51 protein-coding genes, 2 pseudogenes and 1 other annotated feature (2 of these 54 only partly in view) are annotated in these 57,671 nt (G+C 66.6%); of the genes and pseudogenes, 29 read left to right on the top strand and 24 right to left on the bottom strand.

Going from position 1 to position 57,671, the window contains the following annotated elements; translation table 11 throughout:
• The 3 genes in view from A3Q40_RS15125 to A3Q40_RS15135 are tightly spaced (at most 58 nt apart) and all read left to right on the top strand, a layout consistent with a single transcriptional unit that may run on beyond the window.
• Positions 1-2,027 carry the 3' portion of a Wzz/FepE/Etk N-terminal domain-containing protein gene (locus A3Q40_RS15125; RefSeq protein WP_068103369.1) on the top strand. Its footprint begins 88 nt before the window's first position, so only the last 2,027 of its 2,115 coding nucleotides appear in the window; its start codon lies off the left edge, out of view; the stop codon is at positions 2,025-2,027.
• 58 nt (positions 2,028-2,085) lie between these two features.
• Positions 2,086-3,801: an alpha/beta fold hydrolase gene (locus A3Q40_RS15130; RefSeq protein ID WP_068103371.1), complete on the top strand. Its 1,716-nt coding sequence runs from the start codon at positions 2,086-2,088 to the stop codon at positions 3,799-3,801.
• Positions 3,798-5,147, top strand: coding sequence for a glycosyl hydrolase family 28-related protein (locus tag A3Q40_RS15135; RefSeq protein ID WP_068103372.1), 1,350 nt, complete (start codon positions 3,798-3,800; stop codon positions 5,145-5,147). The genes A3Q40_RS15130 and A3Q40_RS15135 overlap by 4 nt, the downstream gene beginning before the upstream one ends.
• A 57-nt stretch (positions 5,148-5,204) precedes the next feature.
• Here A3Q40_RS15135 and A3Q40_RS15140 read toward each other — a convergent pair whose 3' ends face one another.
• A complete protein-coding gene (locus tag A3Q40_RS15140) occupies positions 5,205-6,422 on the bottom strand; it encodes a glycosyl hydrolase family 28-related protein (protein ID WP_235606322.1) in 1,218 nt (405 codons plus the stop codon).
• Between the two features lie 255 nt (positions 6,423-6,677).
• Positions 6,678-7,448 (bottom strand): GNAT family N-acetyltransferase, encoded by a 771-nt coding sequence (locus tag A3Q40_RS15145; RefSeq protein WP_157889611.1) that lies wholly within the window; start codon positions 7,446-7,448, stop codon positions 6,678-6,680.
• A gap of 230 nt (positions 7,449-7,678) precedes the next feature.
• Here A3Q40_RS15145 and A3Q40_RS15150 point away from each other — a divergent pair, with 230 nt between their 5' ends.
• From A3Q40_RS15150 to A3Q40_RS15160, 3 genes are read left to right on the top strand one after another with little or no spacing between them, the layout of a single operon-like run.
• Positions 7,679-8,002, top strand: a complete 324-nt coding sequence (locus A3Q40_RS15150; protein WP_371829424.1) for a phosphopantetheine-binding protein — start codon at positions 7,679-7,681, stop codon at positions 8,000-8,002.
• Positions 7,999-9,573 (top strand): sugar transferase, encoded by a 1,575-nt coding sequence (locus A3Q40_RS15155; RefSeq protein WP_157889612.1) that lies wholly within the window; start codon positions 7,999-8,001, stop codon positions 9,571-9,573. Before A3Q40_RS15150 ends, A3Q40_RS15155 begins: the two co-directional genes overlap by 4 nt.
• Positions 9,574-9,579: 6 nt before the next feature.
• Positions 9,580-10,131 carry a YdcF family protein gene (locus A3Q40_RS15160; protein WP_068103378.1) on the top strand — a complete coding sequence of 184 codons (552 nt, stop codon included), beginning with the start codon at positions 9,580-9,582 and terminating at the stop codon, positions 10,129-10,131.
• Positions 10,132-10,187: 56 nt separating this feature from the next.
• Here A3Q40_RS15160 and A3Q40_RS15165 read toward each other — a convergent pair whose 3' ends face one another.
• Together A3Q40_RS15165 and A3Q40_RS15170 are read right to left on the bottom strand one after the other, a co-directional pair.
• Positions 10,188-11,672 carry an Hsp70 family protein gene (locus tag A3Q40_RS15165; RefSeq protein WP_068103380.1) on the bottom strand — a complete coding sequence of 495 codons (1,485 nt, stop codon included), beginning with the start codon at positions 11,670-11,672 and terminating at the stop codon, positions 10,188-10,190.
• A 137-nt stretch (positions 11,673-11,809) separates the two neighbouring features.
• Positions 11,810-13,156 carry an NAD(P)/FAD-dependent oxidoreductase gene (locus A3Q40_RS15170; RefSeq protein ID WP_235606323.1) on the bottom strand — a complete coding sequence of 449 codons (1,347 nt, stop codon included), beginning with the start codon at positions 13,154-13,156 and terminating at the stop codon, positions 11,810-11,812.
• Positions 13,157-13,352: 196 nt separating this feature from the next.
• Here A3Q40_RS15170 and A3Q40_RS15175 point away from each other — a divergent pair, with 196 nt between their 5' ends.
• From A3Q40_RS15175 to A3Q40_RS15200, 6 genes are all read left to right on the top strand, one after another.
• Positions 13,353-14,513 (top strand): GGDEF domain-containing protein, encoded by a 1,161-nt coding sequence (locus A3Q40_RS15175; RefSeq protein WP_068103384.1) that lies wholly within the window; start codon positions 13,353-13,355, stop codon positions 14,511-14,513.
• Positions 14,514-14,535: 22 nt separating this feature from the next.
• Positions 14,536-15,051 (top strand): arsenate reductase/protein-tyrosine-phosphatase family protein, encoded by a 516-nt coding sequence (locus A3Q40_RS15180; protein WP_068103386.1) that lies wholly within the window; start codon positions 14,536-14,538, stop codon positions 15,049-15,051.
• A gap of 349 nt (positions 15,052-15,400) precedes the next feature.
• Positions 15,401-16,372, top strand: coding sequence for an AurF N-oxygenase family protein (locus tag A3Q40_RS15185; protein WP_068103388.1), 972 nt, complete (start codon positions 15,401-15,403; stop codon positions 16,370-16,372).
• Positions 16,372-17,994, top strand: a complete 1,623-nt coding sequence (locus tag A3Q40_RS15190; protein WP_069973049.1) for an FAD-dependent oxidoreductase — start codon at positions 16,372-16,374, stop codon at positions 17,992-17,994. Before A3Q40_RS15185 ends, A3Q40_RS15190 begins: the two co-directional genes overlap by 1 nt.
• A 15-nt stretch (positions 17,995-18,009) precedes the next feature.
• Positions 18,010-18,744, top strand: coding sequence for a TetR/AcrR family transcriptional regulator (locus A3Q40_RS15195; protein ID WP_068103389.1), 735 nt, complete (start codon positions 18,010-18,012; stop codon positions 18,742-18,744).
• 43 nt (positions 18,745-18,787) lie between these two features.
• Positions 18,788-20,104, top strand: coding sequence for an MCE family protein (locus A3Q40_RS15200; protein ID WP_068103391.1), 1,317 nt, complete (start codon positions 18,788-18,790; stop codon positions 20,102-20,104).
• 4 nt (positions 20,105-20,108) lie between these two features.
• Here A3Q40_RS15200 and A3Q40_RS15205 read toward each other — a convergent pair whose 3' ends face one another.
• Positions 20,109-21,611 (bottom strand): polysaccharide biosynthesis tyrosine autokinase, encoded by a 1,503-nt coding sequence (locus A3Q40_RS15205; RefSeq protein WP_068103393.1) that lies wholly within the window; start codon positions 21,609-21,611, stop codon positions 20,109-20,111.
• 221 nt (positions 21,612-21,832) lie between these two features.
• Here A3Q40_RS15205 and A3Q40_RS15210 point away from each other — a divergent pair, with 221 nt between their 5' ends.
• The 3 genes from A3Q40_RS15210 to A3Q40_RS15220 are packed head-to-tail and all read left to right on the top strand — an operon-like array spanning position 21,833 to position 24,546.
• The gene (locus A3Q40_RS15210) at positions 21,833-22,321 is read left to right on the top strand and encodes an Lrp/AsnC family transcriptional regulator (protein ID WP_068103395.1); all 489 of its coding nucleotides are present in this window, start codon (positions 21,833-21,835) and stop codon (positions 22,319-22,321) included.
• Entirely contained in the window at positions 22,318-23,430 is a 1,113-nt protein-coding gene (locus A3Q40_RS15215; protein WP_068103397.1) for a GGDEF domain-containing protein, read from the top strand. Before A3Q40_RS15210 ends, A3Q40_RS15215 begins: the two co-directional genes overlap by 4 nt.
• A gap of 9 nt (positions 23,431-23,439) precedes the next feature.
• Positions 23,440-24,546, top strand: a complete 1,107-nt coding sequence (locus tag A3Q40_RS15220) for a hypothetical protein (RefSeq protein WP_068103399.1) — start codon at positions 23,440-23,442, stop codon at positions 24,544-24,546.
• Positions 24,547-24,556: 10 nt separating this feature from the next.
• Here A3Q40_RS15220 and A3Q40_RS15225 read toward each other — a convergent pair whose 3' ends face one another.
• Genes A3Q40_RS15225 through A3Q40_RS15235 form a run of 3 tightly spaced genes read right to left on the bottom strand, consistent with a single transcriptional unit; the run spans position 24,557 to position 26,756 of the window.
• Positions 24,557-25,285, bottom strand: coding sequence for a GAF domain-containing protein (locus A3Q40_RS15225; protein WP_068103401.1), 729 nt, complete (start codon positions 25,283-25,285; stop codon positions 24,557-24,559).
• Positions 25,282-25,983 carry a GAF and ANTAR domain-containing protein gene (locus A3Q40_RS15230; RefSeq protein WP_068103403.1) on the bottom strand — a complete coding sequence of 234 codons (702 nt, stop codon included), beginning with the start codon at positions 25,981-25,983 and terminating at the stop codon, positions 25,282-25,284. Before A3Q40_RS15230 ends, A3Q40_RS15225 begins: the two co-directional genes overlap by 4 nt.
• Positions 25,984-26,012: 29 nt before the next feature.
• Complete coding sequence (locus A3Q40_RS15235; RefSeq protein WP_068103405.1) at positions 26,013-26,756, bottom strand: polyprenol monophosphomannose synthase; 744 nt, start codon at positions 26,754-26,756, stop codon at positions 26,013-26,015.
• Positions 26,757-26,930: 174 nt separating this feature from the next.
• Here A3Q40_RS15235 and A3Q40_RS15240 point away from each other — a divergent pair, with 174 nt between their 5' ends.
• Complete coding sequence (locus A3Q40_RS15240) at positions 26,931-27,623, top strand: GAF and ANTAR domain-containing protein (protein ID WP_068103407.1); 693 nt, start codon at positions 26,931-26,933, stop codon at positions 27,621-27,623.
• Positions 27,624-27,648: 25 nt separating this feature from the next.
• Here the strand turns inward: A3Q40_RS15240 and A3Q40_RS20330 are convergent, their stop codons facing one another.
• From A3Q40_RS20330 to A3Q40_RS20335, 3 genes are all read right to left on the bottom strand, one after another.
• A complete protein-coding gene (locus A3Q40_RS20330; protein ID WP_157889613.1) occupies positions 27,649-27,795 on the bottom strand; it encodes a hypothetical protein in 147 nt (48 codons plus the stop codon).
• A gap of 142 nt (positions 27,796-27,937) precedes the next feature.
• Positions 27,938-28,063: a hypothetical protein gene (locus tag A3Q40_RS21030; RefSeq protein ID WP_256365865.1), complete on the bottom strand. Its 126-nt coding sequence runs from the start codon at positions 28,061-28,063 to the stop codon at positions 27,938-27,940.
• Between the two features lie 20 nt (positions 28,064-28,083).
• Positions 28,084-28,425: a hypothetical protein gene (locus A3Q40_RS20335; RefSeq protein WP_068103409.1), complete on the bottom strand. Its 342-nt coding sequence runs from the start codon at positions 28,423-28,425 to the stop codon at positions 28,084-28,086.
• A gap of 725 nt (positions 28,426-29,150) precedes the next feature.
• Here A3Q40_RS20335 and A3Q40_RS15250 point away from each other — a divergent pair.
• The 6 genes and pseudogenes from A3Q40_RS15250 to A3Q40_RS15270 all read left to right on the top strand — a co-directional run.
• Positions 29,151-29,924, top strand: coding sequence for a variant leucine-rich repeat-containing protein (locus A3Q40_RS15250; protein ID WP_068103411.1), 774 nt, complete (start codon positions 29,151-29,153; stop codon positions 29,922-29,924).
• A gap of 47 nt (positions 29,925-29,971) precedes the next feature.
• Positions 29,972-30,505 carry a hypothetical protein gene (locus A3Q40_RS15255; RefSeq protein WP_068103413.1) on the top strand — a complete coding sequence of 178 codons (534 nt, stop codon included), beginning with the start codon at positions 29,972-29,974 and terminating at the stop codon, positions 30,503-30,505.
• Positions 30,495-31,409, top strand: coding sequence for a hypothetical protein (locus tag A3Q40_RS15260; RefSeq protein ID WP_157889614.1), 915 nt, complete (start codon positions 30,495-30,497; stop codon positions 31,407-31,409). Before A3Q40_RS15255 ends, A3Q40_RS15260 begins: the two co-directional genes overlap by 11 nt.
• The gene (locus A3Q40_RS15265) at positions 31,406-34,012 is read left to right on the top strand and encodes an outer membrane protein assembly factor BamB family protein (protein WP_157889615.1); all 2,607 of its coding nucleotides are present in this window, start codon (positions 31,406-31,408) and stop codon (positions 34,010-34,012) included. Before A3Q40_RS15260 ends, A3Q40_RS15265 begins: the two co-directional genes overlap by 4 nt.
• A 148-nt stretch (positions 34,013-34,160) precedes the next feature.
• Complete coding sequence (locus A3Q40_RS19880; RefSeq protein WP_082833945.1) at positions 34,161-34,700, top strand: J domain-containing protein; 540 nt, start codon at positions 34,161-34,163, stop codon at positions 34,698-34,700.
• An 801-nt stretch (positions 34,701-35,501) separates the two neighbouring features.
• Positions 35,502-35,663 (top strand): annotated as a pseudogene (locus A3Q40_RS15270) (helix-turn-helix domain-containing protein); the annotation flags it as partial.
• Between the two features lie 41 nt (positions 35,664-35,704).
• Here the strand turns inward: A3Q40_RS15270 and A3Q40_RS15275 are convergent.
• Both A3Q40_RS15275 and A3Q40_RS19885 read right to left on the bottom strand, forming a co-directional pair.
• Positions 35,705-36,849 (bottom strand): IS3 family transposase gene (locus A3Q40_RS15275; RefSeq protein WP_371831480.1). Its coding sequence is split into 2 segments (ribosomal slippage): positions 35,705-36,579 and positions 36,579-36,849, totalling 1,146 coding nucleotides; the frame shifts between segments, so codons are not numbered across the junction.
• Between the two features lie 69 nt (positions 36,850-36,918).
• Positions 36,919-37,703, bottom strand: a pseudogene (locus tag A3Q40_RS19885) (IS3 family transposase); the annotation flags it as partial.
• Positions 37,288-37,419: a sequence feature (AL1L pseudoknot), on the bottom strand. It overlaps the preceding pseudogene by 132 nt.
• A 421-nt stretch (positions 37,704-38,124) precedes the next feature.
• Between A3Q40_RS19885 and A3Q40_RS19890 the strand changes: the two are divergent.
• Positions 38,125-39,228 (top strand): glycosyltransferase, encoded by a 1,104-nt coding sequence (locus tag A3Q40_RS19890; protein WP_082833946.1) that lies wholly within the window; start codon positions 38,125-38,127, stop codon positions 39,226-39,228.
• 14 nt (positions 39,229-39,242) lie between these two features.
• Here the strand turns inward: A3Q40_RS19890 and A3Q40_RS20340 are convergent, their stop codons facing one another.
• The 11 genes from A3Q40_RS20340 to A3Q40_RS15320 all read right to left on the bottom strand — a co-directional run bounded on the left by A3Q40_RS20340 (position 39,243) and on the right by A3Q40_RS15320 (position 51,615).
• A complete protein-coding gene (locus tag A3Q40_RS20340; protein WP_157889617.1) occupies positions 39,243-39,935 on the bottom strand; it encodes an acyltransferase in 693 nt (230 codons plus the stop codon).
• Positions 39,932-40,411 (bottom strand): glycosyltransferase family 4 protein, encoded by a 480-nt coding sequence (locus A3Q40_RS20345; protein WP_157889618.1) that lies wholly within the window; start codon positions 40,409-40,411, stop codon positions 39,932-39,934. Before A3Q40_RS20345 ends, A3Q40_RS20340 begins: the two co-directional genes overlap by 4 nt.
• Positions 40,412-41,036: 625 nt before the next feature.
• Positions 41,037-42,260 (bottom strand): glycosyltransferase family 4 protein, encoded by a 1,224-nt coding sequence (locus A3Q40_RS19600; protein ID WP_069972971.1) that lies wholly within the window; start codon positions 42,258-42,260, stop codon positions 41,037-41,039.
• Between the two features lie 17 nt (positions 42,261-42,277).
• Positions 42,278-43,399 (bottom strand): glycosyltransferase family 4 protein, encoded by a 1,122-nt coding sequence (locus tag A3Q40_RS21125; protein ID WP_082833948.1) that lies wholly within the window; start codon positions 43,397-43,399, stop codon positions 42,278-42,280.
• Positions 43,396-44,475 carry an O-antigen ligase family protein gene (locus tag A3Q40_RS20350; RefSeq protein WP_162269854.1) on the bottom strand — a complete coding sequence of 360 codons (1,080 nt, stop codon included), beginning with the start codon at positions 44,473-44,475 and terminating at the stop codon, positions 43,396-43,398. Before A3Q40_RS20350 ends, A3Q40_RS21125 begins: the two co-directional genes overlap by 4 nt.
• A gap of 366 nt (positions 44,476-44,841) precedes the next feature.
• Positions 44,842-45,885, bottom strand: a complete 1,044-nt coding sequence (locus A3Q40_RS19905) for a glycosyltransferase family 4 protein (RefSeq protein WP_082833949.1) — start codon at positions 45,883-45,885, stop codon at positions 44,842-44,844.
• A complete protein-coding gene (locus A3Q40_RS19910; protein WP_082833950.1) occupies positions 45,882-46,745 on the bottom strand; it encodes a glycosyltransferase family 2 protein in 864 nt (287 codons plus the stop codon). Before A3Q40_RS19910 ends, A3Q40_RS19905 begins: the two co-directional genes overlap by 4 nt.
• Complete coding sequence (locus A3Q40_RS15305; RefSeq protein ID WP_068103420.1) at positions 46,745-48,022, bottom strand: oligosaccharide flippase family protein; 1,278 nt, start codon at positions 48,020-48,022, stop codon at positions 46,745-46,747. The genes A3Q40_RS19910 and A3Q40_RS15305 overlap by 1 nt, the downstream gene beginning before the upstream one ends.
• Positions 48,023-48,206: 184 nt before the next feature.
• On the bottom strand, positions 48,207-49,226 hold the full coding sequence (locus A3Q40_RS15310; protein WP_068103421.1) for a GDP-mannose 4,6-dehydratase: 1,020 nt from the start codon (positions 49,224-49,226) through the stop codon (positions 48,207-48,209).
• Entirely contained in the window at positions 49,223-50,296 is a 1,074-nt protein-coding gene (locus tag A3Q40_RS15315; RefSeq protein ID WP_068103422.1) for a glycosyltransferase family 4 protein, read from the bottom strand. The genes A3Q40_RS15310 and A3Q40_RS15315 overlap by 4 nt, the downstream gene beginning before the upstream one ends.
• Complete coding sequence (locus tag A3Q40_RS15320; protein WP_068103423.1) at positions 50,293-51,615, bottom strand: polysaccharide biosynthesis tyrosine autokinase; 1,323 nt, start codon at positions 51,613-51,615, stop codon at positions 50,293-50,295. Before A3Q40_RS15320 ends, A3Q40_RS15315 begins: the two co-directional genes overlap by 4 nt.
• Positions 51,616-51,981: 366 nt before the next feature.
• Here A3Q40_RS15320 and A3Q40_RS15325 point away from each other — a divergent pair, with 366 nt between their 5' ends.
• The 6 genes from A3Q40_RS15325 to A3Q40_RS20355 all read left to right on the top strand — a co-directional run.
• A complete protein-coding gene (locus A3Q40_RS15325) occupies positions 51,982-52,932 on the top strand; it encodes a GDP-mannose 4,6-dehydratase (protein WP_235606604.1) in 951 nt (316 codons plus the stop codon).
• On the top strand, positions 52,929-53,444 hold the full coding sequence (locus A3Q40_RS15330; RefSeq protein WP_068103427.1) for an acyltransferase: 516 nt from the start codon (positions 52,929-52,931) through the stop codon (positions 53,442-53,444). The genes A3Q40_RS15325 and A3Q40_RS15330 overlap by 4 nt, the downstream gene beginning before the upstream one ends.
• Before the next feature lie 19 nt (positions 53,445-53,463).
• Positions 53,464-54,579, top strand: coding sequence for a glycosyltransferase family 1 protein (locus A3Q40_RS15335; RefSeq protein WP_068103429.1), 1,116 nt, complete (start codon positions 53,464-53,466; stop codon positions 54,577-54,579).
• On the top strand, positions 54,576-55,760 hold the full coding sequence (locus tag A3Q40_RS15340; RefSeq protein WP_068103431.1) for a lipopolysaccharide biosynthesis protein: 1,185 nt from the start codon (positions 54,576-54,578) through the stop codon (positions 55,758-55,760). The genes A3Q40_RS15335 and A3Q40_RS15340 overlap by 4 nt, the downstream gene beginning before the upstream one ends.
• On the top strand, positions 55,757-56,872 hold the full coding sequence (locus A3Q40_RS15345; protein WP_068103433.1) for a glycosyltransferase: 1,116 nt from the start codon (positions 55,757-55,759) through the stop codon (positions 56,870-56,872). Before A3Q40_RS15340 ends, A3Q40_RS15345 begins: the two co-directional genes overlap by 4 nt.
• Positions 56,873-57,183: 311 nt before the next feature.
• Positions 57,184-57,671, top strand: the 5' portion of a protein-coding gene (locus A3Q40_RS20355; RefSeq protein ID WP_157889621.1) for an O-antigen ligase family protein. 574 nt of this gene lie beyond the right edge of the window; the window shows 488 of its 1,062 coding nt (coding positions 1-488); its start codon is at positions 57,184-57,186; its stop codon lies beyond the right edge, outside the window.

Here is a 57,671-nt window from a genome sequence, read left to right on the forward strand (position 1 = left end):
TGTACACCTCGTCGCTCACCTACTCGTACACCGCGCAGAGCCGCATGTACGTCACCATGGCGACCGGGACATCGGTGTCCGACTCGTACCAGGGCGGAATGGCTGCGCAGCAACGCATCACGTCCTACGTCGACCTCGTCACCAGTGACCGCGTCATGAACGACGTCATCACCGAGCTCTCGCTCGACACCACGGCCGCCGAGCTCGCCTCGCGCACCACCGCGACGTTCGCACCGGCCACGGTCATCATGACCGTCGACGTCTCCGCCGACACCCCGGACCAGGCGCGCGTGATCAACGATCTCGTCGTCGCCAAGTTCCGGGACCTGGTCGGCGAGCTCGAGAGCACGCAGGTGGGCGCCGCCCCCGCCGCCAAGGTGACGGTGATCGACCCCGCCACCACGCCGTCGGCGTCCGCCGGCCCCGCACCCACCAAGAACCTCGCGGCCGGCACGATGGTCGGCCTCCTCCTCGGCTGCGGACTCGCGTACCTGCGCGACCGGCTGGACAAGCGCATTCGCACCACCGGCCAGGTCGCCGCGCTGAGCACCACGCACTTCCTGGGCGGTGTCGAGGCGTCGTCGCGCACCACCGACACCCGTCGCGTCGCACTGCGTCTCGACGGCGTGCTCGCCGAGGCCTCGCCGCGCGTCGTCGTGTTCGTCGGGTCGACGGCCGCGTCGTCCCGGTCGCGCCAGTCGACCGCGTCCGACACGGTGCTCCCCGTCGCCCGCGCGCTGGCGGTGCTCGGCAAGTCGACGCTCATGGTCGACGCCGCCACCTCCGGCCGCGGCATCTCCTCCCGCATGCGTCCGGCCACGATGCCGGGCGTGGCGGACCTGGCGCATCAGCGTCGGTCGGCGAGCGAGCTGACCCGACCGACGCAGGTCGGCGATCTGCGGGTTCTGCCGCTCGGCCAGGTGGACGACGACACCGCCACGTTCCTCGTGTCCGCACGCTTCGCGACGATCCTGCAGGAACTCGGCCGCGAGCACGACTACGTGCTCGTCGACGCCACCGGGACCACCGACGGCACCGACGCCCTCGCCCTCGCCGCGCACGCCGACCACACCGTCGTGGTCGTCGAGGCCGGCACCACCACGGTGGCGGACCTCGAGGAGGTCCTCACCGAGCTGACCGACATCGGCGCATCCGTGGCCGGCACGATCCTGGTGCCGCATCGCCCGGCGAGCTTCTCGCCCGCCCTGCTCCGTCGCCGCGGCCAGGACGCCGCCGCCGACACGCTCACCCCGGCGGCGGCCGCCCCCGCGCCCACCCCTGCCCCGGCCACACGGCGGCCCACTCCCCGCCGCGACGAGGCACAGAACGAGGCCCGTCCGTACCAGGACCCCACCGAGCCGTACGACGACCGTCAGGGTCACGACGGCCGTCGGGGCTACGACGCCGGCTACGACGAGCACCGGGGCTACGACGAGCACCGGGGCCACGACGACCACGGGCAGTACGACGACCACGGGCAGTACGACGACTACCGGGGTCACGACGGTCGCGAGACCTACAGTGCGGCCGGGTCGCCGGCCGACGCCGTGACCGACCGCCTCACCGTGGTCGAGCACCACGACGCCACGGCGCGGGACGAGCACGCCGACCGCGAGGATGCCCCCGCAGTCGACGACGCGGACACGTCGGCGACCGAGGATGTCCCGGAGGCCGAGGGCGCGGACTCGACGGCGGAGTCGACCGAGCCCGACGTCGCGTCGACGGAGTCGTCCGACACGGAGTCGTCCGACACGGAGCTGTCCGATACCGCGTCGACGGGCACCGGGACCGACGAGTCGCCGGGGGTCGAGGAGTCGGCACCCACCCGCGTGGCGCCGAAGAAGACCGCACCGTCGTCCTCGGCGCTGCGCCGAATGCGCTCGCGCGGTGCCGGTTCCGGCCGCAACCCGTCGTCGGAGGATTCTGCATCCGAGTCCGGGAACGGCGACGAGGATGCGTCCCCGTTCGCCGGGGCGCGCAACGGCCGGGTGCACCGACCGTCGAGCCTGCGTCGTCACACGGACTGATCCACCCGCCCACATTCACCCGCCCCTCAGACGCTCGGCACCGAAGGAGTTCTGCCCGATGACCACGTCCCCGACCTGGTTCGGATCGACGGACCGCCCCCTGTTCGGGGTGGTACACCTGCCGGACGGCGGACGCGCCCGAGCGGGTGTGCTGCTGTGCCCACCGATGGGCAAGGAGCACGTGGACACCTACCGCGGGATGAAGTTCCTCGCGCAGGAGCTGACGGCGGCGGGATTCGCGGTGCTGCGGTTCGACTATGCGGGCGTGGGTGATTCGTCGGGCGAGCAGGACGCCTCGGATGCGCTCGCGGGCTGGACCGCGAGCATCGCCGAGGGCGTCGCGGCGCTGCGCGAGATGGGGTGCCGCACCGTCTCCGCGATCGGTCTGCGCGTGGGCGCACTGCTGCTCGATCACGCCGCCGCCGATCTCGGGCCGCTGCACACGGTGGTGCTGTGGGATCCGACCCCGCGTGGGCGGGGCTACGTGCGTGAGCAGCAGGCGCTCTATCGGCTGGGCGTCGGGTCGGACACGGATCCGGCACCGAGCGACGGCGCCGAGCTGCACACGCTGGGACAGACCCTGTCCCGCGAGGCGGCGGCCGAGCTGTCCGCCCTGAACCTCACCCTGTCCGCCCCGACCGTCGGCACCTGGATCGCCGCGCTGCGTGAGGGCGGCGCCGCGGCGCGCCTGTCCGCCACTCTCGAGGCGGCCGACGCCCGCACGATCGACGTGGGCCCGATGGCCGATTTCGTCTCGCCCGCCAGCTTTCTGGTGCCCGTCCCTGCCGATGCGGTCCGCACGATCGTCGGCGCGGTCGACGACGCACACGACGGCCTGGCGGCCGACCCGGTGTCGTTCACCCCGCGTCGATCGGCGACGATCCGCACCGGCGGCGGCCACGTGACCGAGACCATCGACGCGCTCGGTGAGTACGGGCTGTTCGCCATCAGGACCACGCCGACCACTCCCGAGGACGGGCCGGCCGGGCGCGACGCCGACGCCACGGTGGTGTTCTGCGCGACGGCCAACGACACGCGCATCGGGCCGGCGCGGCTCTGGGTCGAGTCCGCCCGTCGCGCAGCGCTGTCCGGCCGCAGCGCCCTCCGATACGACCGGCGCGGCGCCGGGGAGACCGGCCCGGTGACGGCGCGCGAACACACCCCGATCTACTCGCCCGAGGGTGCCGACGACGTCGTGACCGCGGCGCGGGAGGCACACGCCGACTCGCGTCGAGTGGTGTTGTCCGGCATCTGTTCCGGGTCGTGGAACGCCGCCTACGCGGCGTCGCGCACGGGCGCGGCCTCGGTGGTGCTGGTGAACGCCATCGGCTACAGCTGGCGCCAGAAGAAGTCCGCGGTCGGCGCGGTGGATCCGGCGACGATGGGTGTGCCGCGCACGGACCCGGAGTGGCAGAAGACGCCGCGGGCACGCATCAAAGCCGCTCTGCAGAAGCATCTTCCGTACCGGGCGTGGCTGTTGCTGGGACGGCGGGGCATCACCCAGGTGCCCGAGGTCCTGCTGCGCACCCTGGCCGAGCGCGGGGTGCAGACCACGGTGGTGCTCGCCCCGGCGGACCACCGTTGGTTCGTCGATCAGCGCGGGACGGAAGGGCTCCGCCGGATCGCCCGCACGGGCCGTGCGCCGTCCGTCGTCGAGGTCGGCGTCGGCGATCACTCGGGGTTCCACCACACGTTCCGCGCCGCGGTGACCGACGCCGTGCTCGGCGCGCTGTCGGTGACCGAGGATCACCGGGACGGGGCGCTCAGCGCATGACGTCCTCCGGTTTGGACCGCCGACGACTGCTGCTCGGTGGTCTCGGCGCAGCATCTCTGCCCCTCGTGGCCGCGGCCTGCTCGCGTGACGACGACGCCCCGACGACCGAATTCGCCAACGCCCCGATCGGCGACGCTCCGGCCGCCCGGAACGTCCGCGACTTCGGCGCGACCGGCGACGGGACCACGGACGACACCGCCGCGATCGCGAGGGCTTTCGAGGGCCTCGACCGTCCGACGGCGGTGTATCTGCCGACGGGGACGTACCGCGTCACGTCCTGGCCGACGATGCCGGACTACGCCACCCTCTCGGGAGACGGCGCCGACGTCACGACCGTGCTGTACGAGCAGAACGGCACTCTGATCGAGCTGCGGGACAAGCAGCGAGTGAACTTCCGGCGGCTCGGGTTCTTCCTGACCGGCCCGACGGCCACCGGCATCGTGTTGGCCGGCTGCTTCCGTTGTTCGTTCGATTCGGTGACCGTGCGGGGCAATCACTCGTCGTCGACGTTCCCGCAGTTCGTCGAGCAACGCGGAATCGTGCTGTCCGACAACACGGGTGGGACCACGTTCACCAACTGCGACATCAACAACTTCGGAGTCGGCCTCACCACCCGGACCATTCAGAACTACGTCACGGCGTCGAAGTTCACCAGCAACCGCGTCGGCGTGCTCGGCACCGGCGGCGACTTCACCGCAGGGCTCGCGCTCACCAATGTGGAGTTCGTCTCGGACAACAACCGGGACACCACCGACAAGCACCTGCTGGTGGACGGTCCGGCCAACGACTGTTGGCTCATCAACGTCTGGTTCGAGGGGTCGGACGTCGCGGTGTCGGTCGGGGCGCCGGACGTCGGCGGCCCGTCGCAGTTCGGCATGGTCAACTGCAAGGTCGCGGCGCGGACCACGTGCATCGAACTGCGCTACTGCCGACAGCCGTACCTGGCCAACGTCATTCTCGATCCGGACCCGGACAGCACGCCGGCCGAGCTGGTGATCGACCCGGTGCACACCCCGACCGGCACGGCGATCAACCTGATCTCCGGGTCCGACGACGACGTCGACTTCTCGGCGTTCCCACCCGACTGGACGGTAATCGGCCGCGGCGCCGCCGCGGGTGCGACGTACACCGGCACCGTCGTCGCCCGGGCCACGGGCGACGACGATCTGCTGCGCACCGAACGGGACGGACGCACCACCGCGGTCGTCCGTCCCGACGGCACCTGGGTCTCCGACGATCCCGGAGCCGGTGTGGTGCTCAAGGATTCGGACGGCGGGTACTGGCGACTCGTCGTCGGGACCGACGGGGCGCTGCGCACCGACTCGCTCGGCCGGACCCGACCGTAGTGGGCTCCGCCCCCGTGCGCCTTTTGCACATCCCTGGATGCGCGAAAGGCGCACGGGTCAGATGACCCCGAGGTTCTGCCCCGACACCTGTCCGGAGTTGGAGATGGTGAGCCGCCAAGCCTTGCCGTCGGGCGAGACGACGATCGGTCCCCCGCCGGCGGACACCGTCTTGCCGCGCCCCTGGACCGACCAGCCGCGGGGGAAGGTGTTCAGCGGGAAGTCCGCACCCTGACTTGTGATCAGGTTGACGGCGGTCCCCTCCGGGACGTTGTTCGGGTCGATGCGGATCAGGCGGGGCGTCGACTGCTGGTCGGGATCGAAGGCCACGTTGGCCAGGTAGGGCTGCCGGCAGTGCATGAGGTCGAGTCCGATGGTGCGCGCGGCGACCTTGCAGTTGACCATGCCGAACTGCGACGGCCCACCCACTCCGGCTTTGCCGATCTGCAGGGCGGTGCCGGCACCTTCGAACCAGACGTTGGTGAGCCACCAGTCGTTCGCGCGGCCGTCCACGAGCAGGTGCACCGACGTCGTCTTCGGGTTGATGTCGGAGGTGAATTCGACGTTGGCGAGCGACATTCCGGACGCGAAGTTGTTTCCCGTGCCCAGCAAACTCACCCAGTTGGTGGTGAACTTGCAGTTCGCGATGTAGGACTGGATCGCGGTGGTGGACATGGCGGTGCCGTAGTTGTTGAAGTCGCAGTTGACGAACGACGTGCCGCCGGTGTTGTTGATCAACGACACCCCGCGCTGCGGGAGGAACCGCGGGTGGGTGCCCGAGGTGTGGTTTCCGCGGAAGACCACCGAGTCGAACGAGCATCGGAAGCACTGATCGAGCACCACCGCAGTGGAATTGGGGTCCAGCGAGAAGATCCCGAGGTTCTTGATGGCCACGCGCTGCTTGTTCTTCAGGGTCAGCAGCGTTCCCGACGCGGCGTGGATGATGGTCGTCAGATCCGCGCCGGCGCCGAAGACGGTGGCGTAGTTGTCGAACGCGGGAAGCGATCGCACCCGGTACTCGCCCGGCGGGAAATAGAGCGGCCGTCCCTGCTGTTGCGCCGCGGTGTACGCGGCGGCGATGGCCGCGGTGTCGTCCGCGGTGTCGTTGCCCTGCGCGTTGAACGGTGCCGCCTTGACGCTGACCCAGCCGAGCAGGGAGCCGGGATCGGTCTCACCCGCGGTCATCTCGACGGCGACCGGGTCCCGCGTCGAGCCGACCAGCGCGGCCGCTCCGACTCCTGCCGCCACTCCGCCGACGAGCAGAGACCGTCGACCCATCTTTTCCGTACGCCCCGGACCCACCATGGAACCTCCTCGCTCGCAGACGGGATGCCACGGCCCCCCGGTCACCCCGGGCACAGAAAAGCACCGGTGGGACGCCGTGCGGGTGCGACTCGCCGGAGGTGCGTGATCGAAAACACCTGTGGCACAAACAGACCGACCGCCGCGATCGACAATCCGGCCGATGCCGGACCTGCGCCCTGTTTCGAGGGGGGCGAGTCGGCGAACCGCCGAGATCGGCGCGTCCGAGGGTCAGGACGCGCCGAGCATCCAGCGGGGGCGTGTCCAGACCTGCCAGTGCTCGAGCCGCTCGAACCCGATGTGCTCGTACAGCGGCGCACCGGGGATGGACGCCAGGCACAGATCCTCGGTGGGACCGCGCGTTCCCGCGTCGATGTGCTTGACGCCGGCCACGAGCCGGGAGGCGTGCCCACGACGCTGCCGCGCCGGGTCCGTCGCGAGCGTCCACCCCACGGACGTTCCCTCCGCACGACAGAGCAGCCCGCAGCAGACCATCGACGACGTCTCGTCAGGGGCGCCTTCCCACAGCCCGCCGAAGACGACGTCGTCTCGCGCGAGGAGATCCTCGGTGAAGACGGCGCCGGCCAACTCACGGCCGAGTCCGAACGCCTCGCTCGCAAGTTCGCGGGTGCGGGGCAGGTCCGCGGGGGTGATCTCGCGCACGTCGTCCGCCGCGACGCCCGCGTTGGCGGGGCGGCGCATGAGCGGCATCGCCCGCGCGGCGACCCATCCCGCGTCGGCCATCACCTGCGCACCGGACAGGCCTTCCCCGGCGAGCATGATCAGGCCGGGCACTTCGTGGTCCGCGAGGGCCGCCATGGCCGCGGCCACCAGAACCTGCACGTCACCGCCGTGCACCAGCGCAATGTTGTAGTCGATCTGCTGCGTACCACTGAAGGCCGTCCAATGGTGCTCACCGACGTCGTGAGTCGTGACAGCCCACGGGGCGGCGGATTCGCCGAAGGCACGGCGGACGCGATGAAGATCGGACACAACGGACACCTCGACAGAGTATCGGTTCTTTCACTGGCCCAGAAACAATCGTGCGGTACGGAAACGACTCGTATATAGTTCTCCGTGACAACCGAGTCGCTCCGCAGCAGCGGGCGGTATCAGTTTCTCATCGGTCGTCGACGGGTGTCGCCGCGGGGCGCAGACAGCCGCCGTCGGGCGGTGTGCACGCACATGAGGGGACCGTCGCCGGTCCGAGGTACTTCGAAGGAGTGAGCCCCGTGACGCAGTCGGCGCCCGCACCGAGCGACGCACCCGTCGCCTCCCACGATCACCTCGTGCGGAGCTCGCTGCAGCGGGCGGGTCGGCTTCCCGTCGACGCGTGGACCATCACCGATTCCGACGACCTCTTCGACGCCGGGCTGACGTCGCACGCCAGCGTCGCCGTTCTGGTCGACCTCGAGGACTCCATCGGCGCGGAGTTCCCCGACGTGTTGCTGCGCAAGTCCACGTTCGCCTCGATCGCCACCATCCGCGCCGCACTCGCCCGGGTGCTGGAGGGTACGGACGGCACCGCCGCGTCCGTACCGGGAAGCCGTCGATGACCACGTCGCACTCCGACACCGCACCTCTCCGCCTCACCGATTCCGTCCCGGAATCCGAGCCGGACAACCTGCTGCCGCGCTTCGCCCGTCGCGCCGAGGAAGTGCAGTACCAATCCCCTCGCGCGGACGAGCGCGCGACGGCACGGCTGGGCGCCCCGGCACCGCGCACGGAGCCGGTCGACGACCACGTCGCCGAGCCGATCCCGCTGCGGCCCGGGATGTCCGCACCGCGGAGCCGCGGGTCCCGGTGGCTGGCGCTGCATCTCAACGGTGTGCTCGGCGTGCTGCTCGAGACGGCGGCCCTGGTCGTCGCCCTCGCTGCGGTGCCGTTCGCCGGCAACCGCCTTCTTCTGGCCGTCCTGGTGGTGCTCGCCGTGGTGGTCCCCCACCAGAGCCGGCAGCGCCTCACCCTCTCGGTGCTCGACGACCTGCCGCGCATGGCCACCACCGTCGCCGTGGCCACCCTGATCGCCGTGGTGATCACCGCGCCCGGAACGTCCGTCGGCGGCGCCACCGCAGTGGCCGGTGCCGTGTTGGTGGCCATGATCGTGGGCCGTCAGCTGTCCTACGTGGTCACCCGCCGCCTGCGCCGGTCCACCCGGTTCCAGCGACGCACCGTGGTGATCGGCAGCGGCCAGGTCGCGGGACGACTGGTCGAGAGCATGCAGGCCTACCCCGAGCACGGACTCGCTCCCCATGCGCTGCTGGACGATTCGCCGATGCCGGCGATCGTGGCCAGCCACATCCCGGTGGAGCCGCTGGCCAACCAACTGCGGGCCTACATCGCCGTGCGGCAGATCGACACCGTCGTCATCGCCTTCTCGGCCATGCGCGAGTCCGCACTGCTCACCCTGCTGCGCGAGTGCGACCGCATGGACTGCGAGATCTTCGTCGTTCCCCGACTGTTCGAGTTCGTGTCGGTCTCCGGCGACATGGACCGACTCCACGCCATCCCGTTGGTCCGCATCCGTCGCGACGTCCACCGGTCCCTCGCGTGGGGTGTCAAGCGGGTGGTGAGCAGCGTGCTGGCCGGCCTCGCCATGGTGACGCTCGCGCCCGTCCTCGCGCTGGTGGCGCTGGCCGTGCGACTGTCCGATCCTTCGGCGCCGGTGCTCTTCCGTCAGATCCGCGTCACCGCGGACGGTCGGGTGTTCGAGTGCCTGAAGTTCCGCTCGATGAAGCCGGCGTCGCGCGAGGAAGCCGACACCACCTGGAACATCTCGCAGGACGCGCGCATCGGACGCCTCGGCCGGTTCCTCCGCGCCACCTCGCTCGACGAGCTCCCGCAGCTGTGGAATGTGGTCAAGGGCGACATGGACCTGGTGGGCCCGCGGCCCGAGCGTCCGCACTTCGTCGACAAGTTCACCAGCGAGATCCCCGGATACAGTGCGCGCCATCGTGTTCCGGGCGGACTCACCGGCTGGGCGGCCGTGCACGGACTCCGCGGCGACACCTCGCTGCAGGACCGTGCGCTGTACGACAACTACTACATCGAGAACTGGTCCCTCTGGCTCGACGTCAAGATTCTCCTGCGCACGGTGATGGCCGTGCTTCGGCGGACCGGCGGCTGATCGACCATGACCTTTCGCCGCCTCGTGGTGGCGTTCACGGCTCTGCTCGCGGTGGTGATCGCGGCGGGATGGCCCGTGTACGTCCACCCGCAAGTCGATCCCCTCGAGCCCGCCGACGCCGTCGTCGTGCTCGGCGGGGAGCCCTACGCTCGCTTCCACTACGGCATCGACCTGGCCGAGAGCGGCCTCGCACCGGAAGTGGTGCTGTCCAATTCCGTCGGGCCGGACGACGTTCGCATGCAACAGATCTGCGACGGCGACTACTCGGTGACGGTCAGCTGCTTCCTCCCCGATCCGTACTCCACCAAGGGCGAGGCCGAGGAGATCGCCGCCCTGGCGGAGGAAAAGAACTGGCACCACGTCATCGTGGTTACCTACACCCCGCACCTGTCCCGCGCGCGCTTCATCGTGGAGCAGTGCTTCTCCGGCCGAGTCACCATGGCAGCCAATCCCACCTCGCAGAACATCGCCGAGTGGGCGTGGAGCTACGTCTATCAGACCGCCGGATACCTCAAGGCCGCACTCGACAGCGAGTGCACACCGACGCGAACGCCGTAGCAGCGGCGCCACCCATCCGGTGGCGTCGTCGGGGGGCTACGGCGCTCGCGTCGGCATCAGAAGCGCGGAAGCACCAACGGAGGCAACTGAATCGGCGGCGGCAGCTGGATCTGCGGCAGACCCGGGATCAGTGGCGCGGGTGCCGGAGCCGGCGCGGGTGCCGGAGCGGGCGCCTCGTACACCGGGCCCGAATCCTCGACGACGGGCGGTGCGACGGTGGTGGTCGGTGACGGCGGCGGGGGCGTCGTCGTCGGCCTCGTGGTCGTCGCCCGCGGCGTGGTGGTCACGGGCGTCGAGGACGACGTGACGTCGGCACCGGTGGACGCGTCGTCCACCGCCTGCGACGTGGTACCGCCGTAGCCCAGGACGAGGCCGACCGCCGCCGCGACGGCCAACCCGAGCGCGGCGAACAGCGGTGCCTTGGACCGTCGTCGATACCCGTCCGACGACGGCGCGCCGGTGTCACCGGACAGCCATGCCGGCGTCTCCGCCGCGCGTGGATCCGCGACCTCGCTGTAGGCCATGCCGCTCGACCGGGGAGCGTCCTCGGGCGCGGACTCGTCGGCGACCGGCCCGGGATCGACGGGCGGCCCCGGCCGAGGACCGACCGGCGCGGGACGGGCGTCGCCGACCGGCGCCGCGACGGTGGGAGCGTGCTCTCTCGGCGCCGCGACGGTGGGAGCGTGCTCGACCGGCGTCGCGGACAGGGCAGCGCCCTTGGCGGCCACCAGTTCCGGCTCGTCGGGCGTGATGGTTCGCAGGCCCACCCAGGAAGCGAGCGTGTCTCGCACCAACGGAATACGGGCGCCGCCGCCGACCAGGACCAGCGCGTCGACCGGACGGTCGACGCGGGCGAGGACGTCGCGGGTGAGCCGCGCGGACGATTCGATCGGGACCGTCGCCATGGCGTCGAACGCCTCGCGGGAGAGCAGGATGAGGCCGCCCATCCCGGGGACGCACACCGCGCCGTTGGTCGACAGCTGCTCCTTGGCCACGCGGCAGCGAGCCTCGAACTCCCGCTCGTCGACTCCGTCGGCACCCGGCTGCTGGCGTCCGATCTGGTTGTCACGGATGAGCGCGTCGAACAGGTTGCCGCTGACCACGAAGCTGCGCTCCGACGCCAGCACCTCGCCGGACTCGAGATCGACGACGGTGACGGACAGGCCGGAACTGCCGAGGTCGTACAACGCGACCGTCCGCAGGCCCTCCAGGTCACCGGTGGTGCGCAGGAAATTGATCGCGGCGTGGACTTCGGGCACCAACCGGTAGTTCGCGATGTGCTGGCGGGCCATGGCCTTGGCGACGGCGCCGGCCTGCGCAGCGTCGCGGTAGGCGACGCCGGTGGCCGCGATGGGGTCCGGCATGGCGGGGTCGGCCAGCACTTCACCGATGGACTGGGCTGCGAGCTGCTCGGCCGGGTCGAAGCTGGTGTCGATGACACGGTGGCGGAACCGCGCGGCCGTACCTGCGTGCACCTCGCGCACGGGGCTGGCCATGCGCACCGCACTGGTGCCCACGGACACACCGAGAACCGAGCTCATCAGCCGCCTTCGACAGTTCGCGTGCAGCGGACCGAACCACGGGCGCTGCTTTCCGTCCCGAAGTGTAACGACACACCCCGGTGGGCGTCACCCCGACGGTTTTCACCGCCCTCGGCAGACGTACGGCCCGGTTCGGCTCAAGCGTACGGTGTGCGCGCGGTTTCGGGATCGCCGAAGGTCACCGCACGCTCGCGTCGCGTTCCGGAGGCCAGCGTGGCCGCCCAGTTGATCAGGGTTCCGGCCCGATTGCGTCGGCCGGAAAGGAACGCGATGTGGATGGCGCCCCACGCCGCCCACCCCGCGAACCCCGACAGTTGGATCGGACCCGCCTGCAGCAACGCGTGACGACGAGCAATGTACGCGGCCGATCCCAGATCGCGATACCGGAACGGGGTCGAGTACCGCCGCTCGCCCTGCAGCGTCTTCGCGATCATCGCCCCGGCGTGGTGTCCGCCCTGCATGGCCACCTCGGCGACACCGGGCAGGTCGTTCAGCGAACTGACGTCGCCCACCACGTAGATCTCGGGATGGCCGGCCACGGACAGATCGGGCTGGACCGGGATGCGGCCGCCGCGATCCTGGGTGACTCCCAGAGCGCGAGCGAGAGTCCCGGCGAAGGGCACCGCCTCGACACCCGCCGTCCACAGGACGGTTCGGCAGTCGTAGGAGGTGACCTTCTTGTCCTTCTTCGTCGTCGTCTCGATGCCGTCCTCGCGGACATCGGTGACGTGCACGCCCAGGTGCGTCTCGACGCCGACGGCGTCCAGCGTCTTCTGCGCCTTCGCCGACAGGCGCTCGTCGAAGGACTCCAGCACGCGATCGCCGCCGTGGAACAGCAGCACCCGCGCCTCACCGGGGTCGATCGCCCGGAACTCGTGCTCGAGGGCACGTGTGGCCAGTTCGCGGATCTGCCCGGCGATCTCCACCCCCGTCGGGCCGCCGCCGGAGACGGCGAAGGTGAGCCACGGGCGTCGTTCCTCGGGGGTGGGGAGCGATTCGGCCATCTCGAACGCACCGATGAGCTTGCGTCGGATCGCCAGGGCGTCGTCGACGGTCTTCATGCCCGGGGCGTGCTGCGCGAACTCCTCGTGCCCGTGATAGCTCTGCCGCATGCCCGCGGCGACCACGAGGTAGTCGTAATGCAGCTCGAACGTCGATCCGTCCATGCGCGTCGCGGTGACGGTCCGATTCTCGGGGTCGATGCCCGACGCCTCGCCGAGGGCTACGTGCGTGTTCTTCTGCCGCCGCAGCAGATGACGCAGCGGCGAGGTGATCGATCCCTCGGACAGCAATCCCGTCGCGCACTGGTAGAGCAGGGGCTGGAAGACGTGCGAGGTGCCGCGGTCGAGCACGGTGACGTCGCCGTCGACCTTGCGAAGACGTCGCGCCGCGTAGAGGCCGCCGAATCCACCCCCGATGACGACGACGGACGGGCGGCGACGCGGGAGTCGATCGGCGTCGGGGTCGGTCTGCTGCGCGGTCACCCTGGTCATCCTCCTCGGCGTGCGAACGGTGCGTCGAGGTGTACCCGGTTGCCCGCTGTCTCACCGCCCGGTGAAAGTTGCTTCTGTAACACTTCTGCCGGATTAACGATCCGTTCGGTAGGTTTCGGTACTCTTCTACCGAGATTCGGTTCTGCTTCGCGTCGCTGATCCCCCCTGTGTCTCGGGAGTTGTCCTCATGTTCCGTCTGCTGGCTCGGTGGCGGCGACTGCCGTTCGACTACGCAGCGCTCCCCGACTACATGCTGCGGCACGGATTACTGGATCCCTACCGGCGCAGCATCGGTGGGATCGTCCTGACGATGGTCGTGGCCGGCGGAGCGCTGTTCCTCAGCCCGATCGGCCCGACCGGAGCGGCGGAGTCGGCGCTGATGATCACCGCCATGGTCGGCGGCGCCGTGGTCGCCGTGCTCTGGTGGGTGCGACCGTGGCCGACGTACCGCCAGTCGGTGCTCTTCGTCGTCTGCGCCGACCTGTTGATCTTCTGCGCTCTGCTGTCCGTGGCCGACGCGCCGACGGCGTTCACGCTGTCCACCGCGTTCCTCGTGGTGGGCGTCTACTGCGGACACTTCCTGCCGATGACAGCTCTGTTCCTCCACGTCGGCGCGACGGTGTCGGGGTCCGCGATCCTCATGGTGATCGCCGCGCGGGCGTCCGACGGTGACACGGCCCTTCTCGTCGTGCAGCTGCTGGTACTGGCCACGCTGTTCGTCTTCATGCCGTTGCTCACGCAGGTGCCGCTGTTCCACCTGCGGGACGATGCCTACCGGTCCGCCGACGACCCCCTGACCGGCGTGCTCAACCGGCGCGGCCTGCATCAGGTAGTGGCGGGCCACGGCCACATGCATCTCCCGGCCGATCACGTCGTCGGGGCGCTGGTGATCGACCTCGACGGCTTCAAGCACGTCAACGACACCCTGGGTCATGCCGGCGGTGACGACGTCCTCCGCCGCGTCGGCGAACGCCTGCGCGTCGTCACGGACGGGTGGGCCGTCGTCGCACGTCTCGGCGGCGAAGAGTTCGGCGTGGTCGCGGCGGTGCCCGCGTCGGTGTTCCGGAACCGCTTCACCGCCGTCCACGAGGCCGTGCACTGGGGCGACGATCCCGTACCCGTCACGGCCAGCTCCGGACTCGCGTGGCAGAGCGCCGACGAGTTCCGGCGCGACCACAGCGACGTCGACAACCTGCTCCGACGGGCCGACCGCATCATGTACGACGCGAAGCGCGACGGCGGCGACCGCCTCGACATCGCGCACTGCCCTCCGGACGCTCCCGGCGACCGTCCGACGACGCGCTCCGACTCCACGCCGCACCGGCGGCCGTACGACGACGTGGCCTGACCCGGAGCCCTACACTCCGCTCATGCGCGTGCTCTACGTCTGCACCGGCAACATCTGCCGCTCCCCCACGGCCGAACGCCTCACCTCCGCGTGGGCCGACGAGTTGCAGGTCGACGTCACCGCCGAGAGCGCCGGCGTGCGCGCGGTAGTGGGTCACGGCGTCGAGTCCCACGCCGCCGCCGTCCTCGAATCGCTCGGCGGCGATCCCACCGGCTTCGCCGCCCGACGGCTCACCCCCGCCATCGCGACCGACGCCGACATCGTCGTCACCATGACCGCCGGCCACCGCGACGAGGTGTTGACCGTCGCCCCGCGCACCCTCCGTCGTACCTACACCCTCCGCGAGGCCGCCGAGTTCGCCCGCCGCACCGGAGTGGTCGACCCCGCGGCCTGGTTCTCCGCCCGCGCCGCCTCCCCCGTCACCGACCTCGACATCGACGACCCCATCGGCCAGGACCCGGCCGTCTTCGAGGCGGTCGGAGAGGTCATCGCCGACTGCCTGCAGCCGCTGTTCGAGGCCTGGTACCGGGCGCGGTAGTCGGGGGCCCGCTGCGCGGCGCAGCGGGATCCGCGCGACTTCCAGCGATCCGCGTCGGCTGCAGCTGCAGCGGACTGCTGGAACTGCAGCGGATCGGGCGGCGCACCTCTGCTGGGCGGGCTGCGCAGCACAGCCTGATCCGCGCGACTTCCGGTGATCCGCGTCGGCTGCAACCCCAGCGGACCGCTGGAACTGCAGCGGATCGGCGCGATCACCCCCGCCGAACACCCCCACCACCCGCGAAAACGGCCCCGAGACCCGCCCACCCCTTGTCTGCGACAGCCAGTTGCACTAACTTTGTCTGCAACACGCTGTTGCACACACCCCGGCTGCCTGCGGAGGACCCACCATGACCGCTCTGCACGAGAACCCGACCGCCTATCAGGACACGCTGCGCATCCTGTCCGAGGCGTCCGTCGAGCGTCACTTCGACGCGTTCACCGACATCCCCTGGGACGACCCCGAGTACGCGGTGGTCCCGAACGATCCGCGCTGGATCCTCCCCGAGGCGGATCCGCTCGGCGCCACGGACTGGTACCGCTCGCTCAGCACGGAGCGGCAGATCGAGATCGGGATGTACCGGCAGGCGAACATCATGAAGGTGGGTCTGCAGTTCGAGCAGATCCTCATCGCCGGGCTGATGAACTACGCCTTCCGGCTCCCCAACGGCCAGGCCGAATTCCGCTACTCCACGCACGAGGCGACGGAGGAGTGCCACCACACGCAGATGTTCCAGGAGCTGGTGAACCGCATCGGCATCGAGGTGGCCGGCGGGCCCCGCTGGTTCCGCGCCCTGGCACCGATCATGCCGCTGGCGGCCGGTCCGCTGTCCTTCGGCTTCTTCGTGGGCGTGCTCGCGGGCGAGGAGCCGATCGACCACGTGCAGAAGTCGATCCTGCGCAGCGGCGAGAACCGGCACCCGCTGATCACGCGCATCATGCAGATCCACGTCGCGGAGGAGGCGCGCCACATCGGCTTCGCCCACCAGTACCTGCGCCACAAGGCCCCGCGCCTGAAGACCTACCAGCGCGGCCTGATCTCGGTGATCATGCCGGTGATCATGCGCGTGCTGTGCGACGCCATCATCAAGCCCACCCCCGCCATGCGCCGTGATCTGCAGATCCCCGACCACGTGGTGGACGAGGTCTGGTGGGATGGCGAAGCATCGCGAAAGATGTTGCGCGACATGTTCGGCGACGTCCGGATGCTTGCCGACGACCTGCAGCTCATGAACCCCGTGTCCCGACGCGTATGGCGCGCCCTGGGTATCGACGGTCGGCCCTCGCGGTTCCGCAGCGAGCCCGCGTCCGCGGCGGCCTGATGCCGCACGTCGTCACGCAGTCGTGCTGCGCCGACGCCTCGTGCGTGGTGGCGTGCCCGGTCAACTGCATTCATCCCGCCCCCGGCGAACCGGGGTTCGGCACCACGGAGATGCTGTTCGTCGATCCGGCCACGTGCGTCGGCTGCAGTGCATGCGTGACGGCGTGCCCGGTGGGCGCCATCAAGCCCGACACGGCGCTCACCCCCGCCGAGCTGCCGTTCCTCGAGCTCAACGCCCAGTACTACCAACAGAATCCACACGAGGACCGCACCCCGCTGGCGCTGGTGCCGAAACAGCGACGGCTGCGTCGTCCCGGCCCGTTCCGCGTCGCCGTGATCGGCGCCGGCCCGGCCGGGCTGTACACCGCCGACGAGCTGCTCCGGCATCCGGAGATCGAGACCGTCGACGTCATCGACCGCCTGCGTACCCCCTACGGCCTGGTTCGCCACGGCGTCGCCCCGGACCACGGCTCGACCAAGCGGGTGACCGAACTGTTCGCGGCCATCGAGTCGCAGCCCGGTTTCCGCTACCGCCTGGGTGTCGACGTCGGCACGGATGTCACACTCGCGCAACTCCGTTCGGAGTACCACGCGGTGGTGTACGCCGTGGGCGCGTCGCACGACAAGCAACTGGGCATTCCCGGCGAGCACCTGAACGGCTCCCTCGGCGCCACCGACCTGGTCGGCTGGTACAACGGCCACCCCGATCGGCGCGAGCTCACCGTTCCGCTCCATCACGAGCGCGCGGTGGTGATCGGCAACGGCAACGTCGCCCTCGACGTCGCCCGCATGCTCACCCGCGACCCGCAGTGGCTGGCCGAGCACACCGACATCGCGCCGCACGCCCTGAACCAGCTGCGCCACAGCACCATCCGCGAGGTGCGCATCATCGGACGGCGGGGGCCGGCCAACGCCGCGTTCACCGTGCCCGAGCTACTGGGCCTGAAGCAAGCCACCCACGTCGACATCGTCGTCGAGGCGGATCCGGCCACCCTGGCCGGCACCGACCGCCACTCCCGAATCCTCCGGGAGTTGGCCGAGCGCCCCGCTCCCACCGACCCCGCGACAAGACGTATCGTCCTCGAATTCCACGCCGCCCCCGTCGAGATCCTCGGCGACGACCGGACGGCCGCCGTCGAGATCGCCCGCACCGGCACCGACGGGGTCCCGACGGGCTCCACCCGCGTCGTCGACGCCGGTCTCGTGGTCCGCGCCATCGGCTTCCGGGGGTCGGCCACCACGGACCTGCCCACCGACCCGGTGACCGGCATCGCCCGTCACGATCGCGGTCGCATCGAACCCGGCCTCTACGTCGCGGGGTGGGTCAAGCGGGGTCCGCGCGGGTTCATCGGCACCAACAAGACGTGCGCGCAGGAGACCGTCGAGTCGATTCTCGACGACCTCGACGCCGGCCTTCCCGCACCGACCGCGCAGCCACGACGGCGGGGTGTCGACCTGGACGGGTGGCGACGCCTCGACACGGCGGAGACGGCGCGCGGTGCGGCGGAGGGCCGACCCCGGACCAAGATCTCCGATCCCCACGAGCAAGCGTGGGTCCAGGAGCCCGGGGAGAGCCCGAGGGCGCCGCGAACCAAGCGAGCATGGGGAGTCGTCCCGGCGTGAGACACTTCTGGCCACATGAGCCAGAAGACGCCTTCGCCCGCCGGCCGACCCGACGACGGTCGTAAACGACGCTGGGCGCAGCACAACGCGGACCGCCGCGCGCAGGTGATCGACGCGGCGCTCGCGGTGCTCGACCGCAACGACGATCCGGGCGGTCCGGTGACGGCCCAGCAGATCGCGGACGAGGCGGGGATCCACCGCACCGGGATCTACCGCTATTTCGAGGACAAGACCGACCTCGACGTCGCCATCCAGCGCGAGATCTGCGACCGGCTGCAGGCGGACCTGAGCCGCGCGGTGGTCCTGGAGGGCCAGGCACGCACCGCCGTGCACCGCGTCGTGGACACCTACGTGCGGTGGGCGGTGGCACACCCGTCGTGGACCCGGTTCGCCGAGCGCGCGGTGCCGGGGGCCACCGAGAACCCGATGGCGGACGTCATCGGCCGGATCGCCGAGCTCATCGAGTTCGCCGTCGACGGCTTCCTCGCCCTGGTCGGCGCAGAACTCGACCCGGACGATCAGCGCCTGACCGGTCCGTGGGTGGCGGGTCTGATCTCGGGCTGCATGGCGTCGGTGCGCGCGTGGGAGGGTCAGGGGCCGAACAGCGTTGCCCTGGATCAGGTGGTCGCGTTCCTGTCCGACACGGTGTGGATCCAGATTCTCGGATTGGCGTCCTCGCGCGGCATCACGATGCCGGAGACGCCGTTGGAGGCATTGTTCACCGATCCGGAATCCACCACTTCTCGCTGACATTTCGCCCATTTCCCGGGCGTTCCGGCTATACCATTCCGCAATGGTGAAGCGTCGCCTCGCAGGTCTGGCGTTCTTCGTCGCGGTGGCCGGGTTCGTCGGCTTCACCACCGCCCAGTATGCGCGGGCGTTCGACGATTCGATCCGGGTGCGCCTGGTTCTCGACGACGTCGGCAACGCCCTCCCCCTGAACGCGGACGTCAAGGTGCGCGGCGTGCTGGTGGGCGACGTGCGGGAGACGGCGACGGAGGACGGCCGGGTGGTGGCGTCTCTGTATCTCGATCCGGCACAGGCGGAACGCATCCCGTCCACCGTCACGGCCCGGTTGCTGCCGAAGACGCTGTTCGGCGAACGCTACGTGGCCCTGCAGATCCCCGAGAATCCCGGCCGGACCGGACTGACCGACGGTGCGGAGATCGAGCAGGACCGCACCGGCAACGCCGTCGAGGTGGGCCGGGTGCTCGATTCCGTGCTGCCCTTGCTCGAGGCGATCCCGCCGGAGGACCTCTCCTCCACCCTCGGCGCGTTGGCGTCCGCACTCGACGGCAACGGCGAGCAACTGGGTCGCACCATCGACCGGCTGGACACCATCGTCACCGATCTGGCCGGCGAGATCCCGACCATTCGCGAGGATCTCCGCGGCCTCGCCGACCTGTCCCAGACCTATTCCACGGCCGCACCGGATCTCGTCGCCGCATTGGACGATCTGCGCATTCCCACGGGAACGGTGGTGGAACGGCGCAACGACGTCGATACCCTGCTGCGCAGCGCAGCGGGCTCCTCCGGATCACTGGCCGATCTGGTGGCCACCAACGCCGAGTCGATCGTGTCCTTCGCCGCGGATTCCCGCGGAGCGGTGGAACTGCTGGCCGAGTTCTCCCCGACCTTCGGATGTCTGCTGCCGAAGTTCGCCGACCTCTACCCGGAGGCGCAACGCATTCTCGGGGTGAACGAGAAGTACCCGGGTGCCCGCGGCACCATCAACTTCGTCAACCCCCGCGGCCGCTACCTGCCCAATCAGGACGAGCCGCGCCTGTTCGACGACCGGCCGGGCAGTTGCTACGACGACGTCACGGCACCGGGCAAGTTCTTCCCGCAGTACCCCGGCAGCGGCATCAACGACGGGTCCTACGCGGTCCCGTCCCGAAACCCCGGTCCCACGACCGTGACCACCGTGAGCCCGCCGCAGTTCTCCCCACTCCCCGCAGCGGACGCCCAGTACGCCGGATCGCAGCTCGAGCGCGACACCCTCGCCGTCGTCTACGGGCAGGGCAGCGGCCTCGACCCGCAGGACGTGCCCGGCTGGGCCGCGCTGGTCGGCGCGCCGGCCCTCCGCGGCAGCGACGTCAGCATTCGGTAGCCCGTCAGGTCGTGCGGGGCGGGACCGCCGTGCCGCGCCGGAACCGCGGTCCGGGTTCGCTCCGCGGCGGCGGGGCGGGCTCGGTGCGCGGCGGTTCGGGCACGGCCGCGGGCGCCTGCGGACGCAGGGCGGCCTCCTGACGCGGCGCGCTGGTGTCGGTCTCGTAGTAGTGCCGGTACTCGTAGTCCTTGCGGCCCTTGTTCGGCGTCATGGTGAGGATGACGCCGAGGACCGGCGCGCCGACCTGCGCGAGATTGCCGAGGGCGCGGGTGATCTCCTCGCGCTTGGTGTGCCCGTGGCGGGCGACCACCAGGGCGCCGTCGGCGTGCGCGGTGATGACGGACGCGTCGGTCACGGGCAGCAGCGGCGGCGCGTCGACCACCACGTAGTCGAACCGGCTGCGCAGCGTGGCCATGACCGTGCGGGACGCCTCGGATCCGAGCAGCTCGGACGGGTTGGGCGGCAGAGGTCCGGAGGCGAGCACGTCGACCCCGGGGAACTTGGTGGGCTGTAGGACGTCGTCCACGTCGGCCTGTCCGGACAGCACGGTGGACAGTCCGACCGATCCCACCAGGCCGAGGTACTTCGAGACGCGAGGCCGGCGGAGATCGCCCTCGACGAGCACGACGCGGTGCCCGGCCTCGGCGAGCACGAGCGCGAGGTTGACGGCCGTCGTCGTCTTGCCCTCGCCGGGGACGGCGGAGGTGACGACGAGGACGCGCGGCGGCGAATCCACCTCGAGGAACTGCAGATTGGTGCGGAGCTCGCGGAACGACTCGGCGGTGCCGGAGGAGGATTCGGCGAACGAGAGCGCGTTCTCCTCCTTGATGGTCTTGTCGAAGGGCACCACGCCCACCACCGGACTGTCGCTGAGGCCGGCGAGGGTCTCGCGATCCTTGACCGTGTTGTCGAGCCGGTCGCGGATCACCGCGAGGGCGATGCCGAGCAGCAGACCGACGGCGATGCCGAGCGCGAGGTTGCGGGTGGTCTTGGGCGAGATCGGCGCGGCCGGCACCTGCGCCGGTTCGACGACGCTGACCTGAGCGAGCGCGGCCCCACCACCGGGCGGCGTCTCGAGATCGTCGACGAAGTCCACGAACGTGGTGCCGATGCCGTTGGCGAGGTCGCGGGCGGTGACGGCGTTCGCGTCGGACACGCACGTGTCGATCAGGACCGTGTCGGGCGAGGAGGTGGTGCGCACCTTCGACGCCAGCTGCGCCGGGGTCAGCGAGAGTCCGAGGGCGTCGACCGTGCGGGCCGCGACGGCTTCGCCGCCGAGCAACTGGGTGTAGGAGGCGACGCGCTGCTGCGAGGCCAGGTTGCCCTGGTAGACCTCGGTGACCGAGGACGACGACGATCCGGTGGAGACGTAGAGCCGGGTGCAGGCCTCGTACACGGGCGTCGAGACCAACGAGAACACGAGGGACGCGGCTGCGGCGACGACCGTCGTCAAGGCGATGACGATCCACCGCGCGCGCAGGATCCTGACGTAATCCGATATCTCCACCGACTGCTCCTCGTCCGGGTCTCCCCACCGCGTCGAGGACGGGCGTGACGCCGCGGAACTCGATCGTGTTCGGCTCACCCTATCGACTGGGCGGGGTGTGAGCACCTCGAGCACACCGGTCGGTACCCGGCCCCGGGACCCGCATCGATAACCGGAATATGCCCCGTTTTCCCACCGCATTACCCCTGAGGACGGGCGCTCGCTGTGAGACAGTTTTCCCCGTGAGCAAGCTGGACCGTACCGATGCGCGGCTGTTGTTGACCCTGTGCGACGTGCCGCGCGCGACGGGCGTCCATCTGGCGTCGTTGCTCGGTCTCGCGCGAAACACGGTGCAGGCCAGGCTCGCACGTTGGGATCAATTACAGGTGCTGGGCCGGATCGATCGGTTGGTCTCACCACGCGATCTGGGATATCCCCTGCGCGCCTACGTCGGAGCGGTCACCGATCAACACCGACTCGAGGCCGTCATCGATCGATTGCGCGACATTCCCGAGGTGACCGAAGTGGTGGGGGTGTCCGGCGAGGCAGACCTCCACATCGGGGTGTCCGCGACCGACGCGGACGATCTCTATCGGGTCGCCGGCCTCATTCTGGCGGTGCCCGGCATCGAACGCACCACCGTCTCGGTCATCATGCGCGAGGCCATTCCCTATCGCACCAAGCCTCTCATCGAGCGTCTCGCCGACGACGACGGGAGGACCTCGCGATGACCCCGCCGGCGGATCGCCGGTTCACCAAGGACACTCCCGACCAACCCGCGATCGTCGACCTGGTGCGTCGGCGCATCGCCGTGCTCATCACCGCGTTCGCGCTCCCCGGTGCGTTGCTGATTCTCGGCTCTCCGGCCGGGCCCGCGCCCGGCGCGCCGCGCATCGCCGCCGTCGGCATCCTGCTCAGCACCGTGCCGGTGTCCGTGATCGTCTACCGCACGCGCACGGCCTTCCTGTGGTTCAACAGACCCAGCCGGCAGGCGGCTCTGGCCCTGGCCTTCACCGTCTACGCCGACGTCGGGACCGCCGCCTTCCTGCTGCTCTTCCGGGACCAGGGCACGGCGCTCTTCGGCTGCGCCTTGTTCGCCGTCGTCTCCTCGTTCGTCGCGTTCTTCGGAACGTCCGTCGCCGTCGTGTTCCACGTCGTGGCGACGACGGCGGTCATCCTGATCATCACGCTGCGCGCCGCGATGGACCCGTCGTCGGACACGCTCGCTCTCGCGGCCGCGGGCGTGTCGCTGTGGCTGGCGGTCAACGGCACGATGACCGTCATCAGTCAGACCTCCGCCACCCTGCACAGCAACCTGCGCACGCAGATCGGGCGCGCGCAGACCGACCCGCTGACCGGCCTGCTCAACCTGCGCGGTCTCGAGCAGATGGTCCTCCGGCGGGTCGACGACGACGTGGCCCTGGGCTTCCTGCTCGTCGATCTCGACCACTTCAAACGGGTCAACGATCTGCACGGCCACCTCGTCGGCGACGAGGTGTTGGCGCTGGCCGCGTCCCGCCTGGCGACGTTCGTCGGCGACGACGGCCTGGTCGCGCGGCGAGGCGGGGAGGAATTCCTGGTGGTGATCACGGCGAAGAACGTCGACGCGGCCGAACTAGTCGACCGTGCCGAGTCCGCCCGGCACCGCCTGCACGTGCCCACCGACGCGGTCCCCATCACCGCCAGCGTGGGCGCGTCGTTGGTGACGCCGGACGACGTCGCCGAGCAAGACGTCCGGTCCACCATCCGCCTCGGGATGCACCGCGCCGACATCGCGATGTACCGGGCCAAGAGCGCGGGACGAGACAACGTCCAGTTTCACGGCAGCCGCCGGGGGTAGCCGACCGGGGTGAGCGCGTCGGGGACCAAGGACGGCACCGGTACGGTGCGTATCGCGGCGGACCCTGGCTTCGCCTCCGCCGTCGCCGAGAAGGTCACGGATCGCCTCGACGGGCATCGGCTCGCGTCGGGCACCGTGCTACGGGCGGAGTCGGTCTCGCTCCCCCTGCCGCCCGTCGAGAGCGGGCGACCGGACATGGAGACGTGGGCGTCGCTGCTCGCGACCGGCGGGTCGGACGAGGATCAGGCCGAGACGATCACGGTGTGCGTCTCCGAGATTCCCCGGCGGGTGGGGTCGCGCCCCGTACTCGCCGAGATCGTCGGCACCTCGATGGTGGTGCTCTACGTCCCCTCGTTCGGCATGCGCGCCGTCTCGCGCCGGGCCGGTGCCGTGGCGCTGACGGCCATCGACTCGATGCGACGACGCGACGACGAAACCGACGACGGCGGCGCAACCGCGCCCGATCACCCCACTCCCGCCACGGGTCTCGCGCACTGGGCCGTCGATTCCGGTCACGACATCCTGGTGGCCCCGGCGCTGCTCGGTCGAACCCGGATGGTGGCGGGCATGATTCGCACCAACCGGCCGTGGCGCTTGGTGCCGGCACTGTCCGGTGCGTTGGCCGCCGCGACCGCGACGTCGGCGTTCGGTGTCTTCTACTCGAGCATCTGGCAGATGGCGGCGTCGATGTCGGTCCTGCGGCTCACCTGGGTCTCCGTCACCGCCCTCGCCCTCATCACCGCGTGGCTGATCCTGCCGAACGGGTTGTGGGAGCGGCGAACTCGTCGCCAGACCGGCGTCGACCGCGCCATGTACAACATGGCCACCCTCGCGACGGTCCTCGCCGGGGTGATGGTCATGTACGCCGCGTTGTTCGTCGTGGTGGGGGCGGCGTCGGCCGTGGTGATCTCCCCCGAGTTCCTGTCCGCACAGATCGATCGCGAGGCCGGGGCCGTCGACTACGTGCGGCTGGCCTGGCTCGCGGCCTCGCTGGGCACGGTGGCCGGTGCGGTCGGCTCGACCGTCGCGGACCAGGAGCAGATCCTCGGCGCGACGTTCGGCCATCGCGAGGCGGCCCGGCGGCGCGCGGCGCGATCGCAGCTCGGCACCGACTGAGTCCCGCGGATCAGCTCTCGTCGACCAGCGCGCTCGACGCGAGCCGCTCCGGTGTCCGGTCCACCAACTCCACCAGCGCGCCGGCGTAAACCGTGTCGCTCATCCCGCGGGCGCGCGCCAGGCGGCGCAGACGCACTCGCGCGACGTCGACGTCCTCGCCGAACAGTTCGGCGAGGATCCCCGTCGCCTCCGCGAGGCGAACGGCGGCCGCCAGCACGTCGCGAATCGCGGCCGCCGGACGACGACGGCGATCGTCGTCTCTTCCGATGGTCAACGCCAATGCGGCGAGGTCGGCCAACGTCGAGCCGACGTCGTCGGGCCGGTCGGTGTCCCACGGTTCCGCGGCGTGGACGGCGAGCGAGCCCAACCCGACGCCGAGGGACGCGATGGGAAATGCGCGAACGGCACCGACTCCCGCAGCGTTCGCGGCGGCGGCGAAGGTGCGCCATCGGGTGTCGGCGGTGGTGTCGGCAACGGTGGCGACGGCCGTCTCGCGGGCACTCTCCAGAATCGGGCCGTCGATCAGCAGCGACTCGTCGACCGCCGCGCGCGCGACGGGCGTGGTGACAGCGGCACGCAACGCGCCGCCGTCGTCGAGCAGACCGATCACGACGCCGCGGGCGCCGTACGCGTCGTGCGCCGTGGACGCGATCTTCTCGAGGAGCGTCGTGACGTCGAAGCGGGTGCAGAGGGTGGCGGTGATGTCGGCCAGGGCCAAGCGGACGACGGGAGTGGTCATGGTCGGTCTCCTTCGTCCCGGAAGGTGAGGCGGCGGGACACGACGTCGTCGGCGATGTCGGTCAAGGTCATTCCCTCCGCGAACGCGTGCGCGCGGAGGCGGTCCATCGCCACGGACGTGGAGGCACGGAGCTGGACGGCCACCATGCCGGCGGCGAGGTAGACGGAGCGACGGTCGTAGCGATCGTCCGACTCGGCCGGGGCACCGGAGCGGTCCGCGAACGTCGGGTGCGCGAACGTGGCGAGAATGCCGGTGGTGAGCGATGCCGCGCACGTGAAAGCGGCGTCGTGTTGGGCTGCTGTCAGGTCGCCCGGGGTGAGCCGGTGCATCTCCAGCGCGCCGAACGGCACGTCCGTGCCCAGCGGGTAGGCGAACAGTCCGCGCACCCCCAGTTCCTCGGCGCCGTGCGAGAACATGGGCCAGCGGAGCGCCGCCTCGGGACCGGTGATGTCGTCGATCCGGACCGGTTCGTCGTTCCTTTGAGCATCGACACACGGGCCCTCGCCCACGGTGAACTGCAGCTCGTCGAGCCGCAGCGACCGCGGGTCGGTGGCGTACACCAGCTGGCGGACGTTGCGGGACGTCCCGAGCAGGGCGACGGCGGCGCCGTCCACCTCGGTGAGTCGGGCGCAGGCCTCGACGATCGCGCGGACCCCGGTGAAGGACGGCCGCGCTGCGTCCTCGGATTCCGGATCCACCCGGCAGTGCTCCCTCCGGTCGGGCCCGACTACTTGCCGATGCCCGAGCGCAGCAACCGCCACGGAACGGCGGCCGACTCGAGTTGCACGGCCAGGCTCATCTTCGACGTGCCGTCGACACGTTCTTCGAAGCGGATGGGTACCTCGGCGATGCGCAGTCCATGCTTGATGACGCGATAGTTCATCTCCACCTGGAAGGCATAGCCGTTGCTGCCGACGGACGCCACGTCGATGGTCCGCAGGGTCGACGCGCGCCAGGCCTTGAAGCCGGCCGTCGCGTCGCGCACCTTCAACCGCAGGATGGCGTTGACGTAGAGATTGGCGAATTTCGACAGGGCCTTGCGATGCCACGGCCAGTCCTCGGCGACGGCGCCGCCGTGGACGTAGCGGGAGCCGAGGACGACGGCCGCATCGGTGCGTCGCAGTTCCGCGACCATGCGCGGGATGGCCTCGCAGGGGTGGGAGAGGTCGGCGTCCATCTGGACGACGATGTCGGCGCCCTCGTCCAGTGCGCGGACGATGCCGGCGACGTAGGCGCGGCCCAGTCCGTCCTTGGTGGTGCGATGGAGAACACTCACCGGAATGGCCGCCTCGCGGCTCAGCTGCTCCGCCACGTCACCGGTGCCGTCGGGCGATCCGTCGTCGACGACGAGCACTCCCAAGCTGGGCAGTTGCAGGTCGGTGAGCATGCCGACGAGCTTGGGGAGGTTCTCGCGCTCGTTGTACGTGGGGACCACGACGGTGATGCGGGGGTCTGTGGGGGCTTCCGACACCGTGGAATGGTGATCGATCGGCTCGCGAATCGCAAGAACCGGACATACGGCACGCTCTTCGGCGCGGCGCGGGCTCGTCCGGTTCTCGGCGCCGTGCCGAAGAGAGCATGGTGAGATGACCACCGGGGATCACCCGGCCGGGCACGCACTTTTCAGGCACGCACGAGGAGCACCATGACGATCGACGTCCATCGCGCCATCGCCGAGACGGCACGGCAGATGCACGCGAGCGCCGTCGGCGAGGAGGGCGGCACCGACCGCGTCCTCGAGGCCATCACCGCCGGCGCCATCGAGCACGTGCCGGGCGCGCAGTACGCCGGCGTGCTGCTCGTCAGCAAGGACAAGACGTTCCGGACGCTCGCGCCGACGGATCCGCTGATGAACACGCTCGACCGGCTGCAGAAGGAGACGGACCAGGGGCCGTGCCTCGAAGCGGCGTGGGAGCAGCCGATGGTGCGGGTGGACGAGATCGAGACCGACCCGCGCTGGCCGGACTTCTCGGCGCGGGTGGTCGTGGAGACGCCCGCACGGTCGTCGATGTCCTTCCAGCTGTTCACCCACCAGGGCTCACAGGGTGCGCTGAACCTCTTCTCGGACGAGGTCGGGGCGTTCGACACCGAGTCCGCCGAGATCGGCCTGGTCTACGCCACCCATGCCGCCCTGGCTCTGCATGCGAGCAAGCAGTTCGGCGGGTTCGCCAGCGCGATCGCTCGGCGGGACGTGATCGGTCAGGCCAAGGGCATGATCATGGCCGAGTACAAGGTGGACGCCGTGCAGGCGTTCGAGATGCTGCGCAAGCTGTCCCAGGACACCAACACCCCGGTGGTCACCCTGGCGGAGCAGGTGGTGGAGTCGCGGCTGCAGTAGCCGCGTCGGCTCAGGCTGCTTCGGCTCAGGCCGCTTCGGTGGTGCTCGGGGTAGCCAGCGGGGTCAGCGCGCGCGTCGGCTCCGCCGGCTTGCCGGGCAGCAGGTGCAGCCACGGGCTCAGCGGGTAGCGACGAAGAAGGGCCGCGTGAAGGCCGATGTGAGGGCGCCGCATCTCGTACTCCTGGGGTGAATGTCTCCGTTTCGGGGAAAGATACCGTTTCCGACGCCGTTCCCTGGTTGTTCTTCGGTGTTCGGACAGAATCGTTACAAGGGCGGGCGGTTCGCTGCCACAGGGGTCGCTGACGCCCCACCGGTCACTCCTGCGTTCGCGCCCCGCGGATCACGAACACGACGGACGCGCCGACGAAGCACCACGACGCCACCGCCCCGGCGCCGGTGAGGAACCCCACCGACGCCGCGGCGGCGAACAAGACGGCCACGAACAGATGCCGGCTCCGCGTCACTTGTGCGAGTTGCGCTTGTGACCCACCCGCGGCTCGTCGGGCGCGGGCACGGGCCGTCCCTCGATCTCGCGAGGGCACTCGGTGACGACACCCGCCGCCACCCCGCCGGCACCGCCGAGCACGGCACCGACCGCCGTCCCGACCCACCCACCGGACGCCCCGATCGCCGCCCCCAGACCGGCCGCACCGATGCCGTTGGACAACACGGCCTGCGAGCACTCGTCCACCTGCACCTCGGCGGACTCCACGACGCCCTGAATATCGGGTGCGAAAGGAAGTCCCCCGCCCGCCAGCGCCGCCGTGATCGCCGTGGCCGCCACGATCGCCGAACCCACCATCTGATCTCTCCCCCCTCGACCCGGGGCGGCCGGATGCCGCTCCCCCGATGGGTTCAGTCAACCCGGGTGGTGGGGTGGGTGTGAATGACGTGGGCGCACGAAAGTTGTTCGGGGACATGGGCGCAAGGTCGGCGGGGGTGTTCTGGCGTCACCCGGCCTCGGATCGTGGAATGTGGGCCCCGGAAAGCGGGGCTCAGAATCCACTATCGGTCGGCGCAGTCGTCACGCCCGGGTATCGCGGAGGAGATCGTCGCGGAGGTAGGTGGGGGCGCGCGTTTCGGCACACTATCGGGTGAGAACCCGCGAATCCGCGGATGCCGAACGGATCGTGTGGCAATACTCGCGGGCGCGGATGCCCCGAAGTCGGTCGGATCTCCGGGATCCCGGTGTTCGACGCGAGTTGTGGGCGTTGACGCCCGGGTTTGCGACGCCCCCGCGCCCGATTTCGAGAAAAGCCTCGACCTGCACGGGAGGGCGACCAGCCCACCCGGCACGCAGCGCCTCGGGCCGACCCGCGCCGACGGAGCCCATGCCAGGAATGTTCGAGGCCACGAGCGATGGTCACACGACCGGGCTCTCGCGACAGTGTCGGTGCCGCAGATTGATTCGTTCGGATGACGTCTCGGCAACCACCGGTGCGTGGGTGTCGTTCGTTCGGGCGATAGTGGCCGAGGATCCGCCGGGAAACACTGACTCTCCGGTCGATACACACAGAACGGACGGCCATGAACCAGGTGCCCGACATCACGCTCGCCCACGGGGAGCGAGCGCGCTTCTCGGAAGAGTTCAGCCCCAACATCATCTTGACGCAGTTCAAGACAACCATGGTCATCACCGACCGCCGGGTCATCGTGCGGCAGCCCAATGCCATCTTCGGCATCATCCCAAGGGGCTACAACGAACAGACCAGCCCACTGCGTCACGTCTCCCAGATCAATGCCGGGGAGTCGTTCTCGACGCCGAAGCTCATCCAGGGTGGTCTTGGGGTCATCATGGGCCTCTACCTGACTGCGGGAATGGCTGCGCTGAGTCCCGCGCTTTCCGTGATCGGTCTGTTGGTGGTCGGGTTGGGGGCTTTCCGGCTCTACACGGCGCACGAACTCGGCATCGGCTTCCGCAACCACGGCGGAGGCGTCCTGTTCGCCGCGGCCGCGAAATCGGAGCGTGCCAAGGTGGAGGCGGCCAAGCGGGCGGTGAACGACATCGTGTTCGCCCGCGAGCAGCCCGTGGATTCCGGCGTTCCGGCGGCGCCGGTCACCGACCCGACCATCGTCATCCCCGCGCCCACGTCAGCGGCCCCGTCCGCTCCGTCCCGCTTCACGGCGGCGCAGGCGTCGGACCCCACCACCCCGCAGGCGGTGCTCTCGCAGATCGCGGAACACGAGCCGTCGCTCCGGTCCACGGTGGCGGGCAACCCCAATTGCTATCCGGGACTGCTCGAGTGGCTTCGCGGCCTCGGCGACCCGGAGGTCGAACGCGCCCTGGCCGCGCGAGTATGACCGGGACTCCACCGCCTCCACCGCCGCCAACAACGCCGTCGTGGCACGTGTTCGACGCGCCTCCGCCCCCGCCGCCGCAACCGCCGCGGCGTGGTCGTGGCATTCCGGAGGGCGGCGCGCGTGCCGGTCTCGCGGCTCTGGCGGTGGTCGTGGCCATCGCCGCGCTGGGCGCGCTCGGGTGGGGTGTTCGGTCGATGCTCACCGGCGACGCCGAGAACGTTCCCCCGATCGCGACCGAGGCGTCCGCGGAGCAGGCCGAGCAGTACTCGGTGTCCGCTCCGCGTCGGTCGACGGCGGCGCCGACCACCACGGTCGCGCGTCCGCCCGCCGGCGCCACCCCCTGCCCACCTGTCTACGGCGCGGTCGGTGCGTACGCCTCGTCCGCGGCCGGCACCACGATCACGTCGTGCCCCTTCGCCGAGGAGGTCCGACTCGCGTACGCCGGGAGCGGCGCTCCCGGCCAGCCGCGGAGAGTCGACGCTTGGAGCCCGGTGACGCGGCAGTGGTATCCGATGGACTGCACCGTCGACGGCGTCGTCACGTGCCGTGGCGGTAACGACGCGGTGGTGCATGTCTACTAGGGCGGGGGTGGTTCTGCTCGTCGTGCTCACCGCCTCGTGCACGGTGCCGACGGTCGCGGACCGGCCGGCCGCCGTCGAGCCCACCCCGGACCTTCCCCCGGTCGTGCTCAGCGAGCCCGCACCGGCCGTCATCGTCGACTGGACCTCCGACCTGAGCCGCGACCTGGAGATCGCATTCGGCGACAGCGCATTCGGCGTCGCCGTGGCGCCCGTGGGCAGCGACGACGTCACCGCGTTCGGCTCGTGGACCGTCGGCCCGGCGTGGTCGACCGCCAAGGTGCCGCTTGCGCTTGCCGCCCAATCGGGAATCACACCGAGCGACGACGCCGTCCTCGCGATCACGCAGTCCGACAACGCCTCTGCCGATCGACTGTGGCAATCACTCGGCGGTTCCGACGCGGCGGCGACGAGCGTCGAAGCCGTTCTCGCGTCCGCCGGGGACGACGCGACCGACGTCCCGAGCACGCGCCTGCGCTCGGGATTCAGCGTCGTCGGCCAGACACAGTGGAACCTCGACCGGCAGGCACGATTCGGGGCCCACCTGCCGTGCCTCGACGGCGCCGGCGGCGTGCTCGAGGCGATGGGCGACGTCGTCGACGACCAACGCTGGGGGCTGGGCGAGCTGGACTCCGCTCGGTTCAAGGGCGGGTGGGGCCCCGACGAGTCCGGCAGCTACCTGGTCCGGCAGTTCGGTCTGCTCACCGGTCCGCACGGCACCACTGCCGTCGCCCTGGCCGCCGCGCCCGATTCGGGCCTCTTCGCCGACGGCACGGACATGCTGACCGCCGCTGCGCGCGTCCTCGGCCGACACCGTGACTCTCTGCCCGCCGGCGTCTGTTCCGCACCGCCCGACCTCGACCGACCACCGGTCGCGCCCGACCCTGCTGAAGGGGACCAGCCATGACGACTCCGCCGCCTCCCCCGCCGCCCCCACCTCCCGGACCGCCGCCCCCGCCGCCGCTCGGACCCCCGCCGTCCACCGGTTCGCAGTCGGCGCCGCCGCCACCACCGCCTCCGCAGGAGCGGCCGGTAATCCCGCTGACCAAGCGCGCCGAGAAGCCCCGACAGACCACACCCGTTGTGTCGCTGTCGAAGTCGCCGCGCACCACGCCGGAGACCCCGTCGTCGACCACGGACACGCCCCCCGCCCCACCGGTTGCGCCCAACCGTCCGTTGACCCCCGAGGAACCGGCGCCCGCGCCCCTCGCCGGTTCGGGCGACGCACCCGCGTCGTCGACGGAACCGGGCAGCGCGCCGAGGTCGGGACGTCGTCGCGTCGTCCTTCTGAGCGCTGCTGTCGCAGCCGTCGTCGTGGCTCTCGCGGCGGCCGTCGTCGTGGTCGTACGGCCCGATTTCGGCTCGCAGACAACGACTGTCGCGGACACCCTTACCGGGGGAACGTTCCCCACTGCGCCGACCGCGGCCTGGTCGCTGGAGCCGTCCACGGTGGTTCCGGGGTCCGACAGCTACTTCTTCAACCCTCTGTTCGGAGAGCAAGACTACGAACGGCCCGGGGCGATCGTCGACGGCGAGCGAGCCTTCGTCGCCGCACGGGACGGATCCACCCGGTCGACGACCATCGCGGCGGTCGACGCCACCGACGGCACGGTCGAGTGGACGCACGTGATCGACAACTTCGGTGGGTGCGCCAACGCCACGCTCGACGGACGGCTGCCCTGCATCGACCGGGGCTCGACTCCCGGGTCCAGCAGCGTCCAGTTTCTCGACGCCTCGACCGGTGCCGCCGACTCCACCCACGAGGTGGCGGCGTACGTCGGCGCCGTCTACGTGAGCGGATCCGACCTCTACGTCAGCGGCTGGGACCAGAACGCGGAAGCCTCGGTCATCAGCAAGGGCACCGTCGACGACCCAACGGCGTCGTGGTCCCGGTCCTATCCCGACGACCGCTGCTCGGTCACCGGGAGCGGGGACAGCAACACGTTCGACGTCGTCGGTGACGTGCTGGTCAAGAACTCCGGCACGTCGGTGGTGGCGAACACCGCGGACGGCGACCTCGTCATCTCGAACACCGGGTACTCGTATCCAATGGGCGGGCGCGCCGTCATGGCGAGCCGGTGTCCCGACAACCCGTCGAGCGGCGAGTTCACGCCGGCGATCGTCTCCAGCGACGGTCTGACCACGGCGACACCGCAGGACTTCCCGGTCGATTACGCCTTCGTCGCCGACGCGGACCCGTCCGCACCGTTCCTGTATCGCGGCGGTGGAGCGCTCGACCCCGTGACGGGTGACTTCCGCTGGGCCCGTCCCGATCTCGCGGACAAGACGTCCGAAGCGGCGATGATCGGATCGACGATCATCGTGCCGTCCGGAGACGTAACCGAGGCGCTCGACGTGGCGACGGGCGACACCCTGTGGACGGCGCCGCGCTACGGCGCCACCGTCGACGCGACCGACGGTCGCGCGTTCCTGTCGACGGCGGGTTCGACGCTGGCGGCCTTCTCGTTGGCGGACGGCTCGGAACTGTGGAGCGTTCCCCTGTACCCCTTGGACGAGCGAGGAGGCACGCTCGAGCCGGTCGGCGACGGGTTCCTGTACGTGGGTTCCGGTGTCCTGCACCGCTTCGACCCGACCGGCCCGCCCGCCGGGGCGATCGCGGCCGGTGACGCCGACGCCGGGAGCTCGGACTCGTCCGACTCCTACGTGACGGCGTGCGGGACTCCGCCGACAGTCACCCCCACCGAGGTGACCACCGACAGCGGCGCGTTGGTGGTGACCATGGAGGTGCGGGCCACCTGCCCGGCGGGTGACGTCCTGTCGTCCGACGCGATGCGGTTGTCGATCACCCGTGGCGGAGCGAACGTGGCCTCCGCGGTGTTCGACATGTCGGAGGCTCCCCTCGCGATTCCGGGGGCCGACACCACCGGCTCGGGTTCGAGCGGAGGTGGGAACAGCTCGGTCCAGCAGTCGTTCCGCTTCCCGGTCGGCTCCTTCTGGCTGCCTCCGGACTCGTCCACAGGCTCGACCAGGGGGTCGACGTCCGCGGGGACGAGGTACGTCGTGGACTGCGATCGCGGAAGTTCCTCGGGTGCGCGAGCGCAGCTCGGCACAGCGGTCGAGCCGGTCACCGCCTCCGCACCGGCCGAGCCGGTGACCGGTACGTCCGAAACCGCTGCCTTCGACGCCTTGCGTGCCATCGCGAACGCGGACCGGCCCATCATTTTGCGAAACCTCGGCGAGCGGTGGGTTCCGCAGCTGAGTTCGAAGAAGCCGGGCCTGGTGGCCGACGGGATGACCTGGAACAACTCGTCCACTCTCGCCGAGCACCTCGACCTTCGTCTGCGCTATCCGAACGTCAAGCTCATGTGGTCCGGGGAATGGAGCGTGTTCAGCTTCTCGGACTTCTGGGTGACGGCCGCCGGCGCCACGTTCTCCGATCCCGCCGGAGCCAACCGGTGGTGCGACCAGAACGGCCTCGACGCCGACCACTGTTTCGCGAAACTCATCAGCGCCACCCACCCGATTGCGGGGAGTACGGCGAGTCGGTGAAAATGCAGCGGTCACCGGTCTATGGTGATCAGTCTATTGGCCTGGAAACACAGAACAGCGAGAGCAAACGGCGTCAAACAGTCCCCACGAGAAATGAAACTCGCCACCCGGGCTTTGCACAGCAAAACCCTTCGATGTTGGAGTACCGATGAACCCGTTTTTAGTCCTAGGCATCCCTTCTGGTTCAACCGAAGATTACGCCAGGTCCGCCTATCGCAAGCTGGTCAGGACGTACCATCCCGACGTGAACAGCAGTCCGGATGCGGCCACCAAGTTTGTTCAGGTACAGCTCGCATACGAAGCAATCCGAGATGGCAAGACCTTCCGAAATCCACCGCCACAACCACAGTCGGGGACGACTCTAATCGGGGCGTGGATCCCAGAACATCCCAATGACCAGGGCATCATGAAACGGTTTCTACTCAAAACGACTTCCACGTTCGAATACAACTACCTGGTTACATATATTGCCACGTTCCGTTCTGTGCCGAAGATCGGCGAGATAAAGACAGAGGAACAACTACGTCGCTATTATGGGGGACCGGACGGCATCTGCGCGTCAGACTTGTGGACTACAGGGGTGCAACTCCACTTGCCGCGCCAATTCAACGGTGCTTCCACCATTGTAGTGCTCGCTGACGTGCGAGACGACCAATTTCACACCCTGGCGACGCTAGACACCGCCTAACAGACCGCTACTCAGCGAGAATGCGAACTCGTTCTCGGACAAATCAGCTGCGCAAGCGCGAAGCCAAAAGGAATGGTGACGTTAATTGGTCGCGTGGTTCGAAAAGTTCGATCTTGGGGTAATCTGCGCCGCGCGTACGCGTTTCAAGTCCGTCCAATTCAAGCCGGAACTGCAACGCGACGAGCGGAGGGTCGAGCGAGAACTCAGATAAATTGGGTTGGCTCGATTGGCAGCAGAAGAATCGGCAACAAGGCGAGCCCGGTCGGCGGCACGCCGGAAACGGGCCGTCGACCGGGTGGTGAGTCGCCTATTTCTGGCCCGAGCCTCCACAGGCCGAACAGTTGACCCAGTTTCCCATGTCACTGTGTCCGCCCGACCCGTTACAACGCGGGCAAGGCACCTTGCGCTCGGATGATGTTTTACGCGACATTCGAAGACCCTCTCCTGAAACTACTTATGCTGACATGCTCATATAACTCTGAACGGATCCCGCTGGTTATCAGTCAAACGATCGACATTGGAGCCCCAGAACGTTCCGACCGCAGTGACTCAAGGGTTGCGTCACTGCAGCCTCGCGCTGCCGCGGTCACTTCGAACCTTGACGATGCGGGCACCCCAGCGCGACCGGGGCCGGCCGCGTTCGCGCGCGATCAGCAGTGGGGTCCGCAGACCGAGCATGACCGGCATCAGTTCTAGGTGTACCCGGCCATGACGTTGGTAGCAGGCGTGTCGGCTTGAAGTAGGGAGAACCTCCGAGTGGGGTGTGGCTTGTCTAAGGCCCACATCCACCCGGAGGTTCTCGTGTCCCACCGTAACGCCCGTACCACCGTCCACGGCAGAGCGCTGATCGTGGCCCGCCACCAGCAGGGCTGGCCGCAGGCTCACATCGCCTCCGCCATGGGCGTCTCGCGCAAGTGCGTCAAGACCTGGATCGACCGTTACGCCGTCGAGGGCGAGGCGGGTGGGACTGCCCCCGATTTGGTTGACGCGGGGGTCGAGCTTGTTCAGGCTGCGAAAGCGGCCTGATTGATTGTCTCAAATTCGATCGGAGTGAGCCGCCCGAGTGCTCTCTGGCGGCGTGTGCGGTGGTAGCTCTTCTCGATCCAGACGACGATGGCCAGGCGGAGCTCCTCTCGGGTGTTCCAGCGTCTGCGGTCGAGGACGTTCTTCTGCAGCAAGGCGAAGAACGACTCCATCGCGGCGTTGTCCCCGCATGCACCGACCCTGCCCATGGAACCTTGTAATCCGTTGTGCGACAGTGCGTGGACGAATTTTCGGGATCGGAACTGGCTGCCCCTGTCGGAGTGCACCACGGTGGCTGTGGGTTGCCGCCGGTTCACTGCGTCCTCGAGTGCGGCGACCGCCAAGGAGGCTTTCATTCGGGAGTCGATCGAGTAGCCGACGATCCGATTGGAGAACAGGTCCTTGACTGCGCAGAGGTAGATCTTGCCTTCGGCGGTGCGGTGCTCGGTGATGTCGGTGAGCCAGATCGTGTTCGGTGCATCGGCGGCGAACACCCTGTTCACCAGGTCGTCGTGGACAGGTGGGCCGGCTTTCCTGGTCAGTCCTCTCTTGCGGGAGAACACCGAGAAGATGCGCTCCTGGGCGCACAACCGGGCCACGCGGTTCTCCCCGGCGGTGATCCCGCGGTCGGGAAGTTCGTCGGCGATGAACCGATACCCGAATGCCGGGTCGTCGGCATGGATGTCGCGGGCGGCGTCGATCAGATGCGCATTGTCCCAATCACGTTGTGATACCGGGTCTTTACGCCATTTGTAGAATGCTTGGGTGGAGAATCCGAGCACCCGGCAGGTCACCGTGACAGGGATCTTGTCGGCGGCAAGGTCGAGGACCCGCGGGTACATCATTTTGGGTTGATGTCCTTCGAGAGGTAGGCCACCGCTCTGCGCATCACCTCCGCTTCCTGCTCGAGCAGACGGATACGTTTGCGAGCCTCCTTCAGCTCGTCGGTGGCCGACGCACTGTCGTCCGGGCGGACCCCGTCGGCGATGTCGGCGCGCTTGAGCCAGCGGTGCAGGCAGGTCTCGGAGATTCCGAAGTCCTGCGCGACCTGACGGATCGATGCCTCGCCCTTGCGGGCGACTGCGACGACATCGGCTCGGAACTCCGGAGTGAATGCTTTCGGCACGAGAATCATCCTTCCACCGTGCGGATCGATCCGCACAGATCAGATGTCAACCGAACCGGGGGCAGTCCCGGTGTACACGAACCCTGCCAGCGTCCAGCAGTAGGTGAAATCAGCAACCCACCACTGATCCGGGCGGTCCGGCAGGGCCCATCGCCGGTCGATCAGGTCCGGATGCCGCGGCGCCCGGTCGTCGCGTTCGGTGGTGATCGTGCGCCGGCGGCCCCGCACCACTCCGACGGCTCCGCAGATACTCATAAGCCGGCCGACCTGATCACGGCCGACGTCGTGACCGGCACGTTTCATGGTGTGCCACATCTTGCGCACCCCGTATAGGCGCCGGTTCGCCACGAACATCGTGTGGACGGTGTTCGCGGCGTACGCCTCGACCAACGCGGCGGCGGAGACGGTGCCGCGCTTCTTGGCGGCGTAGTAGGTGGACGGGGCGATCTTCGTTCCGTGCTCGGTGAGCACGGAACAGATCGGGGCGACCCCGAATCGGTCGCGGTAGCCGTCGATGTAATCGACGATCACCGCAGTCGGCGGTCGACCTCCGCCGCCGCGAAAAACGCCGATGCTGTCTTGAGAATCTCGTTGGCCCTGCGCAATTCGGCATTCTCACGCTGCAACTTTTTCAGCTCGGCATCGCGATCGGATACCGTCGACGTCCCTTCGGGCAGATCGTCACGATCAATTCTGTCGATCCAATTGCGCAACGTCTCGGGTTTGACATCGAGCAACGCACCGACGTGCTTGCGAGCCGCCAGCTTCGAATCACCGTGCTCGGCGACCCGTTCCCGATACATCCTCACCGCCCGCTGGCGGGTCTCCTCGTCGAACTTCCTCGGTGCTGCCATGACTGCATTCTCCTGGTGAGATCACAGTCTCCACCAGACCCAGGACGGTTCAAGTCGCCGGCGCTGCTTCGCCGTTACAACCTAGGGGCCGAATTGGTGAGACCGTTGACAAACGCGCAGCGAAGCCGACGACCGCGTGAAGCAACCGCGACTACGGTGCGAACAAAGCGCCGCGCCCGCTTGTGACGCCCGCCGCAAACTCTACTATCAACTGGGCGGTTGACCACCTGCAGCGCCTTTCTTACGGACCACGGACAAGCCCTCCAATGCTTGAAGAACACAGCCTTTTGAACAGCACGTGGTCAGCGTTCGAAAGCGCATTAAACGGACGGGCATCAACGAGCCATGTCGACCGCGTTGCGGTAGGGTACCAACCAACTACTTGCCGCCGGGCCGGTGAAGCAAAACACCTAGGAGAACTTTGCGGAACAAGACGGTTCACATCATCGGGTCGAGGGGTTACCCGAGCTTCTATGGGGGTTTCGAAACGTTAGTCAGACACCTCGCGCCATTTCTCTCAGACCGAGGGTGGGACGTAACCGTCTTCGGGCGGACCCCAACAGACCCCGCTGAAATCACGACAGGCGATCCACGTGTCCGCGCAAAGCACACTATGGGCCTCGAAACAAAATCGTTAAGTACGCTGACCTACGGATTCACGTCGACCGTTGCCAGTGCCCGTGAACGTCCGGATGCCGCTTTGGTGTTGAATGTCGCGAACGGGTATTGGCTTCCCCTTTTGGCTGCACGTGGCGTACCAACGCTCGTAAACGTGGACGGCATGGAGTGGAAGCGTGAGAAATGGAATAAGTTGGCAAAGGCTGTGTTTTTGGGCGGCGCCAAACTGACTGCTCGTTGGGCCGACGCGCTGGTTTATGACTCGCGAGCACTTGGTGATCAGTGGGCCAAAATGTTCCTACGAGAAGGTACATTCATACCATACGGCGCCTCCGGCGTACCCCAGATGCAGCCACCACTGGATCTGCCTTCAAGCGGATACATTCTATATGTTGCCCGCTTCGTTCCCGAAAACACCGTAGTCGAGTTTCTACAAGCGGCTGAGAATCTCAGCAATGATTACCAGGTTGTCATCGTTGGATCGTCCGGTTACGGAGGCGAGATAGAGGAATTGGCCAGATCCCTCTCCGAACGCAAAGAGAGAGTGACTTGGTTAGGTCACCTATCCAACGACGATCTATTGTTTGCCCTGTGGAAGAATGCCGGGGTCTACTATCACGGCCACAGTGTCGGCGGAACAAATCCCGCTCTAGTTCAAGCCATGGCACTAGGCTCACCCACAGTAGCTCGAGACACCGCCTACAACCGAGAGGTGCTCGCTGAAACAGGCATATACGCGGACCCGACGGCAGATGATATCGAATCGAAAATCCGGTCGCTGATGCAGAAGCCGGACCTCCGCAGAGAAAAAAGTCGGAGTGCCGAAGACAGGGCGCGCGCCGAATACACGTGGAATCGAATTTGCGCCGACTATGAATCAGCACTGATAGAAATCATCGGAACATGACAAGCCTTCGCCGGTCAGTCCAGTGTCTTCAGGATCCTGGCAGGTACACCACCTAGAACTACGTTAGGGGGGAAATCGCCCTTCACAACTGACCCAGACGCCACCACAGTATGACCACGAATAGTTGTGCCGGCGAGGATGGTCACGCGCGACCCCAACCAACAGTCATCCATAACCGTTACCGAACTCTCCACGGTGCCCTGCGCGCGAATCTTTGTCGAGACATCCGAATACCGATGCTCCTGAGAATGTACCGTGAGAAACGGTCCTGCGATGACATCGTCGCCGATGTCGACCCCACCAGAACACCCGATGTGGAAGAAATCGCCAATTCCTGACCGCTCCCCCATCTTGAAACCGACGCCGACCAGCGCGAGACTGCTCGTTGTGGTAACGAGTCCGTAGCGACCAAGCTTGGAAGCAGAACCAATCTCGACCGGCCTGGAAGCCCGCGCATCGATTACGGTGAAGTCCCCGATGGACGCACCTCGGCCGAATGAGAGGTTGCGGCGCGCTCGTAATCTCACTCCGCGGCCTCTGAATACCGGACCACACAGGGTTACCATTCCACGGAACATTGCGACAGAACGCCGCGATACTTCGGCTGCGATCTGCAAAGATGACAGGTTTGGATCAAGCTTAACGTCCCGTCCAGTCTTCCTTATGAGAACCAGCGCGATCGTGCGGACTAGGAGGTCTCCGTTCATGTTTCTCCTTCTATCGAGCTGTAAAGATCACCGATCTTGGCTGAGAACGTGGAGTACCTGAAGTCGTCCAGGGGCAACCGGTCTAGGTCCCTCTGCGCTTCCAACATTTCGCACAAATCTAAGCGAAGCGGAGTTAGCGGGGCAGCCACTGCGAGCCCTCGCAACTCCGGCGAGAACCCCTCTAGCCCGCGATCCGATGTGAGCACAGGAACACCCCGGGCCAAAGACTCGATGACCTTCACTTTGACACCACCGCCTAGCCGGATCGGCGCGACCGTCATATCTATGGATTCGAAGAATTCGTCGAGATCCGGTAATTCCCCCATGAGAGTTACTCCGCTTACAGGCGCCAGCAAGTTCGACCCAATACCACAGACCTTAAGCGACCATCCCTGTCTGCGCATCTCCGGAAGCCAGCACTCAATCAGAACTTCGTAAGCGTCCCGGTTTGGCCAGTAATTGAAGTTTCCGACCATTCCGGCTACGCGACCACCAGTCCCGGCCACCCAATCCTTCTCAAACAATTCATCCGAGATTGGTGTCGGCAGCCACAATGCCGGAATACCAGAGCGCCGCATCGACACCGAGTCCTGCCATCCGGCGGCCGTTACGAGTGAGGCGCGGCTTGACCATTTTCGCTCCTGTACTCTCAACCACGCCGACTGCATCATCGCTGTTCTGCGGGAGAGGCCCACCCGCGCAATTGCTTCCCGTTGTGCGAAAGAACTCCACTGGTCCATAAAGTCGAGCCAGTGGGGACCGGCAAATCGACGAGCGAGGGGCGCCTGAGATATAACCGCAGTGTGTAGAAGCGTCACGTGGTCCGTGTCGGAAATTGCCTTACTCACCTCTGCATTCCGAGCCCCCAGCGCGGTTGGCATAGGTATCAGGCTTCTCTTCAAGTCACGCGCACGAGATGCGACACCCCGAATCCGGGACTCGTGGCGTGGCCCGCCTGTCAGGGGCGAAGGCGTTGAACTGCGGGGAAAGAAAACCTTCGTTGCGAGACCCAGCTGCTGAAATGCGCTATCAAACGCCCGCGTCCGCATGGTTCCCCCATGAGACTCTGCGAAAGGGTCGGAGATCGTGGCGATCGCAACCTTAGACATGCGAACCGCCGCGGTCGTGCAGTGCCATCGAGAACGCATCAAGCACTGACTTGCGATACGCCGCCTCTGAAAACCGTGAGTCAGCGTCGCGCACTCCTTGGGCGGCTATCTCTTCGGCGCTGATTTCTCCGCGGAGCAACTTCTCGATACTCACTGCTAGGTCGTTGGCATCGCCAACATCGAAAAGCAACCCGTTTTTGCCATCCTGAATGATTTCGGTCAATCCTCCGACTCTGGCCGCGACACAGGGCACACCAGCGGCCAATGCCTCGACAGCTACCGTGCCGAATGGCTCGGCTCGCGACGGCACCACGGCCACGTCCGCCTCGGCGTAAAAGTTGCCCACATCGAGGTGGAAGCCTGCGAAGGTCACGCGGTCGCCGAGGGCATTTGCGTCGACCTCCGCGCGCAGTGATGCCTCGAACCATTCGTATCCCTCGAAAGTATCACCAACAAAAACGAGGCGAAGGTCCCAGCCACGGCTGAGCAATGTTCTAAGTGCATGCAGAGCCAGGTCCTGGCCCTTTCGTGGGCTTAGTCGCCCCACCAATAGCAGCGTCTTCATTTTGACCGATTGACCAAGAACGGCCGCCGTGTCGCGTTGCATTCGCTTGAGCGCGGACCAATCCTTGCCATTATGGATAATTTCAGTTCTTGAAGCCACACCGCTACCAAATGAATTCACCGCAATGAAACGAGCGGTGTCGGCACTATTGACAAGCACCAACTGGGCGGACCGAAGGGGGAGGCAGAGAGCGCGACGCACCACCCATCTCGCACTCCATTCCGCCTCGCGTACATGGACAATGCAAGGTATTCGAAGTAGCCACGCAGCTACCATCCACGATGGCTGAGTGATTGTATTCACATATATTAAGTCTGGACCGACGTGACGGATCTGTTTCAAGGCGGAAATAAGGCTCGAAAGCAGCGCGCCCGGCAACCTCAGCAATCCACTGATCCCCAGTAACGACTTCCTGATGACGAGCACGCGCGGGTTTTCTGACCACGTGAGGCTCCCTATGTTGCGTAGGTAGTGCTCAAGTGGGCCCTTCTCAGGAAGTACGAGGTGGACACGATAGCTGTCTGCGAGGTGTCGCAGGGTCTCGGCCAGCATGCGGTCACTGCCGTAGGCGTCTGCGCTCGGGTGGCACGCCATCACGCGCGCCGACCTAGAGCCCGCCGCGCCGTGCACGCCACTTTTACTCGATGCCATCGATTTTCCTTAACTTCTCAGTTGCCGGTGCCGGCCGAACACACACTCAGGTAAACATCCACGAGTTGACCGGCCATCGCGTCGGCCGAGTACTTTGCTTTCCACGTTTCGCGCTGAGCAGTTGACATTCTTGCGCGTTCGTTCGATGAGCTGAGTTTCCCTAAAACAGCGTCCAACTCGTCAGCCGAATCGAAGAGCAAAACTTCTCTACCGTCGGACACCTCGATGCCTTCGCACGCTAACGGGGTACACACCACGGGCAGGCCACGCCCGAGTGCTTCTATAATTTTTACTCGCACACCTCCGCCCGACCATAACGGCACAATGAGTACGTCGAAGTCCTCCGAACTACGGACGACGTCCGGGACGTCAGACCTTGTAATCACACTCGCAGGCACCCGGGAGACTGCTCTAGATAGGCTCCGACCAACGAGAATGAGGCTCTCGATCCCGTTACTCACGCCCCTGCTCGACCACCATGCAAGTAGCCAAGAGAGTGCCTGACGGTTCGGCAGGTAGTCGAAAGATCCGATAAACCCGACGGCATCAATCGAGTTACGAATTCGGTGCGGCGATGCAGACTCACCGGTCCCGAGCACAACTACGACGGGGTCGACGTCAGAGCAGAGTGAGCGGGCACGTTGGCCGTCGATCGAACTAAAGACTACGGTAGCCGCGGCTCTCGACAGAGCCTCCACCTCCCGCTCCCGAACTCGATGTGCACGCCACCCCGCCCAGCCACGTCGACCACTGAACATAGACTCGATGTTGTGCGCGGTGACGACAACCGGAACACGGCAGTCGAACCACAGGTGGGTGTGCTGGATGTCGACGACATCTGGGTCGTAGTGTTCGACCGCGCTGCGGAGCAGCTGCTTGACACCAGCCATCTCGAAGATGGCAAATCTGTCGAAAAGTGACACCAAGCGCATATGCACCCGCCAAGCGGTCAAGCTGTGGCGCGGGATGTCGACTGCAACTTCGTACGATGCAGGCTGCTCGCTTGAGTTGAAGCGTGGATAAAAAACGGCTACCTCGTGCCCGCCCGATCGAAGCACATTCACCAAGGTCTCGGTCCGGACCCGGTCACCGCTGTCACGGTGCGCGGACGAATGTGGCATAACAATTGCGATTCTCATGAAAACACACCCTGACGTAGGGTGTTGGATCTGGTGTCACGTGTCCGTGAGCGCGGAGCAACTCGCTTCAATGGCCCGACAAGTGACGCCGCAAGGATGAAAACAAATCCTACCAAGTTCGACGTTTCGAAGAAGAAGTAGTCGACCCAGCCCTGGACCGCGAACCCCGCAAGACAAGCGCCCGCTATGAGATCTGACATATTCAGCTGCTTCAGACTCGTCCGGAGAGACCGACCGAGTGCAATGCCGATGAGGACGCATATAGCGACGAGGCCGATCCAACCCAGTTCCAGCCCGAGTTCGGTCCACAATCGGTGAGGATGGGCGAGTGCGACGTAGGCTCGAGACGAATCGGATCTCAGCGCTTCTACAAAACCGCCAAACCCCAATCCGAAAGGATTCTCGACAAGCAAATTCCATCCTGCGCGCTGCAATGACGACCGGTAAACATCGCCACCTTGGTCTTGAATGAACCTCAGGGTGAACTCTTCTAGCACGCGGGGGGGAGTGAACAAATAAACCGCTAGAACCCCTATAGAGGAGATGGCAAGCAGTGACAGACTTCGGCCGGGCGATTTGACCGCAAGCACTGCAAGCGCGACCAGCAATGCGATGGCCACAAAGAGAATCGATCCCCGCGACATACCCTGCGCAAGTTGCGATACGACGACGCAGGTGCTTACCAGGACATAGGTGCGTGTTCGGACTCCGAGCTTCTTGTCGACAAGCAGGAGAATTCCCACCACGGACGCAAAAGCAAGGTATGCGGTGTAGTTCGAGTAAAATCCAAATGTAGAATCGATGTTCGGCGGCTTGTAAGGGGCGCCTACGAAAACAATGGCACCCGCTCGCTGACGTATCCCGAAGACCGCGCAGATGAGAGCCCCGCTCAAGATCGCCAGCCAGAAGATCCTGTCGCCAGCCATACCGCCGGCTCGAATCGTGCCCCGCTCCGTACGCAGAATCGCGATCAGACCGAGGAGCAAGTTGGCCGCCAGAACCCATCGAATGAAGCCCCACGCAGCCAGCTCTGAGTCGGAAGCGATCAAGGCGAAAAGCCCACCGCTGAGAAGCATTGAAGTCAGGGCGAGCTCCCTGCCTAGCTCGCCCCGTTGGCTCAACCAGGATCGGAGAAACAGGGGCGTAAATACGACGAGCAGTAGTTCGGTTGAAGTCTCTAAGAACGGAATTTGTGTGGTCGGATAGTTCAAAGGAACTAGGAATGCGACCAGACAGGCCGCGGCGAGTGGATGGCGGTAAAGAGCGCAAATTATGACACAGGCTGGCAGTAGAATTGAGTACGCCAAGGCGGACCCTGTCGACTGTGCTGTCGAAGCGAGACTCAGCGACACGAGGCCGAGTAGGCCAAAACAGATGCAGACCACGGCGAAGACGTGAGGTCGATCAACCCTTCGGTTGATAGCTTTGATTGACACCGTGCGTCACCCTCTACCAGTTCGGCGGATTACATCGACCCAGTCCATTGTGAATCGCCTCATGTTCATATCATTCTCAACGAAGCGGCGCGCATTGTCACAGGCTGTCGAGTATGCGTGGCGATCGGCCAGCACCACTCGCAATTTCTCCGCGATCAGTTCTGGGTCGACGCTATCAACCACCAAGGCATCGTACTCAGGGATACGCGCGATTAATTCTGGAACCCAACCAACGTTTGTGGTAACAACTGGACAACCAGCCGCGAGCGCCTCAAGCAGTAAGATCGAACAGCCTTCGTAGTGCGTCGGAAACAGGAGAGCGTCTGCATTTCGCAGTGCTTCGAACAGTTCGTTCTCGTCTAGCAATCCCAGATTGGTCGTCCGGTCATCGTCTCCCGGTCCTGCAACAGTCAAGCGAATTCCACATCTTGCGGCAGCATCGACGGATTCTTCGTAGCCTTTCCGCTGTTCACGGCGACCCGCGAAGAGAACAACTGGAGAGGGCTGACGCTTCTCAACGTGAGCAGCTGGCTTGTGTCCGGTGATCTGCACCGCATTCGGTATGACAGCAATGTTGCGATATAAGTAGAATCGATTTATCTCTCTGGCGACATTTGCCGAGACTGCTACCTTTGTAGCGCCCCAACCTGCAAGGAACTCACACAGACCCCCGCCCAGCAGCCCAGAAACGCACCAATCTCTGAACCGTCTGCTCTGACGTGTTGCCAGCGCGTTGGCGACCATCGTACCGTGAAATACGTGAATTCGGCGGGCAATTTTGTTCAAACCCCACCCCATCGTGCCGTTGGATATGACTAAGTCAGGTTCCCAAGCCCGTAATTGTCGTGACACGTTTTCCGTGTCGTCGATGGCCGTGATGCCTAGTCGCCTCTTCCACCGTGCGAACGCCAGACCTGCAACCGACTTGACAGGCGCGAAGATACGAGTCTCGTGGCCGGTGCCAGATAGGCAGCGGCTGAGGTCGCCGGCAAAACGTTCGACTCCGCCTGCACGGGTGTCGACGCTCGGTGCAACTATAGCGATTTTCATCCTCTGGACACCAGGAGGTCGCGGGCACGGACGGCGACCAGCCGTGGGAGGTTTCGCAGCCGTGGTGCAATCGACACAAATAGCTCGCGATAGACGCCTCTCCAGCCGGGCTGCAATGTTCGCAGGACTTTTTGATGCCGCTTCAAGAAGGCTAGCTCGTTTCGCATCACCCAGTATTCGTATCGAATTATTGCTTTGCTATGCCCCCCTGGATACCGCCTGTCGAGGTAGGCGTACGTATTGGGCGTCCGAACTATGGTGTGACCGTCGCTCCATATTCGCAAAAACATGTCGGTTTCTTCTCTCCACGCATTCCCACCGAAAGTGGAATCGAAAGAATATGCCCGTGCAACATCCGTTCGCATGAGAACGCAGGAGACGACGAATGGCGTTCGGATCACCTCCGCCGTGATTACGTTCGGGTGGGAGCGCAAGTTCACGTTCTGATCCTCGTCGACGTCTATTGTAAATCCGCGACCATCAGTCTTAGTCCCAACAAGGTTAAGCCAGGGAGCACCCGCGATGACGGCGTCGTTCTCCTCTGCCGCAGCAAGCAGCTCTTCCGCGAAATTTGAAGGTACCAGGTCGTCATCGTCGAGAAATAGAATCCAATCGCACTTACCCGCGGCTTGTACGCCATGGTTACGGGCGCGCTGGACCCCGCTGTTGGGCTGTTCAATCACCCGCACTCTGTCATCTATGAGGCGTGCTTCTTCCAGGAATTTTTTTGACCCGTCCGTAGACCCGTCCAGGACGAAGATCAGCTCTGCCACCCTAGAAATCGCGAGCTTGTTTGGAAGGGTGTTGCGTAGCGCTTGCTCTCGGTTGTAAGACGCGCACACCAGTTTGATCTCGGTCATTATGAACGCATCTCCCCGTGGCTTTCGTCTTTCAACTTCCAACCCGCTTCAGGTACCCTGCTCTTATCGAACTCGGCGAACGCGGTATAGGTAAGTACTGTCGCGATCATTACCTCCGTGGCTGCGAGTGCGATCGCAACTGATACCGCAGAGATGCACGCCGCACCGGAGCAGATAGCAAACCCGAACCAGGAACTCCAAAACATCCGCCTTGCACCGACCGACTGGCTACCGATTGCAATGAGCGCGTTCATCGAGATGTATCCGACACTCATCCCAGGCAGGGAAAAGCATAACCACCTTAGTACACTTCCCGACTCGAATGAAGTTCCCAACAAGACTCGGCTTATACTGTCGCTGAGAAGGTTGATCGCAATGGCAATCGTAAGGGCAATTAGAACCGTGACGCCTAAAGTAGTTTTGTAGTACGAGCGAGCGTCGTCGGTGTCCGAACCCCATTTCTTCGACAATCTGGGAAGCATGACCGATGTGATGGTTGCGGGGATTACTGCGGCCGCCGCGTCTACGACACGGATCGCGGCCAAGTAGCTGCCGGCGGCGACGGCGGGAAGTAGAGCGTATACGACGACTTGATGGCCACGATAGTACGCGGTGGTCGCAAGGCCGCTTATGAGTAGGGGCACACTCTGGCGCACAAGCGTGAACCAATTCAGCTTGGTTCCGCGTGCCGTAGAGGGTTGCGGCGACTCACGACGATCCAAAGCTGAGGCGGTGACGTACGCGAAAAGCGCCTGGCAGCAGACCGCGAAGAAGAGCGAGGCGGCAAACCACGTCAGATCTAGCCCGAGCGTCGCGCACGCCGCGACCGCCGCCAGCCAGACCAGATTTTGGGAGAGGATAACGAACCCTACAATTGCCGGTCTGACGAATGCTTCGGAGACAGCGCGAAACGCGACGCCCAAGTAGGGAATAGCGGAAGCAACAGTTATGAGTAGGACGCTTCGCGTCCCGACATCAGAAAGGACGACGATAACGACGATGGCGAGAATCAAGAATGGAGCCAAGAGGAAAGCGCGAGCGAGGACGATCTGACTAGCGCCTGCGTTGCTCGGGACCCCCATCGCCATCTCGCGCACGCCGATCTGGTAAGCGCCAGAATCTGAGAGGGCGTAGAGAATGCCAGCGAGTGTAATCCCGACTGCCAAGGTGGCGTATTGCTCCGGCCCGACGGCCCTGCTCACGATGGCTATAGCGAGCACCGAGGTAGCGAGCCCCGCCGCCCTCAACACAGCCTGTGTGAGCTGCGCGGACACCATCTGCAAGCGTCCTCGCTTCGAGCCCCCTACCTGCAGACGTCGACCTGATACCACGAACCTCGACATGGAAAAACCCGCTCACTCTAATCCCCGCGCCAAGCTTGCGGCACGGACAGACAGTACGGCAGACACGCGTGGTCCGCGACTCAAGCAGTCCTCAGGGACACTGCGGGAGTCTCCTCCATCATGTAGGTGCAGGCTCCACAGTGTCCGTGCCACCCGCGTCATGCCGACGGTCGTAGTCCAGCAATCGCGATAGCACCGTTCCCATAGTCGAGCTGGCTTGCCATCCGAGCACGCGCATAATGTACGTGGAATCCCCTCGCTGGGCGAGCGTCGGTTCCGGCCTTGTGAGGGATTGTTGACGTTTCACAAATGGTTCCCAGTCAGAGAGTCCAATCGCACCGAATGCAGCGGCAAGAAAAGCTTCGACGGAATGCGCCTCGCCTGTGGCCACGACGAAGTCGTCACCGTGATCCGCGATCGCCATCGCGTACATCGCATCGACGTACTCGGGCGCCCAGCCCCAATCGCGTACAGCGGAGGTGTCCCCTAGTTCCAGTCGGTCCTGCTCACCGGCAGCGATCGCGGCGACCGCTTTGGTGATCTTGCGGGTGACGAACGTGTCCGGTCGACGGGGTGACTCGTGGTTGTAGAGGATGGCGTTGGAGGCGGCGAGCCCTTTCGCCCGATACACCTGCACCATGTGATGAGCGAAGGCTTTCGACGCGCCGTAGGGCGAGGTCGGAGCAATGGGGGTGTCCTCGTTCTGTGGCGACACCCCCGACCCGGCGAAGATCTCGGCCGAGGACGCGTTGACCACGGTGACCTGTTTGCCGACGCGATCCTGCAGCCGAACGCACCCCTCGAGGACGCCAACGACGGACAAGCCGTTGACCCGAGTGGTCAGCACCGGGTCTTGCCATGACTTCCACACCGACGAGATGCCGGCCAGATGGAAGACGTGGTCGGGCTCGACCTGCGAGATCAGGTCGGCCGTCGCGTCGGTGTCTGCGACGTCCTGGACGTGAAGGGTCACGCCGCTCAGATATTGCCCAGCGTCCGTCTCACTCGGATCTCTCCGGGCGACACCGTGGACGCGCCAGCCCTTCGCGACCAGCAGCTCGGACAAATACGTGCCGTCCTGCCCGGCCACACCGGTGATCAGAGCGACGGGACTGCTCGAGGGTCCGTCGATACTCACCCGGTGATCATCCCGGGCACATGCTCCGCGGCCGACTTCGCGCTCCTCGGTGAGCCCAGCCGGCGCAGAGCAAAGTCGTACGCCTCCGAGAGCCGGCCCGCCATCAAGTCGAAGGTGTAGTCCCCGGTCACCGTGCCCGTCGCGGCGCGCACACGGGATTGATAGTCGGGATCAACGAAGAAGCGGCGGACCGCGACGGCCATCTCCACGGGAGTCGTACCGCCCAATGCGTAGCCCAAGGTCACCATGCTGGGAATGGCCCTGCTGATCACCGGGCACCCCATCTCGGCCGCCTCGAGCGTGGAGAGCGGAGCTCCCTCCCAAGCGGCAGTATGCAGATACAGGTCCGCCGAGATCATCAGCCGGCGCACCTCCGCTGGGTCCACCCATCCGGTCACCTGAACCCCGGCCCGCTCGAGGTGCATCCGCCCCTGCGCTCCCTCCCCTATCCACAGGAATGCACAGCGGGACCCCACCAGGTCTGCCACCTCGGCGAAGAATCGAGGGTCCTTCTGGTCGGCAATTCGGCCGAGCATCACTACGGTCGGCACCTCGGCCCGCTCAGCGCGGTAGTCCACTACGTCCAGCGGAGTCGCGGAGTTGGGTACCTCACGGCTCGGCATGCCGAACCGAAGTTCGTGACCGATCGCGATTTCCCGCGGGCTGACGGCCATGAGCATCTGGTCTCTCTGCGCCAGTGCACGCTCGACAGATCGATAGACCGACCGCTTGTACCACGGGTGGCCGGCCTCCATCGCGTAACAGTGTGGCGAGTACACGATGCGCACACCCGCGGGGAGGACGGCACGCAACAAGCCCGCGTAACTGGAATGCAGGTGCACCACGTCATAGGCGCCGTCGAGCACCTCACGTCGTGCGGCCTCGAGGAAGCCGACCAAGGTGCCGTCGAACACCGTGGTCGTCGCGGCAGCGGGAACCTCGAACGTTTCGTGACCGACGCGGGTTCGGACGACGAGGTGGTGTCGATGCTGCGGGGACGCCCGCACATAATTGACGATCGCGCTGCGTAAGCCGCCGCCGAAAGCTTCGGAGACATGGACGATTCTCACGAACGCCTCGTTCGCCGACCGCGCGGCCCGTGGTTGACAACCGAGCCCATGATCGGAGTGCCGGACAGCCGGATCTTGTCCGCGGTCGTCGTCACGTCTCGGCGGGCGGTCTCACCGGCGCGGGCCACGATCAACGCGGCGTCCACCGACGCGGCCAGCACAGCCGTATCCGAACCGGACAGAACAGCCGGTGCGTCGACGAGCACGTACTCGAAGTACTGGCGAAGCACTTTGATCGTTTCGACCATCTTCGGAGTTCCGAAGGAAGCTCGGGTGTCGGGTCGTTCGAGCCCCGACGCGAGAATGCTGAGGTTGTCCAGGTCGGTGGGCACCACCACGTCGTTCATCGTGGCGGTGCCGGACAGATATTCCGCCAAACCGGGAGTCGGCCCGACTCCGAACGTCGTATGCACCGTCGCGCCGCGCACATCGGCGTCGACGACGACGACCGAACGCGACGATTCCGCCAGCGTGACGGCCAGCCCGATGGCCGTCGTACTCGTCCCGATTCCGGGCGACGGCCCGGTCAGGAGAACCGTTCGGTACCCCGTGGAGGTTGTCGCGGCGAGAAACGACGCGCGTAGTTCGCGGAACGACTCCTGCGCCTCCGGATGACGGTCCACGGCCAGCATCTCGTTCGCCGACGCCCCCCGCGCGACCAGTATCGTTCCCAGAACCGGCCCGACAGCGGCCGCGAGGTCGCCGGCACTCCTCACGATAGGGCGGCCGAGGGCCCGCGCGACCGCCGCAATGGAACCGACGATGACGCCGACCAGAAGACCGAACACCAAGTTCCGTCCCCAGGACGGCGTCGTGGGCCGTGCGGGCATGTCGGCGAAATCCGCGATGGTCGCGCTCACTGCCGGCTCGCCCTGACGCCCCGCCGATTCGAGTTCCCGAACCAGCGCGCTCGTCTGTTCGGCAACACTGTTCGCCAGGTCTCGCGCTCCAGTGGGACTGCCGGCGCTCGCGGTCACGTCGAGGAGTACCGATCCGGGAACCGCGCTCGCCTCCACCTGACTCATGACCGCCTCGGGTCCCTCGGGCAGCCCGAGTGACGAGACGACCCGCCGCGCCACCTCCTCGCCCGCGGCAAGTTCGGCGTACGACGCCACCCTGCCCGTGGAGAACAGACTTCCCTGGTAGGCGTCGCTCGCGGTTGCAGCACCCGTGGTGTTGACGAAAAGTCGCGTCGACGCAATGTACGTCGGGCTGGTCAGGGCGGAGACCGCCGCGGCGGCAACCACGGCGAGCACGGCACAGGCGACCACGATGGTCCAGTGCGCTCGCAATGCCGAGAAGTAGTCTCCGATGCCCACAGGAGGTCCTTGATCCGTCCGACGAACAATGGTGATTCACAAGGTCGAGCGGTCCGCCTCGTCACCGGAACGCGATGGACGGAACGATCTTGACAGAACGGTTCCGGTTGCGCAGCACGTAACGGTGAACCATCATTTCCACGCCGGAACCTCGTATTTGCGATGTAACATGTTGCGCCGCAGCGGTTCACGAAACCGGTGCCGAAGTTCGAAAGCGCGACACCGAAACCTGCAATCGACCCGGAACACGCCCTTTCTTCAGCCGACACGACCAAAGATCGTCGACCGAAAAAGGACCAATTGCTGAACGGAAGGCGTTACGTGACCAAGCGGGCACTGATCACCGGGATCACGGGCCAGGACGGCATGTACCTGGCCGAACTCCTGCACGACAAGGGATACGAGGTGTTCGGCCTGGTGGCGGGGCAGAACAACCCCAAGGCCGACCTTCTCGCCGCCAGTCATCCGTACGTGGACATCATCAGCGGCAACCTTCTCGATCTCGTCAGCCTCATCCGCGCCGTCGCGCACGCACGCCCGGACGAGGTCTACAACCTCGGCGCCATCTCCTTCGTGGCCTATTCCTGGGAGAACGCGCGATTGACTTCCGATGTCACCGGCGGCGGAGTGCTGAACATCCTCGAGGCAGTCCGCTTCTACCAGGACAGTTCCGGCCATCAGGTCCGGTTCTATCAAGCGTCGAGTTCGGAGATGTTCGGCAAAGCGCAGGACGTGCCGCAGCGCGAGTCGACACTGCTGTGGCCGCGCTCCCCCTACGGAGTGGCCAAGGTCTACGGCCACTACATGACCATCAACTACCGCGAGTCGTACGGGATGCACGCCAGCTCCGGGATTCTGTTCAATCACGAATCCCCCAGGCGTGGAGTTGAATTCGTCACTCGCAAGGTATCCCGCGCCGTGGCGCGCATCTCGCTGGGCCTACAGAGCGGAGTGACCCTCGGCAACCTGGACGCACGTCGCGACTGGGGTTTCGCCGGTGACTACGTCCAGGCGATGTGGTTGATGCTCCAGCAGGACGATGCGGACGACTACGTCATCTCGACCGGCCACACGCACTCCATCCGCGATCTCCTCACGGTGGCGTTCGACGAGATCGGCATCGACGACTGGTCCGATTACGTCACCGTCGACCCCACCTATGTCCGACCGGCCGAGGTCGATCTCCTCATCGGCGACTCGAGCAAGGCGGAGGCCGCCCTCGGCTGGACTCCCACGGTCACCTTCGACCAACTCATCCGCATGATGGTGCGACACGACGTGGACGAGCAGGCCAAACTCTCGGCGGGCAACGCATGACCACCGACTTCGTCGGCACCGGGTTCGACCGGATCGGCGAGCGGCTGTACAACACCGTGATCACCCACGTTCCCTACGCTCCGGTGCGCCGGGCGTGGCTCCGACACTTCGGCGCGACGGTCGGAAACCGGTCGTTCATCGCGGTGCATGCCGTCGTCCTCGCACCGCGACGATTGGTCATCGGCGACCATGTCCGCGTCGGTCGGCACACACTCCTGGACGCGCGCGGGGGGATATTCGCCGACCACGACGTGACGATCGGGGCCGACGTCCGAATCGTCTCTCTTCCGCTGGGTTCCGCAGCGCACAACCGATCCCAGTGCCGCGGGCCGATCTTCATCGGCAAGAACGCCCGGATTGCCGAGAGGGCACGTCTGTTCGCCGGCGTGAGCATCGGGCCAGGTCTCACCGTCGACACCGACGCGGTGGTGACGGACGACCTGCTCGCACCGGCCGTCGACACCCGAGTCACGACCGCAGCACCGGCACCGGTCGCGTCCGCCGCCGGTTGACCAGGGAGCACGGCCGACAATGACGCCACTCGAACGGACGCGTTTGGTCTACGTCGCTCCAGCCGCCGGACGCAGCGGCGTGGGCGACTACGCGGACGATTTCCTCGCGGAGATCCGTCCGCACTTCGGTGACGTCCGCGACCGCCGCATCGACACCGAGGGGGCCGAGACCGTGCGCGAGGTGATCGATCACTGCCTCGCGGTCCGACGCCTGTCGACGTCGGACGATCGACCCACCGTCGTTCATTTCGAGCAGAGCAGCGGATCGCTGTCCGCCTTCTGGGCGGCGGCGAGCCTTTCGCGTCGATCGGCCATAGTGACGGCGACCGTGCACGATCCGCCTCACCCCGTGTGGTGGCCGCTCAAGACGCGATCGGTCGGTGCGCATCGCCTTCTCCATCACACGGTGCACTACCCGACTCGCCCCGTGCACACCGCGCTGCAGCGGCGGGTGACGGCCGACCGAACGCTGTTCGCCCTCACGAATATCGGTGCACAGAGCATTCGTGACTCCTACCCACGGGCACATCCGGTTGCTGCGCGGATCTACGTTCCGCAGCGGTCACCCCTCCCCCGACTACCCGAGCGACCATTGGCCGTCGGGTTGTTCGGCCACGTGTACGGAGGCAAGGGATTCGATCTGGTCACCGACCTGCGGCGACACATCGGCCCGGACATCGACATCGTGGTGGCCGGCCGAGGAACGGAAGCACTGCCCGACGTCCCCGGTGTCCGGGTACTCGGAGAGGTCAACGGACGCGCCGAGGATGCGTTCTTCGCGTCGGTACGCCTCCTCCTGATTCCCTACCGCAAACACGGGGCCTACGGGCCGTCGTTTCCGGCGTCGAGCACAATCACCAGAGCGTTCGCCTACCGCACACCCGTCGTCTGTTTCACCGAGGGAGCGTTGGCCGAAACGGTCGGTCGAGGCGGTGCCGTCGGTGCCGACACGGTGATCGAGATGGCTTCGGTGGTGAACCGGGTTGCCCGAGACGACGAGCGCCTGACCGAGCTCGCGGACGACGTGCATCGAGTCGCAGAAGCGGACTCGTTGCCACGGTGCGCAGAAGGCTTCTTGAACAGTTGGTCCGCTCTCCTCGAACGTCGTCGAGGCATCACTGCGGGATTGCCATGACCTCGTCGCGCAGTCACGTGGTGCGCGCCGGGGTGGCATCCCTCTGGAATTACGCCGGTCGCGGAGTGGGCCTCCTGTGGACTCTCGCGTTCGTGCACGCGCTCGGGGTTGCCTCCTACGGCCAGTATGCCGTCGCGGTTGCGTGCGCAGCTCTGGTCAATGCGGCCTTGGACAACGTGTTTCACGTGCGCGCACTACGCGCGTCCGACGATGTCTTCCTCCGTGAGCGGTCGGCCAGGGTCCTCCTGGCCATCGTCGTCGCGGCGATCGGAATCGCCTGCTACCGCGAGTGGTTCGTGGTGGGATTCGCACTCTTGTTGGCAGCGGGCGAGATGCTTTTCGATGCGGCGAAGAGTTCGACGTTGCGGCGCGGACGCCCCGATTCGACCATGCGCTACGACGCGGCCCGACAAGTGGCCAGCATCGGTTGCGGCCTCACGGGCCTCCTGGCAGTCGATTCACCCACCGTGGCGCAGATCGGCCTCTACTACTTGTTGCCCTACTTCGTGATCGGCGGATACTGCCTGAAATACGTTGCGGGACATAGGCCTGCTTTCGAAGCGACGCCCCGATCCGCCATCACCCTCACACTGGAATCGCTCGCAGCCGCTGTGTACATCCAGAGTGACGTGATCGTGGTCGGGTGGATGGCGGGCGACACCGTCGCCGGCTACTACTCCTTGGCTTCTGTCGCGGCGCTGGCCCTCTCCACAATCGGTCAGAACTACGCCAACACGTTCATCGACAGGATGCGTGAGGCCGGTGGCCGCCTGTCCGCAGCGCCTACCGTCGGAGAGACCTTGTCTATCGGTCTTGCGACCGGTGCCGCCATGACGGTCGTCGCCGTGGGGATCCTCGCGTGGGGCGGGGCCGACTACACCGGACACGTTGCACTCGTACTCGCCGTGTTCGTCGCAGCCCGCACCGTGGACCACAGCTTCATCCTGTTGCTGATCGTGCAGAACCGCGACCGCGTCCGCGTCCGCATCGGAGTGATGTCGTCGGTGGCCAAGGTTGCCGCGCTCGTCAGCGTGACAGGGCCGTTCGGCGGCTACGGCGCCGCCACGGTCACCACCCTCTGCGAGGTCGCCGCGGCAATCGCCCTCTACCGAGCTGTTCATCACCACATCGGCGAGACTCTCGACACGCCTCCGCCCGGCCGATCCGGAGCAGTCCGATGAAGGCCGCGTTTCTCCTGGCCAAGGACCCCGAGCACGAGTCCACCGGAGACCTCACCATGGCGCGGACGGTCATGGAACTCGCCAGGCAATCCCACGACGTTCAGATTCTGTGCCTGTCGAATCGACCCGACACGGGCGCCCACGGTGTGGTCAGGGTGCCGAAGCCCGCGCCCAATCCGCTGGGCCTTGTGCGCGACAGTGTGCGCAACCGGCGAAGCCTGGTCCACTCACGCTTTCGGACCGAGGCGATGACCAGAGCCATCGAGGAGTCCGACGCCGACATCTTCGTGGCCGACCACAGTTACATGGCCGAGTCGTTCCTCGCGTCGTCGCGATCGTCCACTCGCCGGGGCGGGGACCCTATCCTCGCCGTCAACACCGTTGTGTCGGAGACCCTCGTCTGGAAGGCGACACGCGGATCCATCGGCATGATCGATGCCCATCGGATTCTGCGAGACGAGCTGCGCGTCGCCCGGAACGCTTACACCGTCGGGACCTACGACGCCCGAGAGGCCGAGTTCTACGCCGACCACGGTGTACGCCGCGCCCGGTGGCTGGACGTGACCCTGCCGCCGACACGACAGGTCGACATCGCTTCCTCCGGTCCCCGACTGGTGTTCATGGGTGATCGAGCTTGGCCTCCGAACCTCGAGGCGTTCGAGCTGCTCCTGACGTGGTGGCCGGACATCGCTCGAGGTATTGACGGAGCCGAGTTGCGCATCATCGGCTCGCCTGGACCCGGCACGTCTCGCACAGCACTTCCCGAGGGCGCGAACGATGTGGGATTCGTCGCCGATTTGGACGCCTTTCTGTCGTCCTGCCGTGCCATGGTCGCCCCGATCCGCACGGGTGGTGGCGTACGAGTCAAGATCCTCGACGCCGCCAGACGCGGCATGCCGGTCGTGGGAACTGCCGCCGCAATCGGTTCTCTCGGAACGGCTCTCGGCCTCCACGTCGCCGACGAGCGACGCGCCTTCGTCGAGCAGTGCCGCCGGTATCTGCTCGATCGTCGAGCTGCGGTGAGCGATGGACACGATCTGTATACCGTCAACGCGGAGCGGTGGGCGAGTGGCGCTCCGCACCGCGCCGTCCGTGAATGGTTGGCACGGTGAGCAAGCGCGCTGCAGTCGCCGTGGGAACTGCCGCGCTCATCGCCGCGATTTTGTCAGGCGCTCTGACGAGCGCGAGTGTCCTGTTGCTTTCGGTCGCCCTCGGCCTCGCAGTGGGCACGGCCCTCATCGTCCTGCAACCCCGATTGATCTACCGGATGGTAGGCGCGACACTGGGTGGTCTCCCCTTCGCCTCTCTCCCTGCGGCCGGCCCGGCGGTCCTCGTGCTCGCCGTGGCGACTGCAGGCACCCTGCTGACGCGGCCGATCCGAGACCGGCCTCTGCATCCGGTGGAATGGGCAACTGTCCTACTCGTGGCCGTCTCCTCTGCCAGTGTCGTACACACGGCAACCAGTGCGGTGCACCTGACCGAGTTCGCCAAATGGACTGTGGCCAGCGGATTCCTCGTGGTTCTGCTACGTCTCGACGACGCCGACAGCAGGCTGGTTCAGCGAAGTTTCGCCGTCGGTGCGGCAGTCGGTGGCGGAGTGTCGCTCGCACTGCTCGCCTTCGACCGGGCTGGAACGGCGCTGCGCTTTCTGGCACCGATCGGTTACGGGATTCCGGACAACACCGGCAGCACACTCCGAGTAGCCGAGGTGGCGGGGACCACCGTGACGCGACTTGCAGGGACCTACGTCCACCCGAACTACGCCGGGATCTTTCTCCTGGTGGGCCTCGCGCTGGCGCTGGCGCGTACGGCCGGGACACTGCGCACTGTCACCTCGCTGGTCATCGCCGTAGCACTGATCGCGACATTGTCTCGTGCTGCGGTGGGCACAGTGGTGGTGGCGGGCCTGCT

It is taken from the genome of Rhodococcus sp. PBTS 1 (genome assembly GCF_001620025.1).
In the GTDB taxonomy this organism is placed as follows: Bacteria; Actinomycetota; Actinomycetes; order Mycobacteriales; family Mycobacteriaceae; genus Rhodococcoides; species Rhodococcoides kroppenstedtii.

Excerpts from the sequence above, each read along its gene's own strand:
- A3Q40_RS15130 (WP_068103371.1), top strand. The coding sequence starts at position 2,086 with ATGACCACGTCCCCGACCTGGTTCGGATCGACGGACCGCCCCCTGTTC.
- A3Q40_RS15135 (WP_068103372.1), top strand. The coding sequence starts at position 3,798 with ATGACGTCCTCCGGTTTGGACCGCCGACGACTGCTGCTCGGTGGTCTC.
- A3Q40_RS15140 (WP_235606322.1), bottom strand. The coding sequence starts at position 6,422 with ATGGGTCGACGGTCTCTGCTCGTCGGCGGAGTGGCGGCAGGAGTCGGA.
- A3Q40_RS15155 (WP_157889612.1), top strand. The coding sequence starts at position 7,999 with ATGACCACGTCGCACTCCGACACCGCACCTCTCCGCCTCACCGATTCC.
- A3Q40_RS15160 (WP_068103378.1), top strand. The coding sequence starts at position 9,580 with ATGACCTTTCGCCGCCTCGTGGTGGCGTTCACGGCTCTGCTCGCGGTG.
- A3Q40_RS15165 (WP_068103380.1), bottom strand. The coding sequence starts at position 11,672 with ATGAGCTCGGTTCTCGGTGTGTCCGTGGGCACCAGTGCGGTGCGCATG.
- A3Q40_RS15175 (WP_068103384.1), top strand. The coding sequence starts at position 13,353 with ATGTTCCGTCTGCTGGCTCGGTGGCGGCGACTGCCGTTCGACTACGCA.
- A3Q40_RS15180 (WP_068103386.1), top strand. The coding sequence starts at position 14,536 with ATGCGCGTGCTCTACGTCTGCACCGGCAACATCTGCCGCTCCCCCACG.
- A3Q40_RS15185 (WP_068103388.1), top strand. The coding sequence starts at position 15,401 with ATGACCGCTCTGCACGAGAACCCGACCGCCTATCAGGACACGCTGCGC.
- A3Q40_RS15190 (WP_069973049.1), top strand. The coding sequence starts at position 16,372 with ATGCCGCACGTCGTCACGCAGTCGTGCTGCGCCGACGCCTCGTGCGTG.
- A3Q40_RS15195 (WP_068103389.1), top strand. The coding sequence starts at position 18,010 with ATGAGCCAGAAGACGCCTTCGCCCGCCGGCCGACCCGACGACGGTCGT.
- A3Q40_RS15200 (WP_068103391.1), top strand. The coding sequence starts at position 18,788 with ATGGTGAAGCGTCGCCTCGCAGGTCTGGCGTTCTTCGTCGCGGTGGCC.
- A3Q40_RS15215 (WP_068103397.1), top strand. The coding sequence starts at position 22,318 with ATGACCCCGCCGGCGGATCGCCGGTTCACCAAGGACACTCCCGACCAA.
- A3Q40_RS15225 (WP_068103401.1), bottom strand. The coding sequence starts at position 25,285 with ATGACCACTCCCGTCGTCCGCTTGGCCCTGGCCGACATCACCGCCACC.
- A3Q40_RS15240 (WP_068103407.1), top strand. The coding sequence starts at position 26,931 with ATGACGATCGACGTCCATCGCGCCATCGCCGAGACGGCACGGCAGATG.
- A3Q40_RS20330 (WP_157889613.1), bottom strand. The coding sequence starts at position 27,795 with ATGCGGCGCCCTCACATCGGCCTTCACGCGGCCCTTCTTCGTCGCTAC.
- A3Q40_RS20335 (WP_068103409.1), bottom strand. The coding sequence starts at position 28,425 with ATGGTGGGTTCGGCGATCGTGGCGGCCACGGCGATCACGGCGGCGCTG.
- A3Q40_RS15250 (WP_068103411.1), top strand. The coding sequence starts at position 29,151 with ATGAACCAGGTGCCCGACATCACGCTCGCCCACGGGGAGCGAGCGCGC.
- A3Q40_RS15260 (WP_157889614.1), top strand. The coding sequence starts at position 30,495 with ATGTCTACTAGGGCGGGGGTGGTTCTGCTCGTCGTGCTCACCGCCTCG.
- A3Q40_RS15265 (WP_157889615.1), top strand. The coding sequence starts at position 31,406 with ATGACGACTCCGCCGCCTCCCCCGCCGCCCCCACCTCCCGGACCGCCG.
- A3Q40_RS19880 (WP_082833945.1), top strand. The coding sequence starts at position 34,161 with ATGAACCCGTTTTTAGTCCTAGGCATCCCTTCTGGTTCAACCGAAGAT.
- A3Q40_RS20340 (WP_157889617.1), bottom strand. The coding sequence starts at position 39,935 with ATGAACGGAGACCTCCTAGTCCGCACGATCGCGCTGGTTCTCATAAGG.
- A3Q40_RS20345 (WP_157889618.1), bottom strand. The coding sequence starts at position 40,411 with ATGGTCGGAAACTTCAATTACTGGCCAAACCGGGACGCTTACGAAGTT.
- A3Q40_RS19600 (WP_069972971.1), bottom strand. The coding sequence starts at position 42,260 with ATGGCATCGAGTAAAAGTGGCGTGCACGGCGCGGCGGGCTCTAGGTCG.
- A3Q40_RS21125 (WP_082833948.1), bottom strand. The coding sequence starts at position 43,399 with ATGAGAATCGCAATTGTTATGCCACATTCGTCCGCGCACCGTGACAGC.
- A3Q40_RS20350 (WP_162269854.1), bottom strand. The coding sequence starts at position 44,475 with ATGCTTCTCAGCGGTGGGCTTTTCGCCTTGATCGCTTCCGACTCAGAG.
- A3Q40_RS19905 (WP_082833949.1), bottom strand. The coding sequence starts at position 45,885 with ATGAAAATCGCTATAGTTGCACCGAGCGTCGACACCCGTGCAGGCGGA.
- A3Q40_RS19910 (WP_082833950.1), bottom strand. The coding sequence starts at position 46,745 with ATGACCGAGATCAAACTGGTGTGCGCGTCTTACAACCGAGAGCAAGCG.
- A3Q40_RS15305 (WP_068103420.1), bottom strand. The coding sequence starts at position 48,022 with ATGGTGTCCGCGCAGCTCACACAGGCTGTGTTGAGGGCGGCGGGGCTC.
- A3Q40_RS15325 (WP_235606604.1), top strand. The coding sequence starts at position 51,982 with ATGTACCTGGCCGAACTCCTGCACGACAAGGGATACGAGGTGTTCGGC.
- A3Q40_RS15330 (WP_068103427.1), top strand. The coding sequence starts at position 52,929 with ATGACCACCGACTTCGTCGGCACCGGGTTCGACCGGATCGGCGAGCGG.
- A3Q40_RS15335 (WP_068103429.1), top strand. The coding sequence starts at position 53,464 with ATGACGCCACTCGAACGGACGCGTTTGGTCTACGTCGCTCCAGCCGCC.
- A3Q40_RS15340 (WP_068103431.1), top strand. The coding sequence starts at position 54,576 with ATGACCTCGTCGCGCAGTCACGTGGTGCGCGCCGGGGTGGCATCCCTC.
- A3Q40_RS15345 (WP_068103433.1), top strand. The coding sequence starts at position 55,757 with ATGAAGGCCGCGTTTCTCCTGGCCAAGGACCCCGAGCACGAGTCCACC.